This is a genomic window from Myroides sp. C15-4 (assembly GCF_050522745.1).
Classification (GTDB): domain Bacteria; phylum Bacteroidota; class Bacteroidia; order Flavobacteriales; family Flavobacteriaceae; genus Flavobacterium.
Genome location: NZ_JBMVQX010000032.1, coordinates 1 through 48185, shown reverse-complemented (window position 1 = coordinate 48185; position 48185 = coordinate 1). Strand labels below are relative to the sequence as shown.

The following is a 48185-nucleotide window of genomic DNA, read 5'->3' as shown; positions in this document are numbered from 1 at the left end:
TCTCTTCCATCTTCTCCTTTAGGACCTTGTGCGCCATCAATTCCGTCTCTTCCATCTTCTCCTTTAGGACCTTGTGCGCCATCAATTCCGTCTCTTCCATCTTCTCCTTTAGGGCCTTGTACGCCATCAATTCCATCTCTTCCATCTTCTCCTTTAGGACCTTGTGCGCCATCAATTCCATCTCTTCCATCTTCTCCTTTAGGACCTTGTGCGCCATCAATTCCATCTCTTCCATCTTCTCCTTTAGGTCCTTGTGCGCCATCAATTCCGTCTCTTCCATCTTCTCCTTTAGGACCAGCAGTTAAATCAACAATAACTGACTGATTCGCTTCATTAGTATACGTAATGGTTCCATTTCCATTGTTAACCAAAGTCGTAATTGTTTCATTTGCCTTTACAATTGCATTGGCATCTATATTATGTGGTATATTTTCTTCGTCTGTATAAACCAGTTCTCTTGTTGTTGCATTATAAATCAGGGAAGTAATAGACTGTTCTACCTTAACCAACTGTTTGAGTACTTGATATAGATCTAGATCGGTTCTATTTTGAATAACTTCTGTCAAATCACCAATCACTTGAATCGTAGTAGTTACCCCAGCTTCATTGGTATATGTATACTTTCCTGCTTGTTCACGTACTAAAGTTGTTATCGTTTCATTCTCGGTTAAAAAAGTACCTAAATCCAATACAGTAGACGTTCCATCCTCATCGATAAAGACAAGCGTTTTCTCCGTAGAATTAATCGCAATAGAGGTAACTGTTTCGAATGATTGAACGCCGCCTTTTATATCTACGGTTACTACATGTCCTTCCTCATTCGAGTAAGTCAGTATCCCCGTTTCCGCATCATATCCCAAAACAGTTACAGTCTCATATTGCTCAACAATGTCCGCAAAATTGAGTTCAACTTGCACTCCATCGTTATCGATGTAATATAATTTATCCCCTTCATAAATTACATTACCCTCGGTAGTTCTCACTATATTTTTGATCAGATTGGTTACTTTATCCCCATCCATCTTTAAAATTTCTTCAAAATGATTCACTACTAGCGCTGGAATATCCTCTCCCTGAACTAAACGATGCCAAGCTGTCTCGTACCAATAGTAATAACCAGGTTGAATTGCTGCGTTTGCAGTGGTGTTAAATACCATTAAACTATTAAGGTTACCATTCGTTATTGTAGTCTTGTCTGTTGCATTTGTCAAAGCAACATTGGGAATTAATAATCCGCGGTTCGTAGCTTCAATTGTCAATTCAGCAGATTTATTTGGCGTATTAGTTCCAATACCTACTTGTGCATTTGCTGATACTGCCCCCAATAATAGAGCAATTGGTATTAATTGTTTTTTCATAATAATATTGATGTGTCTAACATTCTTGTATGTTAAAATTGCTACTGCAATAATTACTATTCAAAAATTCACTCTTTCTTTTACATTTAGGGTTCAAAAAATTGGAAATCCCCATTTTCATACTATTTACCAAGCATAAAAAAGTAAAAATGAACCCTAGAACATCAACAACAAACAATTGAAAACCATTGTTTTAAAAAAACAACTACCCAACCTATACCCAAACTTTCACATAAAGTAAAAACTAGTCTTCTACAAAAGAAAAAAAGCAGAGATCCCGCTTTTCACTATACTTTTTATCATTTAAAAAGGTCTTTCAGACCACTTTTTATGTCATTCAAAAAAGTTAAAAAGCGAGTATGTGAATAAAGACTCTTAATTTTAACAAAAAAAAGACAGGAGAAAATGTCCATTAATTGCAGGATATTTTGCTCAAAGAATAGTTGAAAAAGTAGCGCGTGAATGAACTTCTGTTATTTCTCAATTTCGTTAGGATTTTAAATACCCCAAAAGTCATCACTATATCTTCGTTTTTTACCAAGCGGTACATGCTTTGCTTGCCTCTTCTTTTTGACAAGCGAAAAAAAGTAAAGAGAGCAACCAATCCTAAAGTGATTCACTAAGCAGTATATCGATTATCCTCCGTGCTTAAACAAAGGAATAAAAATAGTTTCTCAGTAAATCAAAAAAATAAACTAAAAACAGGGAGTTTACACAAACAAATTCAAAGTATCCTATATTTTCCCAAGTTTTTTTTTGATAATACAAAATTTTATTCAGCTACGTAATTATTCTTTAAATTTAATTGATAAACAGTGAGTTTTTTTGCTATTTTTGTAAGGCAGTATTTTAAAAATACCGTTTAAACGTTTTATTTAATACAACAACAACTTTTAAAAAAACACTATAAAATGAGTTTAGAAACAAAATTTGAACTTTCTATTGAAAAGATAGAAAAGTCTAGAGTCGATTCAATTGATTTCGATAATGTAAAATTTGGATCTATTTTCACGGATCATATGTTGGTTTGTCATTATAAAGATGGGAAATGGGGACAAGTGGAAATCAAACCTTATGGGCCGATGAGTTTTGCACCTTCAATTAATGTTTTCCACTACGGACAAGCTATTTTTGAAGGAATGAAAGCATACAAAGATAACAATGATGACGTATGGTTATTCCGTCCACGCGAGAACTGGGCTCGTTTTAATAAATCTGCTGAGCGTATGGCAATGCCACACATTGATGAAGAAAGATTTATTGACGGTTTAAAAGCACTTTTAGATTTAGATAGAGAATGGGTAAGAAAAGGACAAGGAAACTCGTTGTACTTACGTCCATTTATGGTTGGAACACACGAAGGTGTTGTTGCTGGTCCATCTAGTGAATTTATGTTTTGTGTGATCTGTTCACCTGCACGTACTTATTACTCAGGAAAAGTAAAAGTACAAGTTGCAGAACACTACAGTCGTGCTGCAAATGGTGGTGTTGGATACACAAAATGTTCAGGAAACTACGGAGGTCAATTCTACCCTACACAATTAGCTCAACAAGAAGGATACCAACAAATAATCTGGACAGATGATGCTACACATACAAAATTAGAAGAAGCAGGAACAATGAACGTATTCTTCCGTATCGGAGATACTTTAATTACTGCTCCAACTAGTGAACGTATCTTAGATGGTGTAACAAGAAAAAGTTTAATCGACATCGCAAAAAGCAAAGGAATCAATGTAGAAGTAAGAGCAATCGTTGTTCAAGAATTATTGGATGCACATGCTAAAGGTGAACTATTGGAAATCTTTGGTGCTGGAACTGCAGTAACTATCGGACAAATTGAAGGTTTTGCTTACCAACAAAAATATTACGAATTACCAAACGTAACAGATGAGGATTCTTACGCTATCTTGTTGAAAACAAACCTACAAGGTATTCAACAAAAAGCAATTGAAGATACTTTCAACTGGACAGAAAAAATATAAGTACCCTTTTCGGATACATTTTAAAAAACGGCAGCTATCCTGCCGTTTTTTTATGCCCTAAATTGAAGCTTTTTACTTATTTTTGCTAAAATCTTTATTATGTTTACAACAGGGCAAATTCAATTCGCAGCTTTCTTTATTGTTACATTTACGATTATTCTAATCATTATGTATCGTAAGGATCTTAATCTTCACCGCAAATACTACAAAAATAGATTGTGGATCTTACTTGCGTTTTTAGCCTTCATCGGTTCGCTATTCATCCTAAAGAATGTTCTTAAATAATATTAAATCCTAGGTGTCTACTGCTAACTATGAAAATCCTTAAGTATTTCCTGCTTCTTGTTACTTTGCTATGCATTTCGCTAGTGGTTTTTGTATTAACCCAAAGTGGTAACTTTAAAATCACTAAATCATTTGAACTGGATGCACCTCAGCCTATTGTATATCGATACATACAGGACTTAAACAATTGGAACGATTGGATTGAGACAGAAAATAATACCAACGGAGTATATAGCATCACCTTACCTAAAATCGGGGTATACCAAGTTCGAAAAGAGTACGAAAAGCCCTACGACAGTATTTCACAAGATATTCTGTATGACAATAAATTGTCCAATATCATTTGGCGTTTTAGTCCACAAGGACAAAAAACAAAAGTAGATTTTACCTTTGAAGGCTCCATTGACTTAAAGACAAAAATATTGACCTTTTTCTCTGGATCACCAGACAAAGTGGTAGGTACAGCTATAGACAATAGTATCAATACGTTGATTGTATTCTTTATCAAACAATATAGAGAATACGACCTAACAACGTCAGGATCGGCAAAAAGAAAGACGTTCGACTATATCTATTTGAATAGTACAGCGGAGTACACTGATATGAAAACTAGTATTGAAGCCCTACATACCCAACTAATGGACTTTTGTACAGCCAATAAAATCAAGGTAGATCCAACACCGCTACTTTTATTTGACAATCATCCTCTAACGCAAAACTTAGCATTCCAATTTGGTTTCAAACTCCATGATTCTATCTTTTTAAACGAAGATGAAAAAGTAAAAATGGGAACGTTAGAGGGCAATGACTATTTTGAAAGCTCCATCACAGGCTATTATTCTCACCTGCCAAAAGCATTGAGGGAAATTCGTACTGTGGTTAGCAAATCGGAAGTTTTTACCAATAATCCTGCTCAAAAAATGTTGATTGAACTAAATCAATCGTCACTAGATAATCGCTTACCCTCAACATGGAAAACAACGGTTCTCATTCCTATTACACAAAATGAGCAACCAGTTGTGCATCAAACACAAGCGTATTCTTCTGGGTATTTCACGCAAAACGATAGTATTAAACCTCGTAAACGAATTTATACCCCACCAAAAGAAGTTATCCCTGTTGCAACTGAGCCAAAACAAGAAGAAAAACAAGAGGCAACTGTAGATACAACAACTACCAAGTAAATGAATAAAAAAAGAGAATCGGTTAGGATTCTCTTTTTTAGTTTATCTTATTTCTGTTTATTATTCACCTGTTAGTAATGTTTTGGCATAGGCTAAATCTTCAGGTGTATCAATACCTACTCCTGTATGTTTCGTGATTGCCATTTTAATTCGCTTGCCATATTCTAAATAACGCAACTGTTCTAATTTTTCAGTAGCTTCTAGGAATTTCATCGGCCATGTGGTAAACTCCAACAGCGCTTCTCGTCTAAAAGCGTATACGCCAATATGCTGATAGTATTGCACTTTAGTTTCTTTATCTCTCGGATATGGAATAACCGAACGCGAAAAATACAAGGCCATCTGATGCTCATCAACCACCACTTTAACGTTATTCGGATTTTCAATGCGCTCCCAATCGTCAATTGGAGTCATCAAAGACGCTAAGTCAACTTGTTTTTCTTGATCGGCTTTAAAAATTTCAATTAATTTCTCTAAGTTATCTTGATTGACAAAGGGCTCATCTCCCTGTACATTGATTACAATATCGGCCTCAATCTCCGCAATTGCTTCCGCTATTCGATCACTGCCACTTTCATGTTCTTTCACACTGCGAACTACTTTACCACCGTGCGATTGAATTTCATCGTAAATTAAAGGAGAATCGGTAACGACAAATACATCGTCAAACAACCCTGTCTCAACGGTAGCTTCATAGGTTCTTCGAATAATTGTTTTACCGCCTAATTCTTGCATTAATTTTGCAGGAAAACGCGTAGAGGCATAACGTGCCGGAATAACAGCAATTACTTTCATATGGTTTGTCTTATTTTTCAATCAAAGATAAGAGATTTCGATAATTTCTTCCAACAATAACACACGGATTTATCGCATTGACTCGTCCAATTGCTCCTCAAAATACTCTTCTTGAAAACCAATGAGATACAATTTACTCTTGGCGCGTGTCATGGCTGTATAGAGCCAACGCACATAATCTTGGTTGATGCCTTCAGGTAAATACGGCTGTTCAATAAAAACCGTATCCCATTGCCCACCTTGAGATTTATGACAGGTGACAGCATAAGAAAACTTAACCTGTAATGCATTAAAGTATTCGTTTTCTTTTACTTTTTGATTTTTCTTATACTTGGAAATTTCATCCTCATAATCCAATAAAACCTCTTGATACAAGCGATTACTTTCTTCATAGGTCAATGCAGGTGATTCACTCGTCAACGTATCCAAAAGAATAACAGTATCAAAGGGAGTCATCTCGTCGTAATCAATCATGCGAATCCGTACGGAGGCAAATCGAAAACCATACAATTCAATTGTTTTATAAATCTGTAGAATTTCAATGATATCCCCATTGGCTAAAAAGTCGGTTACAGTAGAATCCTTTAACCAATAGTAGTTATTTTTGACCACCATCAATAGATCTCCTGCTGCTATTTCACTCTCTCGATCTAAAATACGCATTCGGATTTGCTGGTTGTATGCATTTGCTCGTTTATTGGAGCGAACGATAAACATGGTTTCTTCTGGTCCTGCATTGGAATAGGAAGAATAAATAGCGTCTTGGATATCGTAGCTATCTGTTAAGCGAATAATATCTTTAAATCCGTATAAATTGAACTGAAAAGTATCCATAAAATGCGAATCCAACAGCATACGCAATTCCGTTGCATTATAGAGAATACCCGAATCTTCCTCTTGACGCATTACCTCATCCAATTCAATGTGGTGAATCGGCATATGATAATGAAAGCTCAATTGATCGGTGTCTAAGGCAGGACTTACTGTCATATTGATTGGAGGAAGCTGCGCCACATCTCCAATTAAAATCAACTTGCAATTTTGCCCTGTATATACGTAGTAAATTAAATCATCCAAAAGCGACCCATGCGGGTACATACTGCTATCTCCTGCTGAGCCATCGCCAATCATCGATGCTTCATCTACAATAAAAATCGTGTTTTTATGCTTATTTTGACGCATTGTATATTGCATACCTCCACCATTTTTTAACGGTTTCGGATAATAAATATATTTGTGGATGGTAAAAGCAGGACGTTGTGCATAGCTGCTAATCACTTTAGCTGCACGCCCCGTTGGTGCAAGCATCACAGCATATTTATGGATCGAACGCAATTGATTCACAACAACGGACAACAAAGTCGTTTTTCCAGTCCCCGCATATCCTTTCAATACAAATAGTTCATCTTGCTGATCTGCCGTAATAAACTCCGCTATTTTCTGTAAGAAAACATCCTGTTTTAACGTGAGTTCATATGGAAATTGATGTCGTAATACCTTATAAAATTCAGTTCCTCTCATGCTACTTTTCTCCTAAATACACCTAAAACACCAAAGATACTAAGCTTTTTAGCCCAAGACTAATATACTCCCTTAAAATTGTTTAAATTTGTCTCTCGTATTCGTTGTCAGAAAATTATAGCTCAACAAACTATGAAGCAAAGCTTAAACAAACTTATCATTCAGGTTTCCCTACAGAAATTTACATTTATCGTACAAGAAATAGAATCGAAACAGATTCATCATTTTGTTTCTGAAGGATTAAATCAAAATAGAACAATTGAAGATCAGTTGCATGCACTCTTTGCTAAACACGAAATTCTTTCGGATTCTTTTGAAGACATCATCGTATTACACGATAGTAACCTCAATACGTTTGTACCTACAGCTATATTTGACGAAACTGCAATGGGATCCTACTTACAGTACAATACGAAAGTATTCTCGTCTGATTTCTTTGCCTTTGATGCATTAGTCAATCAAACCATCAACAACGTTTACATCCCTTATGTGCAAATTAACAATGTCTTATTTGACAAATTGGGTGCTTTTACCTATCAAAACATCAATACTGCTTTAGTAGAACACATCATAGAACGAGCAGCAAATAGTACCGAAATTGAGGTGTATGCCTATGTACAAAAGGATCATTTTGAATTGGTCGTCACCCAAGCAGGACAACTCCTCTTATTCAATTCTTTTCTATATGCCACTGCTCAAGATTTTATCTATTACTTGCTCTTTGTCTACGAACAACTCAAACTCGATCCAGAAAATATCCGATTGAAATTGATGAGCCGTATTGAAAAAGAGGACGCATTGTTTGAACAAGCCTATACCTACATTCGTCATGTAGAACTATTGGAGGAAAATACAAGGATTGCTCCCTCCCTCCTCCTACATTATCAAGTACCAAAACAACATTATATTTTATTCCATCTATGAGAATTATTTCAGGAAAATTAAAGGGAAGAAAACTAAGTCCACCTAAAAACCTACCTGTTCGTCCAACCACTGACATGAGTAAAGAAGCTTTGTTTAATATTTTAAACAATCACTTCAATTTCTCTGAATTACAAGTGTTAGATTTGTTCGCAGGAACAGGAAGTATTAGTTACGAGTTTGCTTCAAGAGGCGTGGAAAATATTGTCAGCATTGATGCTGATTACGGTTGTGTTAACTTTATCAAGAAAACAGCAAAAGATTTTGAGCTAAACATCGTTCCCTATAAGTCAGATGTTTTTAAATTCCTTGAAAAACACCGAGGAACCTACGATATCATTTTTGCTGATCCACCTTATGATTTTACGCAAGAACAATTTGAGAAAATAGTAACAGATATCTTAGCTAATAACATCCTAGATGAAGAAGGAATGCTCGTTGTTGAACATTCAAAATTCACGAAACTAGAGCATTTGCCTCATTTTTCCTTTGAGAAAAACTACGGTGGATCTGTCTTTACGTTTTTTGAATACACTCAAGAGGATGAAGAGGATACAGAAGAACAATAAAAAAATCCACACCTAGGTGTGGATTTTTTTATTGTTGTACTTTGATTTAAAAATAAATGCAGATCTATAAGCCGGATTCTGTATGTACCGAAGTACACCCTTATCATTTATCCAGGCCATCAATTACTCAATGGCTCCATCTGCCTACCCCTAAAGCATCGGGCGAGCAGCCCTCGAACGCTAAATATACATGGCATTTCACCGTATAGAGTTTACCTGATTTCACTACAGCATTACCTGTACATCCTTTCTGTTGCACTTGTCCTCACGAATTGCTTCGCGGATGGGTGTTACCCACTATACCGCTCTATGGTGTCCAGACTTTCCTCTCGTTTATTGCTAAACCAGCGATAAGGCGATCTGCATAAGGCTGCAAAAGTACAGCTTTCCGCTCGAATGCGAAAAAACTATTTACTTTATTTTATCTATCGATTATGGAATCCATTTCTTAGGGAAATTGGGCTTGCGTTTTTCTAAAAATGCATTGCGCCCTTCAATCGCCTCTTCTGTCATATAAGCCAAACGCGTTGCCTCTCCAGCAAACACTTGTTGTCCTACCATTCCATCATCAGTTAAGTTCATTGCAAACTTCAACATCTTAATAGAGGTCGGCGATTTAGCTAGTACTTCTTGTGCCCATTCATAGGCTGTATCTTCTAACTCCGCATGCGGAATAACTGCATTAACCATCCCCATTTCAAAGGCCTCTTGAGCAGAGTAATTTCTACCTAAAAAGAAAATTTCTCTTGCCTTTTTCTGTCCGACCATTTTGGCCAAATAAGCAGATCCGTAGCCCCCATCAAAACTCGTTACGTCTGCATCTGTTTGCTTAAAAATAGCGTGTTCTTTACTCGCTAAGGTCATATCGCAAACCACGTGTAAACTATGTCCTCCTCCTACAGCCCAACCTGGAACTACAGCAATGACAACTTTGGGCATAAAGCGAATTAAACGCTGTACCTCTAAGATATTCAATCGATGCATACCATCTTCTCCTACATACCCTTGATGACCTCTTGCCTTTTGATCGCCACCGCTACAAAAAGAATAAACACCATCTTTAGGAGACGGCCCTTCTGCAGATAGTAAAACTACGCCAATAGAGGTGTCTTCTTGAGCATCGTAAAAAGCACGATATAATTCACTTGTTGTCTTAGGTCTAAAAGCATTTCGAACTTCTGGACGATTAAACGCAATACGAGCGACTCCATTACACTTTTTATAGGTAATATCTTCAAACTCGATCGCCGTTTTCCATTCTATCTTACTCATATCTTTTCTTATTTGTGAGTAAAATTACTGTTTTTTTACTTGATATCTAAACAAAGACCGCGAGAATCCCTTTCCCCTTTTCTTCCGTCCTAATCCCCCTATATTACTCCTCCATAAAAAGCACATTTTGTATACTTCTCAATTATTTTAATTAGAATTTGAAAGTTTAGTGAGAATTTTCTTTGATATTCAATAACTTTTATTAATTTGGTTTTTTCTTTAAAAAATCCCTACAAGACAGTAAGACTAATGAATACCAAACTCACACTCGCTTTAGTTAGCTTATTAGCTTTAGCTTCTTGCAAACAACAGCAAGAAACTACTATGGATTTAGCCTTGAATATGCCCATTATCAAAGAACATAATGTGTTGATCGACAAACCGTATGAATCGTCATTTCAAGAACTAAAACCAGAATACATCCTTGAAAAAGGACAGCAGATCGAAGATTTTTACAACCAATATATCAATAAAAACGGTTATACCGGAAGCTTTTTAGTGGCACAAAATGGAAAGATTTTATATGAGCACTATTCAGGTTATGCCAACAAGAAACAAAATGAATCCATTACAGAAAATACTCCTATTCACGTAGCTTCTGTTGGAAAAGTAATCACAGCAGTAACGGTTTTACGACTAGTACAGGAAGGCCTTATTCGCTTGGATCAACCCGTTTCTGAAATTATTGATGGTTTTCCGTATGATGCAATTACGGTTCGAACGCTATTAAGCCATCGCAGTGGTTTGAAATACTACGGATATTATCCGAACAAATGGACCACTAATAATGTAATCACCAATGATCAAGTTATTGAGGTCATTAACAGCAAATCGGTTGCTCTAGATTTTAAACCCAATACGCGTTTTACCTATAGTAATACTAATTATGTCGTGTTGGCTTCGATCGTTGAAAAAATAACAGGTAAAAAATTCAAACAAGCTGTACGCGATTTAATTTTCGATCCACTAGAAATGAATCACAGTTTTGTGTTTGATGATATTACACATAAAAACCAGGTGACACAATCCTATAATTCTAATTATCGTGAGATGCATTGGGACTATATGGATGGAACGTATGGAGATAAAAACATCTATACCACGCCTAGAGACATGCTGAAATTAGATACCGCTATGTATTCTGATGATTTCTTAAATGCTGATTTAAAAGGACAAATGACAGAAGGATACAGTTTTGAAAGTAAAGGTACGCGCAATTATGGATTAGGTATGCGTTTGATCAAAATGAAAAACGACAAAAACTACACCTATCACAATGGTTGGTGGAGAGGAAATACATCGTCTTACATTCGCTTAGCTGATTCTAATGCTTGTATTATCCTTTTCTCAAACAAATATTCGAAATCAACGTATAAAACAATTGATTTATCTCACTATTTAGGAGATTACCCTGTTGGAAATGTAGAATTATAAGAAAAATCGGGTATTGGAGATGGGAAAATGGAGATGAGAGAAGGGAAATTACTTTGATATAAAAGAATTTACTTTAGTAAAAGATGCTCTTCTTTCTTGCGCGGTTTGCACGGTCTGTGAGAAATGAGAAAGCGAAGAATCATCATACAAAAAAAGGTTCGATTGTTTACAAACAATCGAACCTTTTTTTATTAGAAAATTTCCCCTTATGAGTAAAGAGCGATGACGTTCATCCTAAACCATGCAATCGAACAAACCGAAACGCAGTGTAGGTTCATCGAACACCAAAACAAAATATAAATTAGGTGAGATAAAGAACAAAGAGCAAAGAACAATCTCCCATTTCTCATCTCCATTCTCCATTCTCCATCTAATCATTCAAAATGCGCTTAATATCTTTATTATCCCCGTAAATCACCATAATATCACCTTGGTGTAAAATGGTATCATACGAAGCGATACCTTGTACTTCGTGAATTTTGCGTTGCGCACCAAAGAAGTTGCGTTCTTCACGCACTTTTAAGGTTGTTAACACCACTAAATTATAATTGGTTCTAAATCCTATCTCCCCCAATGTTTTGTTAGCAAAACGCTCAGAAATCGTTATTTCTACAATACTATAACGTCCGTTTATTTCGTACGAATCCACCACACCTTTGATGCACAATTTCTTTGCCCAGCGTTCGGCTGTTTCTTCTTCTGGATGCACAATCTCATCCACGCCAATGGCTTGTAAAACATTCTCGTGTAGGGGGGTAATGGCACGACTGATTAAGCGCTTGACATTCAAATTTTTCAATACCGCAGTTGTCATAATATTTGCTCCTTGATCTTCTCCAATGGCTACAATCACAATATCCGTATTAGCCAAAGGCAATTCGGCAACTAAATATTGATCGGTTGAATCCAAGCAAATCGTATGGGATACTTTGTCTTTATTGGCATCCACTCGAGCCATATTTTTATCTACTCCGATTACTTCATTGCCTTGCTCCGTTAGCTTTTGTGCCAAGGAAGCTCCAAAATTTCCCAAACCGATAATGATATATTTCATAGTATGTTTCTTCTTAGTTAATCAAAATTTCTTCTGTTGGATACCTGTAATTGGTTACTGTTTCTTTTTTGCCAATTGCAATTAAAAGGGTTAAAATACTTACGCGCCCAACAAACATCAACATAATCAAGGTTACTTTACTAGGATCCGTTAATTTGGATGTAATTCCCGTACTCAACCCCGCTGTGCTATAGGCAGAAAAAGCCTCATAAGACAAGCGAATAATATCGATCGTTGGTTCAAAAAAGGTCAAAGCAAATAAAGCTACACCGATGATAAACAAAGATAGAAAGATAATCGCAAAAGCACGTCGTACTGCTGACTCATCTACTTCTCTTCGATTCACTTCAATTCTTGTTTTCCCCTTCATCAACGTCCATATATTGAGTAAAGCAATAGCGAATGTAGTGGTTTTAATCCCCCCTCCTGTTGAAATTGGAGAGGCTCCAATCCACATCAACAGCATCAAGATCAAAAAGGTAGGCACCGTAAATAAATTATTATCTACCGATGCAAATCCGGCCGTACGCGGTGATGTAGCAGTAAAAAAGGCGACTACGACTTTCCCAATACCCTGATGTTCTGCTAGTGTATTATTGTACTCTAAGCAATAAACAAGTAGGGTTCCCCCTACGATTAAACCTGCTGTAGTGATCAAAATGATCTTTGTACTTAAATTAATCACCCGAGGCACGTATAAACTTGCTTCTTTTAAACTAAAAGGTAAAAGGCGATTGACAATTAAATGTTTGATGTATTTATAGACATTATAGACAATGGGGAAGCCCAATCCTCCCATAATAAACAAGCCTGCTATAATCAACTGTAAGGGATAGTTAAATCGATATTCTAAGGTATATAAATTCTCAGGTAAGGTGGAAAAACCTGCATTACAAAAAGCGGAAACGCCGTGAAAAACGGCAAAAAATATCCGATCATAGATCGAGTCGAATACCTGGTGACGAATACTGATAAAGATAGCAATCATCCCGATAAATTGGATAATCCCTGAGATAATCATAATGCGTTTCAACGTAGCAAAAACATCACCTAATTTATTGACTGATGAAACATCTTTGAGTACCAATTGATTGCCATACGAAGCTTTACCTCTAAAGAAATAGCTAAAATAACTCGCAATAGTCATGATTCCCAATCCCCCACACTCCATCAAAAAAATCATCACCGTTTTGCCAAATAAAGTAAACTGACTACCGATATCTACCGTAGAGAGTCCCGTCACACAAACGGCGCTCGTTGCAGTAAACAAGGCGTCAATATAACGCATACTTCCAGGTGTTACTGTGGCTTTAGGAAACGAAAGCATGAAGGCGCCGATAAAGATAATCAGCAAAAAACTAACAATAAATAACTGAGGAGGTGTAAGTTTCGTTTTTTTCAAATTAAGCTGTAGCATGGAAAACTCCCGTACGAGCATAATAAAAACAGCAAAGAAAATCACCGCATTACTATCAAAAAATCGATTGGTATGTTCGGGTTGCCAACGAACAACAACCAGCGTCAAAAATAGTAAAACGCTGAATCCATCAAATATCTTAACCCCTAAGCTAGGTTGTTTCTTCTGTCGAAAGGCACTGTAATACCGATAAAAGATAATAACCATCCCCATAGTTAAACACACATTATACAAATGGTGTAAATGGCTGTGATAGTCATTAAGCGTATTAAAGCCCAAATCAAAAATTAGGGCAAAAAGCGAAATAAAGCTGAGTAAAAATGGCAAGCGAACCAAAAAATACTTCACTCGATTTACAACGATAGTTTTGAAATAAAATAACGGCATAGCTACAAAACAAGTTCGTCAAAAAGTTGATCAAAGGTTTGATTGACATCTTCTGTTAATCCACAATGTGTAGGAGAAACTTGAATACAAGAACTCTTCGTTGCTGCTAACCAGCGAAAGCGTTCTGCGGCATCAAAACTGTTAATAGGACTTGCTTTCGCTTCTGCTTCTGCAATTGCAATAAACGCCATAATATGTTTTTCTAATACATCGAGATCAATCTCTGTTCTAAAACACGCCAATTTTTCGTGATCTAAATAGTATTGTCCCCTTAAATTTCGCTTCTGTTTACAAAACAACAAGAGTCCAATATTGATAAATTCGCCACGTTCAACACGAGGTACGAATCGAATTACTGCATACTCATATACCAACATTGCGTAACTTTTTTGCTTCGTTAACAAACACATCAGCCTGATCTCTTCTCAATTGTAAAAATTGAAAATAAACGGTCCTAACCTCTTCAGGTCCTAAGTCGGACTCTTCCCAAGTTAACCAGTCTACAGGGATTTGTTGCACAAGATCGCGCAAAACCTCATCGGTTAAAACTTGAGTAAACGCTTGATTGACTTCATCTAATTTAGAAGCTTTCGCCAATAAAACGTGATCTTTGATTAAAGTAAATGGCGTCACCGCACTTTTTTCCCAATTGGTAAACGAGTGGTGAAAATAAAAAGAAGCCCCGTGATCAATTAACCACAATTCTTTGTGCCATACCAACATATTGGTATTGCGAAAGGTGCGATCCACATTGGTAATAAACGCATCCAACCAAACCACTTTCGAAGCCAACAATTCATCTACTTCAAAAGCTTGTGGATCAAAAGTCAAAGCCCCCGAAAGAAAGTGCAAGCCCAAATTCAATCCTTGACTGAATTTGAGTAAGTCTTGAATTTCTTCATCCGCTTCTGTTCGTCCAAAAGCTTCATCAAGCGTCGCAAATACCAATTCAGGAACAGGTAATGCTAGCGTTTTCGCCAATAATCCACCTAGTAATTCCGCAATTAAGGCTTTAACTCCATGTCCGGCTCCCCGAAATTTAATCACGTATTTAAAACCGTCATCTGCATCCGCTAAAGCGGGTAAAGAACCTCCTTCTCGCAAAGGAGTTACATAACGCGTTACCACGACACTTCTCAATTCAAGGGTTTTATTCATGTTTGTGTATTCTAATTTAATCAAAAGATTGGGTCAATTAAAAGTAAGCTTTCTCTTTGTTTTTGCCAACCCTATCCTTCTAAAAAATAAAAAAGGGATACCTCCCTTTTTTATACTCCTATTGCTGTATTAAAAATACTCTTTACTGGTTTACTTTATTGTGATCTTAGCATTTGTTACGACCTTGCGCAAGGTATTTTGTTGCTCTTTTGTTTTTAAGTTGAAGATGTCTCTTACTTTTCCGCTGTTCAAGTGCACTACTGCTTTTGTAGCTAATCCCTTTGGCATTTTGACAAACTTGATATTCGCTTTGTCAATTTGTTCCACTGCGGTTTTCTTCAGGAAGTTCTTATATACTAAAAACAAAAACACAGCAGCGATAATACAAAAGACGTAATCCATCTCTTTGGGAGCTTTCCAATCCGCCATAAACAAACGAATCAAGGACATGCCCAAAATAACAGATGACATCAAACGAGAAGAAGTTAGCCTCCCTTTGTAATTATCCTGAATCAACAGTTGTTTTGTTTCATTGTTAAATGATACCATAGCGATTGTCTTTTGATTTATTCAATCTTACAAAGTTACATATTAAACTGTGAAATAGCGCTTTTTTAACCTTTTGAAAAGAGATTCTTTCTTCTTTTTCGCGTACAATTCTCGCTATTTATGATTCTTATTCTTTTGTAAAAAGAGCAGTAAAAACATCTTCTTGTACATTTTTATTTGAATTTAACAATCTTTTGAGCAACGGAACATATCCCTGATACAATTCGGCATGTTCAAAAATAATTTGTCGATTCTTAATAATATAGCCATCGTAAAAACACGTCTGCCATTGGCCAATTTTATTGAGCACACCGATTTGTAAATACGGATGTCTATGGCTAAACGCTGCGATTTTATCCTCTAAAAAAAGGATGGAAACATCAAAACTAGTCCAGCAAATCTCATCGATATTGATCGAAACAAGAAGCAAGGTCTCCTCGTGATGGGACACAAACTCTACCGTACCAAAGGGAAATAACCTGCGTAGCTCCGAGGTGAATGCCTGCTGATTTTCTTCGTGTAACAGCAGGATAATATAAAGCACTTCCATAGACTAACTTCTTTTTATTTAAAGTTAATCCGTAAAATTGTTAATTCCTTCTCCTTTGTCTTACGAAAAGGTTATTTTTTTATTACGTCATAACAAAAAAACTCCAAAACACCTATTCTTTCATTTCCGTTATAAAGCGTTCAATTTCATTCGTTTTGCTTTTAATTTCGTTTATCAACCTCTCGTCGTTTTGCTGTGAAATATTCAACTGTTTAAAACGCAGCGATCCATCTTTCATGGGTAAAACGACAATCACACGTCCCTGAGTCAAATCAAAATACTTCATATTCACTAGAGCCAGATCCAAATTGGTTTCATTATTTTGAATCGCCACCCACTTAATCTGCCTTTTCGCATCCGTATAAATAAGACCTTCCCCAACATATACTGGATGATTTCGAGAAGATACAAAAGAGCCGTTTTTAGGTGAATCATAGGTCGTGTGAACCAAAATAGTAAAATACCCCAATTCACTTTCTTCTATACCTACATCTTTAAAAAAGTGCGAATTATAGGTCCCTTTACTCACCAATGCCGTTTGTCGAACAAAAGTCGAATGCCCCAGAACAAGTTGTTCTTCCATACTTCCATTTCCTTGCGAATCATAATCAGCTACAGGAAATACGCCAAAACCTAAAGGCAAATTATTCAGTTCGTCTACATCAACGAAGACCAGATCATTTTTAAACTGTTGCCAATTCATTACTTGATTCGATTCCACCACTTGCACCACAGGTTGATCTTTTTTTACACAAGAACAAACGCTAAGACTCAGTAGTACCAAAAAGAAACTCCTTTTTATCATCCTTTACTTTTTTAGCTACCTAAAAGTACACCTTTATCCTCTTCCAGTCAAACCCAACCTTGACGAAACAGCTCTTTTTACGCAAAAAGGGTTAAACGATTTCTCGTTTAACCCTTTTTTTATTGTAAAACTACCTCTTATGGTTAGCGTACTAATTTTTTGTATTTCAAACGCGTTGGTGCAACATCCCCTAAGCGCTTCTTGCGGTTTTCTTCATATTCAGAGAAAGACCCTTCGAAGAAATATACTTGCGAATCTCCTTCGAACGCAAGAATATGCGTACAAATACGGTCTAAGAACCAACGGTCGTGAGAAATAACTACCGCACAACCTGCAAAGTTATCCAAACCTTCCTCCAACGCACGTAGTGTATTTACGTCTAAGTCATTCGTAGGCTCATCCAGCAACAATACGTTTCCTTCTTCTTTCAACGTCATGGCTAAATGTAAGCGGTTGCGTTCCCCTCCAGATAGCGTAGCTACTTTTTTATTTTGATCTGATCCTCCAAAGTTAAAACGGCTTAAATACGCTCTTGAATTTACTTGGCGACCACCCATCATAATCAATTCTTGTCCATCACAGAAATTTTCCCAAATCGACTTTTCAGGATCGATATTCGAATGTGACTGATCCACATAAGCGATTTTCACTGTATCTCCGATGGTAAATGTTCCAGCATCTGGTGTTTGTTCTCCCATAATCATACGGAAAATAGTCGATTTACCCGCACCATTCGGTCCAATAATCCCCACAATACCCGCTTGAGGTAACGTAAAGTTTAAGTTGTCGTATAACAATTTATCGCCAAAAGCTTTGGCAACCCCTTTTGCTTCGATTACATTCGTTCCTAGACGAGGTCCATTTGGAATGTAGATCTCTAATTTTTCTTCCAGTTGTTTTTGATCTTCATTCAACAACTTATCGTAGTTCTGTAACCTCGCTTTTTGTTTAGTCTGACGACCTTTAGCTCCTTGGCGAACCCAATCCAACTCGCGCTCTAACGTCTTACGGCGTTTTGACGCTGTTTTTTCCTCTTGTTCTAAGCGTTTTGCTTTTTGATCCAACCAAGACGAATAGTTTCCTTTCCACGGAATTCCCTCTCCTCTATCAAGCTCTAAGATCCATCCTGCTACGTTATCCAAGAAATAACGGTCGTGGGTTACGGCAATTACCGTTCCTGCATATTGTTGTAAGTGTTGCTCCAACCAATGAACAGACTCTGCATCTAAGTGGTTGGTAGGCTCATCCAACAACAATACATCTGGATTTTGCAATAATAAACGACACAAAGCTACACGGCGACGCTCTCCTCCTGATAACACTTTAATCGGCGTGTCTGGATCTGGTGTGCGCAAAGCATCCATCGCAATTTCTAATTTAGTATCCAACTCCCATCCGCCTACAGCATCAATTTTATCTTGTAGTTCCGCTTGTCTGTCCATGAGTTTCTGCATCTTATCTGCATCTTCATACACCTCTGGCAAACCAAACATATCGTTAATCTGATTAAATTCATCGAGAATCGCTACAACCTCTGCTGCACCTTCTCTTACAATTTCGATTACCGTTTTCTCTTCATCTAATTCTGGCTCTTGCTCTAAATACCCCACGGTATACCCTGGCGCAAATACAACATCTCCTTGGTAGTTCTTATCAACCCCAGCAATAATCTTCAATAACGAAGACTTACCTGAACCGTTAAGACCTAAAATACCAATTTTAGCTCCGTAAAAGAAGCTTAAATAAATGTCTTTTAAAACTGTTTTGTTTGTAGATGAGTACGTTTTACTCACCTTCGACATGGAAAAAATTACCTTTTTATCGTCTGACATAAAGTAAAAAAATTGATTGAATAATGAATGATGTTTCTTCTTATGCCTCACTTTGAACAGCATAGAACCATCGAATACCCCAAAAATACACATTATTACGGAGATTCGAACTATTTTTAAAAGCAGTTCACTAAAAATTAAGGACGAATGGTAAGACTATGACACCAAAGAGCATACCAACAACAAAATTCACCACCTTTCGATAAGAAAGAATCAATAAGAACGAATCCTCTCACAGCTTTCATTAACTAAGCTCCCTACACAACCTATCTTCTAGTTCTAAACATCAAACATAGCGCGCCTTGCGTTCGCTATAAATCAAAGTAAAATTTCAATCAAAACTCTTAAAAACAGTTAAACCACAAACACATTAGCATATTGATTACGATAATATGTTAAAGTTTTCGAAAAAACAAAGTAATAGTTCAAAAACACCTATAATAATCAAAGATTTTTCACTATATTTAAAGTAAGAAAAAACACATGAATTGTATGGAAAGATTTTTTAGAACGATCCGTTTTAAAGACCTACAAGAGCAGGATGTTGAAACAAACCAATCTGTAGGCGAAAACTTAAATTACCCGCTAAGCGAAGCTGAAATACCAGCAGGACTGTACGTAGAGTTAGAAGAAGAAGAAAAAGATTATTACGATGAGTACGAAGAACACTTGGGCATTTAAGCAATTGGGATCTTGTAACTGATTTTCAGTTTTTGAATAAAAAACAGACAATCAATTACAAGATTTTTTATTTTCACCCTATCTCACATTGAACGAGGCTTTTTTTGTTTGCGTGTAGATCAAAAACACCAGTATAACCCTTACATTTTTTTGTTGATCTACCAGATAATACCTGATTTGGACTCCGAATCGCTTACACGCGCCCTTTTAACGCGTTGAATACCCAAGCAATGGCCAAGAATCCAACACCTACAGCGGCAAATCCCCAACCGGCAATCTCGTAATATTTTAACGTTCCCAATGCAATGAGTACAATTCCCATCAGAATCATAATCAACGTTGCATACCCCAATATTTTATTCTTATTTAAATTATTTGCCATTTCCTTTTAATTAAAGATTTTCATCAACATTTCCTTCAACAAGTCTCCTTGTGGTAGTTGAGTCGCTCCGACTCCTTTTCCCTTTAAATCCACTTCTTTTAAATGCGCGATAATTTGGCTCACGCGCTTCATTGGATAGGTTTTAAACCCCAACTCGTAATCTTTTATTGCATACTGAACGACTTTTAGACTTTTCATCACATTTTGCGGTGATTTATCTTTCAATCCATGGTACAACAACAGCTTAGAAAAATAAGCATACACAATGCCAATCGTCACCACAAACGGATTGTTTTTGGGATTCTGTGCAAAATGACTTGCAATTTTATACGCTTGCAACTGATTTCGATCCACAATCGCCTTCATTAATTCGAAGTTATTGTAGTCTTTGCTTATTCCAATATTCTTTTCAATGACTTCAGCAGTTATAGGCTGTCCTTTAGGTAAAATAAGCGTTAACTTATCTAACTCCTTGACTATTTTAGACAAGTCATTTCCCAAGAATTCAATCAACATAGCTGCTGATTTAGGATCAATGCCATAGCCGCGTTTACTTACCGTTTGTTGCAACCATCCTTCTAATTTATAATCTTTTAGTCGATTACTCTCAAAGAGAACTGCATTTTTTTGCAGGCTTTTATATAGTTTTTTTCGCTTGTCAATGGTTTTGTACTTATAACAAAAAACCAATACAGTAGAAGGTTGAGGTTGATTGACATAGTCGTCTAATTGCTCGATGGTCTTAGCCAAATCTTGGGCTTCTTTGACAATAATGACTTGCTTTTCAGCCATCAAAGGAAAACGCTTAGCATTCGAAACAATATCTTGAATGGTCACATCTCTGCCGTATAATATCATTTGATTGAATCCTTTTTCTTCCTCAGTCAATACATTATTTTCGATATAATCCGCAACATTATCAATGTAATAAGGCTCATCCCCCATTAAAAAATAAACAGGTGCAAGGGTCTTATTTTTAATATTTCTTACGATTTCTTTGAGTTGTTCCAAAATATAATTTACTTAAAATTGTACGATCCGCATAAACAAATATCTTTGTATTATGCAAAGATTAAACTTTCCATCTTTTAATTTCCGATTCAAAAATAGTGAAAATAAGATAGCTATTTTTGATGTGATCCGTAAAAAATTTATTCTTCTAACTCCTGAAGAATGGGTTCGGCAACATGTCGTCCATGACCTGATGGCAGTTAAAGGATATCCTATTTCATTAATTAGCGTTGAAAAAATCGTCAAGATCAATGGGATGAACAAGCGATATGACGTCGTTGTATTTAGGCCCAATGGCGAAATTGAAATATTAGTGGAGTGCAAAGCCCCTTCTATTGCCATTACCCAACAGACCTTTGATCAGATTGCGCGTTACAATTTTCAGTTGCGCGCTGCGCATCTCTATGTAACCAATGGATTACAACACTATTTTTGTCAAATGGATTACGAGAAAGAAACTTATTTCTTTTTGCGTGCGTTACCCAACTACACTACTTTTAAAACTGAATAACCTCATGGGGAAACAATTTGCTTTAGTTGTCTTAAACTGGAATGGAAAAAAGTTGTTGGAAACTTTTTTACCAACCTTAGAGAAATATTCTCCTCAAGCCAACTTATACGTGGTGGACAACAACTCCACTGATGGGAGTCAGGCACTAATACAGCGCGAATTTCCAAACATACAACTCATACAAAATCAAGGGAACTACGGCTATGCCAAAGGATATAATGAAGGAGTAGCCGCTTTGACAGAACCCATACTCATCTTAATCAATTCCGATATTGAAGTGACGGAAAATTGGTTGGTTCCCATTGCTGAATTATACGACAAGGATCCTGAATTAGCCATTGTACAACCTAAGATTCTCGATTACAAAAACAAAGCGTATTTTGAATACGCAGGGGCTGGTGGCGGTTATATTGATCGTTATGGTTTTCCGTACTGTAGAGGACGTATCTTCACAACCATCGAAAAAGACGAAGGACAATACGATGATATAGCTACCATCTTTTGGGCCAGTGGAGCTTGTTTTTTTATTAAAAACGATGTCTTTAAAACCCTACAGGGGCTGGATGAAGCATTCTTCGCTCACCAAGAAGAAATTGATCTGTGCTGGCGCGCACAAAATAGAGGTTACCGTATCAAATATTGCGGTTTTTCAACCGTATATCACGTAGGTGGGGCGACCTTAAATTATGCCCATCCACAAAAGACATATCTAAACTTCCGAAACTCCTTGATGATGCTATACAAAAACCTACCCGCACGTCATAAGTTTACCACAATATTTGCCCGTTTGTGCTTGGATGGTATTGCAGGTATTCGTTACTTATTCCTGTTGCAACCCCAACATTGTTGGGCGATCATTCGCGCTCATTTTGCCTTCTATAAACGTATTCCAAAACTAAAAAACAAAGTTGAATTTATAAACATTAACAATTATTTTACAGAAAAATCTATAATTTTTACGTACTTTGTAGCTAGAAAAAAGAAATTCATTACAATTCACAATAAACAATAAATAATTTACACTCAAGTGTACTAGAATTTCATTGCTTTTGGTATATTTGACTCAAAATTCAATCATTTTTTTATTTATGAAAAAAGTAGTTTTAGGTTTATCTGTTTTGGCTCTTACGCTTACGTCATGTGGTACAAAACAAAAAATTGCTGACTTAGAAGCAAAAAACAAAGAAGTACAAGATTTATTAAATACTTGTACAATTCAATTGAACTCTGCACTTGCTGAAAAGAAAGTTCTTTCAGACCAAGTACACGACTTAAAGAAAAATACCTCTGATTTAATTAGCAACGTAGGTAACTTAACTATGTTATCTTCAAAAGGTGCTGACAACTTAGAGAAATCTTTAGAAAGTTTAAAAGAAAAAGATTTAAAAATTACAAGATTACAAGATGCCCTTACTAAGAAAGACTCTGTTACGTTGGCCTTAGTTAAGAGTGTGAAAAAAGAAGTTGGATTTGACGATCCAGATATTGAAGTTAACGTTGAAAAAGGAGTTGTGTATATCTCAATTGCTGATAAATTGTTATTCAAAACGGCTAGCTACCAAGTAAATGATAAAGCAAAAGCTGTATTGGCTAAAGTAGCTAAGATTGCAAAAAGCAAACCTGATTTTGAATTAATGGTTGAAGGACACACAGATAACGTGCCAATCAAAAATACAATGTTTGAAGATAACTGGGACTTAAGTGTGAAAAGAGCTACTTCTATCGTACGTGTGTTACAAAAAGATTTAGGTTTAGATCCTAAACAATTAGTAGCTTCAGGACGTGGAGAATATGTGCCTCTAGTTGATAATGATACAGCTGAGAACAAGGCTAGAAACAGAAGAACTAGAATCATCTTGATGCCGAAAATCGATCAGTTCTATGATATGATCGAAAAGGAAATGAAAGAAATGAAAAAATAATCATTTTTAATAGGTAAAAAAGCCGTTTGACTTATCAAACGGCTTTTTTTTATGCATGGTTTATACCTGACAAAATTGATTTCTTTTTTTTGTTTATTTCGCCAAAAAAGTGTATTTTTTTATTGTTTATGAAAAACAGTATTAACCCCTTTTCACACCCTTACAAACTATGAATAAGATTCCTGAAAACTTCAACCAATTTGATCTCATTGGAGATATTCACGGACATAGCAATGACCTAAAAAAATTATTGGGTGCTTTAGGCTACAAGCTAAAAGGTAATTATTATCAACATCCTGAACGAAAAGCTTTATTTTTAGGTGACTACATCGACCGTGGCGTGAATGTTGTTGAAGTTTTAGAAATTGTCAAAAACATGGTTGACAATGGAGAAGCGATTGCACTAATGGGAAATCATGAATACAATGCAATTTGCTACAATACACTTACTGTCGACGGTACGTACTTACGCGAACACAGCAAGAAAAATTTCAATCAACATGCGATCACCATGGCCGCTTTTATGCAAAAGCCCAACCTGTACAAAATGTATATTGAATGGTTTAAGACCTTACCTCTTTTTTATGAAAATGATTCCTTTAGAGCTATTCACGCTTGTTGGGACGATGTAAGTGTGGATTACCTAAAAACACGACTACCTGATCATTGTTTGACTAGCGATTTATTCGAAGAAGCATGTACAGCGGGAACAGCTTTATATCAAGCCGTTGAAATTGTATTAAAAGGTAAAGAAATCGACCTTCCCAACAATCAATCCTTTATTGATAAAGACGGGATTATACGCCATTCCTTCCGTGTAAAATGGTGGGAAGAGCCCCAAAAACCGCATACATTAAATACAGTGAGCGCTTCAGTAATCAAGCATCATGTAGATGAACCGATCAATGTTCAACAAATAAACTTTTATTCAAGAACAGCTAAACCCGTATTCTTCGGTCATTATTGGATGAAAGTCAACGCAACACAACAACCACAGATTTTAACACCTAATACGTGTTGCCTCGATTACAGTGTAGCCAAGAATGGACACCTTGTCTGCTACCGCTATAGTGGAGAACAAACCCTCGATTCCAATTCCCTCAATTTTATTAAAGAATATAACTAATACGTAGAAGGATCCAACAAATCAATCAAGTCATATTGCAAGATTTTTGGATCTTTTTTCAATGTAAATCGCTTGGTTAAAAACAAGGAAAAGCTCTTGTTGGACAATTGAGTCGTATACCCTTCTACTTTATTGAAATACAAAGCACTCAAGGAAGATTTAACCCCCATTCCCCACTCCTCACCTTGATAAGCGAGATTGAGGTCACTACCCACCTGCCCGTTGACGTAAAAAACGGTCCTATTTGTACTTAAGTTTTCGTCAAAAATACCATTGATGCCGACTGTTATCGAAAGGGAAGCAAGAAATTTTTTCCACAACACCCAATTATACGCATAACCAATCGTTGGGCCAAACATATAGCTTCGGCTATCGTTGGCGCGAATGCCATCGGACAATTCAGGGGTGTTTTTAATCACACTTAAAAAACCAGACCCTCCGAGTAGAAGCGCACCAGCCGATTTTTTTTGTATGCTGTTCTTATTGTTGGCTGCTCCAATAGAAAACTTAGCTGAATTAAACACATAGGTAAATTTACCTCCATAGAGATTGATTCTCAAATCGTCAAAACTCAAATATTCCTTTTGGTCTGTATCATAGCGATAGAACCCTTTATACTGTTGAAAATAAAAGTCAATCATAAAATTTTTCCCTACAACGTGATATTGGAAGTCTACGGTTGAACTTTTTCCTTTTTCCTTATCGCGCATACCCGAAAAACCATGACTATAACTCAAAAAAGAGTTTTTCCACGCAAAAGCTAACCCGATATTTACTGGTCGATTGGGTTCGAATGCGAGCTCTTTTCCATCCTGTTCGTAATTGAGCGATAGAAATTCTTGACTTAAGCGTATTGATCCACCATACGCATGCCTATACCTCCCAATATACAGGGAATCAACTTGAGCAAAACTACAAGTAAAGTAAAATAGGCTGATACCCAAGAATAGGACGTTTTTGTATTTCACAAGGTTACAATTTTGCACTAGGTAAATAACTCTTCAATTTTCTGAATCCCATCACGCTGACATACAAGACGGTACCGTTTATATTCTGTATGATTTCCATACTCTATTTGGGAGATAAAGTTAATATAATATACTTTATCGGCATAAAAACCGATAACCTGTTTATTTTGTTCATCCAAACTCAATACGGGTACTTTGGGGTTGTCCATCCGTTGCAATAAACGCGTCAAATTAAATCTAAAGATATCGTGAACCCCTTTAAAAAAATACGTACTGTCTTTCATCATTTCACCGCGATCTAATGAAACTTTCTTGCGATACAGCAATATTTTTTCGTTGTGAATGCGATTTTCCACCTCCAATAAGACGGATCGATTTCGAATATTTAAAATGTCTGAGGGAACTTTCTCATCCGTAATAAAATCAACGGCTTCTTTGATCCAACCGATTCCTCTTCCCTTAATACTGATTGAGGTTTTATTGTCGAAATATTTTCCTCCTAATTTTCCTGCAAAATAAAAACGCATCAGTTCTTTAATGCGATCCTTTAGCATATAGCCCACCACTAAAGCGACAAACAAAGGCATCGTAAAATTACCGTATTTTTGTTGAAAAGAAAAAGCTACAATCGTTGCAAATACCATGGATATTCCTGCAGCAATACTGTAATATACTTGTTGCACAAAAACGCCATCTCCGTCTTTCTTTGTATTCGATTCCAACAACAAGTCCGATTCGACGTATTTGTTTAACATAGCATAACGATAGATTACAGCCTGATTGGTCGCTTGTTCATTGGCCTTAATAAAGCTATATCCTTTACTTTTCATATAAGCTTGTTCAGAAAGAATCAATTCTTTTGTTTGCAATTGCAGCAATTGAAACTGTTCATCCGATACAAGCATCAGCCGCTCAAGTAACAAAAAACTATAACGCAATAAGGTATAAGACAAATATTCATCAGCAAAACTAAAGTAGTTCAAATATTCTTTTCCTGTTACTTGTTCATTGGTCATCAAATCCTCTTTCAAGCTTCTATACTTTTCTCGAATTGCACTACATGACGCAATATACCCATGAATCAAATCTGCGCGATTATCCGCTTTCGCCTGTTTAAATTCGGCAACAGCACTGCGCAAGGCACTGCGAAAAATAGCCATAAACATTTTCAACTGAAACTCCACTTCTCGTATTTGCTGTTCGGTTTCAGCTTCTAACAACTGATGCGTAGCATAGCTCAGATTATTAAAAGGAACAGCCCCTTCATCTACAATAGCAGACAACTTATACACGGGGGTAATAAATCGCACTTTGGACTTAACATCAGAATAGAATTGATCTTTCGAGTAATTCGATTGATTCAAATCCAATGTATTCGGAACGAAAATCCAAGTATTGATTGTAAAATCACTTTGATGTTCATCCTTGGCTTTAATAAAACCTACCTTCATTTCTAAAGTATACGCATCATGCGATCTCACTTTAATATCTAGCATTTTTATTCTTTTTTAAAAAAAATATTTCTTTTCTCCGTTCTAAGGTCATTTTAACAATAGAAGGCATACTAATTGAACAACTAAAAAAAACAACTCTTCACAAATTTAATTATAAAATTCACACAATTATGCCTTTATTTTCTAACAAATTCAGACAAAACATTTCTAATCTACGTAAAGAAAAATCAAATTGTAGCTTCATCTATAGTCTTTTAACTTATTTAGAACACCCCAGTATTACCCCTTTGGGTTTTTACATTTTTTTGGACAATCTAGAAGTAAAGAATCCGATCAGCATCAAAAAGTTTTCACTCGTTATTTTATCCGAATTGGGTTTTGCTGCCTTACAACATCAGGTGTCCTTACAACACAACCTTGAAGATCTAGAAAAACTGGGGATTTTACTCCATATTCAAACTGTTGAATATAAACTACACCTTAAACAATGCGTCAAAAAATTTGACTTTCATACTTTTTCGATCGCGGATAAAATACACCTAAAACAGGAATTCGAACAACTCTTAAAAAAGACGAATGCTAAATAAACGAACTGATCTAGGGCTTTTTTTCTCAAATTTTTAGTTGGATAACAACCTAAACAAAAATCTTTACTTATCTTTCAACTCCTAATCAGATGAATCGATTTTTCATCGAGGAAAAACACACATTATTTATGAAGGGAATTATATTAGCAGGTGGTTCAGGAACTCGTTTACATCCTTTAACCTTGTCTATTTCAAAGCAACTATTACCAATATACGATAAACCGATGATATACTATCCTTTATCGACTTTAATGCTTGCTGGTATTCGCGACATTCTCATCATTTCTACGCCACGAGATTTGCCTCTATTCGAATCTTTACTAGGTACAGGAGAACAACTGGGTATTCGGTTATCATATGCCGTACAACCGACTCCAGATGGAATTGCACAAGCCCTAATAATTGCAGAAGATTTTATTGAAGATCAACCTATATGTTTAATTTTAGGAGACAATATCTTTTATGGAAACGATTTAAAGAAAAAAGTACAACTTGCTATTGAATCGGTAGAAAAAGAACAAAAGGCAGTTGTTTTTGGTTATACGGTCAAAGATCCGCAACGTTATGGTGTTGTTGAATTTGACAAACAAAATCAAGTGATTTCCATCGAAGAAAAACCCGTAAATCCCAAATCAAACTTTGCTGTAGTAGGGTTATATTTTTACCCAAATAATGCAATATCATATGCTAAAACACTACAACCCTCTTCAAGAGGAGAGCTGGAAATAACAAGCCTAAACAACTTGTATTTACAACAAAACAACTTACAAGTACAACCTTTAGGTAGAGGATTTGCCTGGCTTGATACGGGTACGCATGAGTCTTTAGTCGAAGCGACGGAATTTGTCAAAACAGTTGAAAAGAGAACTGGCTTAAAAATTGCCTGCATAGAGGAGATTGCTCTTTCTAACCATTGGATTTCCAATGAAAGTTTAGCCAATACTATTGCTTCCTATAAAGGTGATTATTACGATTATATCCGAGAATATTTACAGGCTGTACAAAAAAAGTAAGCTTGATTTTTATTTTTGCTGTTCAATTGCTACGATCCAATCTTGATTGGCTAGATACCAAGCAATTGTCTTTTTTATACCATCTTGAATAGTTTGAGTAGGTGTCCAACCCAAAGCTTGCAATTTGGTAGCATCAATGGCATATCTTAAATCATGTCCTTTTCGATCTGTTACAAAGCGAATGAGCTGTTGACTACTGCCTGCTTCTCGTCCCAATAAAAGATCTACCTCCTGACACAGCATGTGAACTAAGGCAATGTTTTTCAATTCAGTAAATCCTCCTACATTATAGGTTTCGCCTATTTTTCCACGTGTAAATATAAAATGAATAGCTGCTGCGTGATCTTCCACATACAACCAATCTCGAACATTTTCACCTGTTCCATAAACAGGAATTTCTCTTCCTTGAAGTATGCACTGTATAGTTAGCGGAATTAATTTCTCAGGATATTGATTAGGACCATAATTATTAGAACAATTGCTAATTAAATAAGGCATTTGATACGTTTCTCCATAAGCGCGAACAAAGTGATCCGAACTAGCTTTTGAAGCAGAATAGGGCGAATTAGGCGCGTAGGCCGTTGTTTCAGAAAACAATCCGTCCATCCCTAATGTACCATAGACCTCATCCGTACTAATATGGTAAAAGATCTTTCCTTCCCAATTATGCTCCCATCGCTTGCGAAAAGCGTTTAGTAAAATCACCGTTCCTAAGACATTAGTTGTCACAAAGGCTAAAGGATCCACAATGGAACGATCAACATGAGATTCAGCAGCTAAATGAATGACGTGGGTAAACGAATAAGATTCGAAAAGCTGTTCAACAAAAGCTTCATCGCGAATATCACCTTGAACAAATCGATAATTAGCAGCAGCTGCAATATCTTCAACATTTGTCAAGTTTCCTGCATACGTTAAGGCATCTAAATTGACAATCGTATCCTCAGGAAAAGCGTTGACAAATTTACGCACCACATGACTTCCTATAAAGCCAGCTCCACCAGTAATTAAAATGCATTTTGAAGATTTCATTCGATCGAGTTTTATCAAAAATAAAAAAGCAACCGATTGGTTGCTTTTTTGTTCACAGTTGACGGTTTATAGTTTACCGTAAACAGTCAACTGCAAACTGTATTAGTTATTTAACATAACAGGCATTACAAGCATCGTAACTGCTTCTCCATCCTCTAGACCATCAACGGGTGTTAGGATACCTGCTCTATTAGGCAATGACATTTCTAATTGAATCTCATCAGACTGAAGGTTATTCAACATTTCCAATAAGAATCTTGAGTTAAATCCGATTTGCATATCATCTCCTTGGTAATCACAAGTTAGACGCTCATCTGCTTTGTTTGAGTAATCGATATCTTCTGCTGAGATATTCAACTCCGTACCAGCGATACGCAATCTGATTTGATGGGTTGTTTTATTGGCATAAATTGCCACACGACGAACTGAATTCAAGAATTGAACTCGGTTTAACAACAATCTATTTGGATTTTCTTTAGGAATTACTGCTTCGTAGTTTGGATATTTACCATCAATTAAACGACACGTTAGTGCATAGTTATCGAATGTAAATTTCGCATTTGAATCATTAAATTCAATCACTACATCCGCACCAGATGCCATTAAGATATTTTTTAAAATATTCAATGGTTTCTTCGGCATGATAAAACTTGCTTCACTTGGTGAAGTAATATCTGTACGAGAATATTTCACTAATTTATGTGCATCTGTAGCAACGAAAATTAATCCTGTTGGAGCAAACTGGAAGAATACCCCTGACATAACAGGTCTTAAATCGTCGTTTCCTGCTGCAAATATCGTTTTACTGATCGCTGTTGCCAATACTCCTGCAGACACTTCTGTTCTCGATGGATCTTCTAAGCTTTCTGCTTTAGGGAACTCATCTCCTGCTGAATAAGCTAATACATACTTACCAACATCAGAACTAATTTCAATCGTATTGTTTTCCTTTACTGAGAAAGTTAATGGTTGCTCAGGAAATGTTTTCAATGTTTCCAACAATAACTTAGCAGGAACAGCGATACTTCCTTGACTAGTTGATTCTATCTCTAGGCTAGCAGACATTGTTGTTTCTAAGTCAGAAGCTGAAACTCTCAAGATATTATTATCCAATTCAAACAAGAAATTGTCTAATATATGTAACGTATTACTACTACTAATAACACTTCCTAATACCTGTAATTGCTTCAACAAATAGGAACTCGATACTATAAACTTCATATTAAAATAATTTTATATGTAAAAGGCTTTACACCTACAAATATATTCGTTTAACTTCAATAATAAAAGCAGAATCTGCACTACTTTTTAACAAAAGTCTTTCTTTTAAAGAAAGAAAACAAAAATCCAAGTAAGAGTACCACAAGAATGGGAATACCTAATACGATAAACTGAATTGTTGAATAGCGTTCAAAAACACGCATCTTGTCCAAAACTGGAATTTTAACTTCCTTAGTACGAAGGTTAATCAGTCCTGAATCATCCAAAAGATAGTTTACTGCATTAAACAAAAACTCTTTATTTCCGTATAATTTATTGGTCCATTTATCATAACCTAATTCCATCGGTTGATAATTTTGATCCAATTGATTTTTGATGATATCTCCGTCGCTGATAACAATCATTTTGTTATGCTCGCTTCGTTTTTTAGCATTTGGCAAAGCAAATGGCAAGACTCTATTTTCAAAAACAGACTTAAATTGTCCTTCTAACAAAACACCGAGGATATAATTTCCTTTTTCACTGTAGTGTTCTGGGTTAGATTCTTCATTGATCATATCCAAATTAATTTCCGTTGGCGTACCTACGGTCAAGGAATAAGGCGATGATTGCAACAGCACTGTTTTTTTTATTTCATTTTTCAGGGTATCAATGGGAGAGGCAAAATCCAAGCGAACCCCTTCTATATTTTTCACTATTGGGTGTGTAGACTCTGGATAAACAAAGGGAGCGAATTTCCAAATAAATTCACCATACTGTGTTTCACTACCTTGACGCCCCAGTGCGAGTTTGATGGGGGTTGCTACTTCGTCTTTAACTAACAACGGGTTAATTCTCACCCCATATTTAAACAACATCTCTCCTAGAGATTGATCTTTAGGATACGCAAATAGCGAACCTTTAGTTCGTAAGCTGTCAAAATCGGCTTGTACTTGATCCAACAGCCACAGCGTTTTTCCTCCATTCATAATGAACTGATCCAAAACTTCGATTTGTTTTTCGTCAAACTCTTTTGTGGGTTTGGCCATAATAGCCAGATCAAATTCTTGTAGTTGCACTAGAGTGGCTTGCGGTGATTGAGCCACCGAATCCAAAGTAAAAGGCGCCAGGTGATAGTTGTCTTTCGCACTAATTAAAAAATCGGCGAGATAAGGATCCTCGATTTGACCATTGCCCTTTAGAATGGCGATCTTTTTCGACTTCGGTGTATTTACTTTCGCAATCGCTTCTGTAAAAGCGTATTCCAAATGTTGAATCGAAGTCAATACTTTTTCTTCCGTATTAGCTCCAATCATATTTTTCAACAATTGTACTTTCACCATCTGCTCTCCTTTGTTAACAAAGGCCCATGGAAAAACTAACGCTTGCGATTGCATTCCTTTATTGTTTACTGTAAGCGTAACGGGCTTTGCTCCGAGTTCATACAGATTACTTACAATTTGATCCTCCGTTCCTCCTCCTTCTTCTAGCGGATTGACAAATCGAAATAAGATATTAGAATTTTCAGCGCTAAACTCTTCCAATAGTTGGCGTGTTTCCGCTTGTAATTTCACAAATTCTTGAGAAAACTGACCTTCTAGCAACACCTCAATTAAAATAGGTTCTTCTACTTGATCAATAATTTCATTGGTAATTGGAGAAAGCGTATAACGCTTGTCTTGTGTCAAATCAAAACGATGGTGCACATAAGCTCCTATACCGTTTAACAGTACAATTCCAGCAATAAAACTCCCGAGCTGAACAATATTTTTCTTTGTTTCTCTTTTCATTATTTGCGCAATTGATTGATTCGGAATACGGTTAAACTCAAAAATAAGGCAGAAAAAGAGAGGAAATAAAGCAGGTCTCTGGTGTCAACTACCCCTTTTGAAATACTGCTAAAATGGGCGTTAATCCCCAATCTTCCAATACCGTGTAAAGCTGGTACGCGATCTAACATACTCAAGCCATACGAGGCAATTAAGCAGAATAAGACAGCTAAAATAAACGATACCACCTGATTACTCGTTAGTGATGAGGCGAAAATCCCCATAGCTACATAGGCAGCTCCGAGAAAAACAAGTCCTAAATACGAACCGATTACACTGCCCATATCAAAAGTCTGTCCTGCTAAGAGGTTATTTTGCAAGACCCAAACATAAACAAGTGTTGGTAAAACTGCCAAAATCACCAAGGCTAATACACCAAAAAACTTGCCTAATACAATTTGCCAAGGAGATAAAGGTTTCGTTAATAACAACTCTATGGTTCCCTGTTTAATCTCTTCCGAAAAACTTCGCATCGTCACGGCGGGAATTAAAAACAAAAACACCCAAGGAGACAAAAAGAAGAAGGGAGATAAATCAGCAAAACCACTTTGAGGGATATTGTAATCTCCATCGAAAACCCACAGAAATAATCCATTAATAATCAAAAAGACAATGATAACTAGATAGCCAATAGGCGATCCAAAAAAGGATTTTATTTCGCGCAAACACAGTGCTTTCATATCGTACAGGCGATTATTTTAAAGTAGCGTATTTATCCACACTCCACGCTTCGGCTTTTTCCTTAAACAGCGTTTTGAAATAAGGCCATACTTCGCCAAATAACGTCGATTTTTTATACGTTGCTAAGTTGGATTCCTCAGACCAATAGCTATACGTAAAAAAGATATTCGTTTGATGTTTATCTCGGTAAACTTCCAAAAATTGGCAACCAGGAAAGTTGCGAATTTGATCCTTATATTTTTCAAAATGATTTAAAAAATCATCGATTCTATCCTCTTGTAAGGTAAGTTTTACTATACGTACAAACATATTTTTTTACTTTAGATTACTCTTCACTAAATTCGATAAACAGCTGGTCTTCTAAATTCACACCTAACAGTGTTCGAATAGAACCACCAGGTTCATTGGTTGTAGAATACATAATGGCGATCACCAGCTGCCCTACTTCATTGAACAAAGCGAGTAATTCTCCTGCTTTATTGCTGAGTTCACTAGGATCATTGGCATTAAAATCGGCATAGTATTCGTTTATTTTTGTAATTGTACGATTTTTTATTCGAATACCAAAGTTTCTTCCACGTCCTACGTGTTCAAATAGTTCTCTTGAAATATTGCTCACGAGATTACCAAACTTATCTTCATAGACATAGGTTCCGATAATCAGATTGGGTTTGATCGTTAAATTTTCAACGAGTAGATTCATTTTGTACAAGCTATCAATCGGTTGACCGATCGCGTGTAATTCTTTCCCTTCACACAACTGATAGGCACAATAGACAAAGACATCATTGGTACTCATTCCTTCGACATGGTTAATTGCAACGGCCTGTTCAAACTCATGTGTTCCCAGCGTAACGGCAATTGCTCCATTATCTGTTCCGATAAAATAGTGATCTTGGTATTTGACGCAAATAGCAGGTGAAAAAGGCAGGATAGCAGAGGCTACAGATAAAATATGAATGGTTCCTTTCGGAAAATGGCTATAAGCCATAGAAAGTACGAATCCCGCATCAGCCACTCGATAATTTCTCACACCATGCGAGATATCCACTACATTACAATTTTGAATATTAGAATAGATCTTCCCTTTTAAAACTCCTACATAATAATCGGTATATCCAAAATCAGTTGTTAATGTAATTATTCGCTGCATTATTTTTTAGTCTCTGTTTTATAAGAAAAATCAATTTTTTTATAGTAGATTTGAAATACAAAATTAGACTATTTTTTTAATTAATTCGTATTAGTATTGAACGAAAGAATAATAGAACTATCGGAAATTAGCCCTAAAGAGTTTTGGGGACCTCAAGACTTACATTTAGATGTCTTAAAAAAGCTTTACCCACGTGTTAAAATAATTGCTCGCGGATCGCTGTTAAAAATCTATGGAGAAGAAGAAGTTTTAGATGAATTCGAACGCAAATTTGTCCGTTTGATCAAATACTTTACTCGATATAATAAAATTGATGAGAATGCGATTGAGCGCATTGTTATGGATAGCGATTTACAGCAGACCACAGCATTAGATGATGTTTTAGTCCATGGCGTTGGTGGAAAGCTAATCAAAGCAATGACAGATAACCAGCAAAAGTTAGTCAAATTTGTAGAGAAAAACGACATGGTATTTGCCATTGGCCCAGCAGGTACGGGAAAAACCTACACTGGTGTTGCTTTAGCTGTTCGCGCGTTAAAAAACAAAGAAGTCAAGCGAATTATCCTGACGCGTCCTGCAGTAGAGGCGGGTGAAAACTTAGGTTTTTTACCTGGGGACATGAAGGAAAAATTAGATCCATACATGCAACCTTTATACGATGCATTACGCGATATGATCCCTCCACAAACCTTAGAAGATTATCTTTTCAAAGGGGTTATTCAAATTGCACCTTTGGCTTTTATGCGTGGAAGAACTTTAGATCACGCGTTTGTCATACTAGATGAAGCACAAAACACTACCCACTCTCAGATGAAAATGTTTTTGACGCGTATGGGTAAAAATGCCAAGTTCATCATTACAGGAGATCCTGGTCAGATTGATTTACCGCGAAAAGTTTCCTCTGGATTAAAAGAGGCAATCGAAATTCTGAAAGATGTAGAAGGTATTGGCATGCTATACCTCGATGATAAAGACATTGTTCGCCACAAATTAGTGAAGCGTATTGTCAATGCTTACAAAATCGTGGAAGACCGAAGAGATGCGGTCAAACCAGAAGATTTAAAAAAGGTTGAAAACAAGTAGTTTTCAACCTTTTTTTATTGCATTAATTTCTTCCAATTTTAAACGTTATAGGTATCTCTAAAAAATTGCAATTTTAGCTCTTCTCCTATAAGTAAATTTAAATCATCTCCATCTAATTCATAGCGATCGCATTCTTCAAGAATTTCTAATAATTCTTTCTCTCTGCTTTCGTTCAATGAAACATAATCTGGAGATAGGACAATTTTAAAAGCGATACTATCACCTTCACAACGAAGGTCACCATAGATCATATGATTTCCACCACTACCTGAAAAACTACGCGTATTGACATCAATACACACTAAAGGAATTTGATTAATTCCTAATTCTTCAATCTTTTTATTTTCAAATGCTTTGAAAACCCAATTTCCAGATAATTTTTTATCATATAAATAGTGTCCAAAACAAGCAAAGTCAGTTTCAACTCCGTCTTTCTTACTTAAACTCACGGCTACGGAATGATCAAATCTACCATCTAAAAAAGAACGAGCGCTGTCATCTTTGTAGATCACAATCTCAATTTTCTCATTTGCAGTGGCTGATCGATACACTCTACCTTCCCCTTCAATCAGTGGTTCCTCATAAGGAAAAACAATTTTTACATTGGGTTTTAAACTAGCGTATACAATTCCCTTTTTACTGATGGTAATTGTTTGCAGGGAATCCTGTGCTAGTATTTTGAAAAACACCCCTTCTGAATCCTCTTTTTTCAAGAGATCCAGTTGCTTTGTATCATTTTCTTTCTGTCCTTTTTCAGTTAAATTATCACTTCCACAAGAGGGAAATAATGAAACAGTTAAAGCCAATATCATATTCTCAATCTTTTACGTTACAAAGATAAACCCAAACAACATACCAAAAAAAACCAACTTTTTTTATTTAGTAATAATTTAACTTTTATTACTCATTATTTTAGAGTTTCAATTATAAATTTAAATAATTATTTGTAAATAAAAAAATAATATTCTATAAAAATAAACAATAAAACCAATAATTTAACAAATACTTAAAAACGAGTATAAAAAAACCCTTCCTTTGCTAATTAACAATTTTAACGCAGCCTATCACACTTCCCCTTAATAAAATCCAAAAGGAAATCGCAGTTTTTTTTCACCGCACCTTGCTATTTCTACAAAACAGGGAAAAAAGGGAATCCATGTTCTCATTTTAAACTATTTTTTAGCAAAAAATAAAAACAAACGGGCTTATCTTCTTTATATAACGGTATAGATTTCTTTTTATTTCACTTTTTCTCAAATTTTGCTTTTTGAGATAAGAAAAATTTCCTGATCGCATAACCAAACGTTTCCGTTTCATTATTAATCGGCTTATAGAGAAAAGAGTATTCTTGCTTTTACACTCCCATCAATTTACATTGGGGTTGTATAGGCTATACATAGTGAAAGAATGAATGACAAAAAGGGAAATAATTTAGCCTAGGACGCTAGTCCCTATCTTTTGAAAAAAGCAATACGGGACCGCACACTTGTTTTTTCAGTTCAGTTTAAAATAAAAAACTGTTTACACCTAAAAGGAGAAACAGTTTAAAAGCATGGACTATGTCTTTTGGAATATTTGGCTAACAACATCGCTATAGTAAAGTGGTTTTATATCCTGTTTGACGTAAACAAAACATTAAATCATCTTCATTATTGCTAATGCAATACACGCGAATCGTAGAGTTGTCCATTTTTTGAAAAATAGGTTTAAAACTTTTTGGTAAACTTGCATAAAATGGGTCCATTTCTTTTAATTCATACTTTGGATCTATATCAACCGTAACCAATACCACAAATTCATTTGATTTTAATACAATAGGTAATTTCATATATCTCTTTTTTATTTATTTCTAACGAAATTTAAAAAAAAAATCAGACAATTCATATTTTGTACTAAAAATAGTTTGCAGATGTAGGGTAAAAACCTACAAATAAAAGGACAGTTATGAAATAAAATTCATTTTTTTTAACTATTTCCCTTTAATACATACTAAAAACACATTTACAAAAAGAATATGGTACTGAATCGTCCATTTGTCTCGCACTATTAAATAAATGTTATATTTCGATACTATAATCTATTTTACCTACTTTTGTTTTCTATAAAACAGTAAGAGCAACTAACAACTTAGAAAATGCAAAACATTCCTAGTGTTAACTTACGTGATTTCCTATCGGATGACCCGGTACGTAAACAAAAGTTTGTAAATGAAATCGGCCAAGCCTACGAAGAAATTGGATTCGTAGCATTAAAAGGACACTTTTTAGATGATCAATTAGTTGAAAATCTGTACACAGAAGTCCGCAATTTTTTCAACCTTCCCTTAGAGACCAAAAAGAAATACGAAATCCCTGGCATTGGTGGCCAAAGGGGCTATGTATCTTTTGGAAAAGAACACGCAAAAGGAAGATCAGAAGGTGATTTAAAAGAGTTTTTCCACTTCGGACAGTATGTAGAAGACAATCCTGAATTGGAAAAAAGCTATCCTGCCAATGTGATGGTAGATGAATTACCTCAATTTAATCCTATTGGAAAGGAAACGTATCAAATGCTCGAAAAAACAGGTATTTACGTTTTACGTGCTTTGGCCCTTTACTTGGGACTTGACGAGTTTTACTTCGATAAATTTGTCAAAAATGGAAACAGTATTCTAAGACCAATCCACTACCCTCCAATTACGGATGAACCTAAAAATGCGGTTCGCGCTGCTGCTCATGGAGATATCAACTTGATTACCTTACTCATGGGTGCCCAAGGAAAAGGATTGCAAGTACAAAACCACAAGGGCGAATGGATTGATGCGATCGCTGCAGAGGATGAATTAGTCATCAATGTTGGTGATATGCTATCTAGACATTCCAATAACCGCTTAAAATCAACCATCCACCAAGTGGTGAATCCCCCTAGAGAATTATGGGGAACTTCGAGATTTTCTATTCCTTTCTTCATGCATCCTATTAGTGATATGCCATTGAATTGCCTAGAAAACTGTATTGATGAAACCCATCCGAAAAAATTTGACGATATCACAGCTGGTGAATTCTTACACCAACGCTTAGTTGAATTGGGATTGATAAAATAGCTTATTAGAGATGAGAAAAGGGAAAAGGGAGAGAGGTAACTTTCCCCATTTCCCATCTCCCGTCTCCATTTTCCAATTCCTCTTTTCCCATTTCCAATTTTTCACTATCTTTGAGTTACCCCACACAAGTAAATCCATCAACCTAATTTAAAATAATGGCAAAAAAAATCAGTAGTCTAGAAGATCTAGGCGGTTTTGTTTTTTCAACGAATAAAGACTTTGAACTTGAGCGAGAGGAAGTAGAAGAAACGCCAGCTCCTAGTGAGCAGCGACTAGAAGCTCATTTAGACAAAAAAAACAGAGGCGGTAAAATTGCTACGATTATCAAAGGTTTTGAAGGAAATGAGGACGATTTAAAAGCATTAGCCAAAGACTTGAAGACACTTTGCGGTGTTGGAGGGAGTGCCAAAGACAGCGAGATTATCATTCAGGGTAATTTTCGCGATAAAATTATGGAGTATTTACAAAAAAAAGGCTACAAAGTAAAACGTGTAGGCGGTTAAAAAATAAAGAGCATGAAAATAAAATCATCCGAACTTATTTTAAATCCAGATGGCAGTGTGTACCATTTGAATTTAAGACCAGAACACTTAGCAGAAAACATCATTTTTGTTGGAGACCAGAATCGTGTAGATCGCATTTCAAGACATTTTGATACGATTGAATTTTCAACGCAAAAAAGGGAATTCAAAACCCATACAGGAACCTACAAAGGCAAGCGTTTTTCTGTCATTTCAACGGGAATAGGTCCTGACAATATCGATATTGTTATCAATGAAATTGATGCTTTGTTCAATATTGATTTAGAAACTAGAGAAATTAAGAAAGAATTGACTTCGGTTAATATTGTGCGTATTGGTACTTCGGGATCATTACAAGCAGATATTCCCGTAAATAGTTTTGTTCTTTCTCAATATGGATTAGGTTTAGACAATATGATGCGTTCTTACCTCATTGAAGATATTACTGATTTCGATATGGAAGAGGCTTTTATCCGTCATACCCATTGGGATTTGAGAAAAGGACGTCCTTATTTCATTCAAAATAGCCCTTGGCTGGAAGATAAACTGAGTAGCGATCAAACCTTCAAAGGAATTACGGGAACTGCAGGTGGATTCTACGGACCACAAGGACGCGTATTGCGTTTAGCTATTCAGGATCCTGAGTTGAATCACAAAATTGACAACTTTGCCTTTGGCGATTATCGCATTACCAATTTTGAAATGGAAACATCTGCGATTTACGGTTTATCCAAACTATTGGGACACCATGCCGTTTCGTTAAATACTATTATTGCCAACCGTGCAAATGGTACTTTTTCAGAAGATCCCTATGCAGCAGTTGATCAATTAATTATTTACACTTTAGATAAATTAAGCGAAATCTAATTCGATTTCTTTTCATAAAAAAAGCTCAGTTTTACTGGGCTTTTTTATTTTTATTCTCTATTATAGTACGGTTCCAAGGTAAATCCCAAATGTGCATTATACTTTTCATACTGCTCGTCTAGGGTTGCCCGCAAGTGAATATGCGCTTGGGTTATCGGATGTTCAAAAGTCAATTCAACGGCGTGTAACAACATGGCGGTTAAGCCAAATTGATCCAACCACAATTTATTTTGCTTGTTACACCCATGGGGGCGACTTCCTAAAATGGGGTGAAAAACATGTTTGAAATGTTTGCGCAATTGATGTTGACGTCCAGTTTCAGGATAAGCTTCTACTAAAGAATAACGCGAAGTTGGATGTTTTCCAAAAGGAATAGCAACCTCCACGCGCTCTAGTGTTTTATAATAGGTTTTTGCCTCTTGTAATTGGCCACTATCATTGGTCAAGGCATAGTCTATCGTTTCTTCATCAGCCGTATAACCGCGTACTATAGCCACATACTTTTTTTCTACTTGTCTTGTTGCAAAAATAGCATTGAGTTGTTTTAGAACCTCTTTGTTCAATGCAAATAACAATACTCCAGAGGTCTTTCGATCTAATCGATGAACGGGATAGACGTATTGCCCGATTTGATCGCGTAAGATTTGCACAGCATACTCTTGAATATCACTGGCTATAATCGACTTGTGTACCAATAAATCACGTGGTTTATTAATAGCTACTAAGTATTCATCTTGATACAAAATTTCTAACATATCGCAAAGATACTTCATCTTCCCTACTACTAAAACCGTTGGTATAATTTATGTTCTGTTTTTTAAATAAAATAATACATTTGCTTACTTTTTCCCCATCATATGACGACTGAAGTAGCTTCAAAAAAAGGCGTTCTTGCATTTATCAGGCAATCCTTTTCAAATGAAAACTTAGATTTAACCCAAATTCCGACCAATAAAGCGGTGCTTTTATTGGCGATTCCCATGATGTTTGAAATGTTGATGGAATCTGTATTTGCTTTGGTTGATTTGTATTTTGTAGGTCACCTCAAAGAAAGTGCATTTGCCATACAAACGGTGGGGTTAACGGAATCCCTACTCTCTATTATTTACGCGATTTGCATCGGAATTAGCATGGCTGCTACTGCTATCATCGCCCGACGCATTGGCGAGAAAGATAGAGAACAAGCCTCTATTAATGCGGCACAAGCGATCACCATAGCTACCATCATCACTGTTGTGTTAAGCGTTTTTGGCTTTATTTACGCCAAAGATTGGTTGATTTGGATGGGTGCCTCTGAAGAATCCGCGGAATATGGCTATGGCTATACGCGCATTCTATTAGTGAGCTGTGTTTCTATTATGATGCTCTTTCTGATTAACGGTATTTTTCGAGGCGCAGGAAATGCTGCAATTGCCATGAAGAGTTTGTGGTTGGGTAATTTATTCAATATTATACTCTGTCCGATCATGGTACGAGGCTGGTGGATTTTTCCTGAAATGGGATTAGACGGTGCGGCTTATTCCACAGCCATTGGACGAAGTGTGGGGGTCTTATATCAGATTTACTTTTTAACGCGTAAAGACTCGTTAATTCAGCTAAAATGGCACTACTTCAAAATGCAAGGGGAAAAGGTTTGGCACATTCTAAAAATTGCCATTCCCGGCATGGTACAATATATGATCTCAACCTGTAGTTGGGTTATCTTAGCGCGTATCGTCGCTCAGAGTAGTGGCGAAATTGGATCTTCTGGTTTCTTAACCTGTTTGCGTTTAATGATCTTCTTTATCTTACCTGCATGGGGATTAAGTAACGCGGCCTCTACTTTAGTAGGACAACACTTGGGTAATAAAGACCCGGAACGCGCCGCTCAATCAGTCATGACCACCTTAAAATACAACGTCATCTACATGACCATCGTTACGATTATCTTCTTTACCCTCGCAAATTCCCTTGCTTCAATCTTTACCACACAAGAGGATATTAAATCGATCGCTATTTTAGCCATGTACATCGGCGCAAGTGGTTTTATCTTCTATGGTATTGGAATGACGCTGATGAATGCATTTAATGGTGCTGGTGACACACTGACGCCTTCCATCCTCAACTTTGTGGGCTTCTGGCTCTTTCAAATTCCTTTGGCTTATGCCCTGGTGTACTTTTTTAACTGGGGAGCAGAAGGTGTTTTTATCGCCATTCCCGCTGCTGAAACCCTAATTGCTGTATTGGCATTTATCGCCTTTAGACGAGGTAAGTGGAAGTTGAAACAAGTGTAATGGAGATGGGAGAAGGGTGAATTTTATCGAATAAAAATACAACGAGTAAATCGAAACGCAGTGTAGGTTCATCGAACACCCAAACAAAATATAAACGAGGTGAGATAAATGAGATAATTTACGCGTTTTATCTCCTCTTTTACTCCAATGCTCTAACTAATATCATTTGCTAGTTAGAGGAATGAGCGATCACATTTTCTTCATATTCATTTTATCAAACAAACCACAACGAGCAAACCATGCGCAACACAAAGCGCACATAAATAAGTCAAATTACAAAAAGGTCAACCTTGTTTCAAGGATTGGCCTTTTGGTATGTCTTGTAGTGATTAGCTACCCTTTTGTTAGATCTTTCTTCGACAATGCTAGGACAATGCTTTGAGAATACTTATAAAAACAGCTTTTTTGTCGAAGAACTGTTGAAGGAAGCTCGAAGGATTCCCAATTAAAACCTTTATTTTCTTTACACTAGACTAGTGAATGTTGGTAAGTAATCGCTTTGGAGCCATTGATCATGTACAAATAAAGTATAAAAATATAAATGTAAAAAAGAGATGGCTTGCAGTTGCAGGCCATCTCTTTTTTATATCTGAAAGAAATCTCTTTTTATCTCAAGATAAAATTTCCCTTAACTCATTTCCCATCACGCATTACGAATCACTACTTACGAATCACTACTTACGAATCATATCCACATGAGGGATACCATCTTCCAAATATTCTTCTGAAACGGCTTCAAATCCAAAAGAGCCATAGAATTTCTTTAAATACGTTTGCGCTCCGATTTGAATGGGTTGTTGATCGAATTCTTCTTCTATTTTTTCAAGGGTAAGGGCGATTAAAATCTTACCTAATCCATCTTTTCTATGGGCTGCATCCACGACCACTCTTCCGATTGAGATTTCTTTGTAGCTCAATCCAGGGGGTACAATGCGAGCATAAGCGATTACCTTTCCATGTTGTGTAGCAAACACATGCAAGCAATTTTTATCTTTTCCATCTAATTCAGGGTAAGGACAATGTTGTTCAACAACAAAAATATTGGTACGCAATTGCATGATATCATACAACTCATCCAACGTCAATTCCTCAAATGCTTTTGTGTGCCAATGAATGCTATTCATAACTTGTAAATTTTATACAAAAGTAACAATTTATGCGATTTCTCCGTTCCTCTTTTTTAGCTATCTCCAATTAATGTGGTAGCAATAAAAATACGCTCAAAGCGAAGCCATTATTCAATACGTGAAAGAGATAACCATACCAAAATCCAAAGCGCATGCGCAAATATCCCATTCCCAAACCCAAAATAAATTGAGGGAGTGTAATAATGGGAGCTAAGAGGATTACGCGCAACGGAAATTCTTCAAAATTAAAAATATGGATCAACGCAAAAGAAAAAGACAATCCATAGAATACCAAGGGAAAATAAGTGGTCCAACGCTTTGCCATGGCTGCTGGTTTTTTGATGCATACGCTGATAAAACCAACGAGTAACAGCAGCATTACAACAGAAAAGAACAACATAGCTGTATCACTGTATTGCCCAATGACGGTAGAAGCGACTTGTCCCATATACAGCACAAAGGCCACTGCACCTATCAACACATAACGCAAGCGAAAACGCATGGCTAATCGAAAAGCAACCTCTTCCAATAAAGGCCCGACCAACACTGCAAATACAACAAATCCGACCACGCCAATTTGTTCCATCACTTCCTCAAATCGATCGTGTTGTGGTACATCAATAATGGAATCAACCAAAACACCACCAAATATAATAAACACGAATAGGCAACACCACAAACGGAACAGATGCACAATGGCCTGTGCAGGTGTTTGTGTACTTTTCTCGGTAGTAGGTCTTCGCAAGAAAGACAGAAAATCAAGCAGTAATTCGCGAGTAGACATCTTGTTTTTTTTTATAGGTATTCAAGGTAGTAAAAATAATCAACTGAACGAGATAATAGGTACTAAATCAAGTTGATTTTATTCCCTGTTATCTTATTCGTTTCAACTAAAAACTCCCGTCTTTTTCATTTCATTTCATCACTTTTTACCTCAATTTAATTGATTGCTTAATTAACGTTTTTTGATGTTCAACTCCCGTTCTTGTTAAGGTTTCAGGTGTTTCTTTTTTTTAAAATAATTCCTTTTTAATTTCATTATTCACTTAGAAAATCAACTGTGCATTCAACTAAAGATCTACTTTGTTAAAGACGTTTTAATCCATACTAAATAATTGAGATATGAGGAGTGAAGTTTTTTTATTTTGTTTTATTTTTTGCTTTATAAAGGCCTTTGCTCAAACGAATGAATTAAAGATAAAGGTTTATGATTCCGCTCACCTACCTATTGAAGAAGTTGTTTTTATTGATATGGCTACTGCAAAAGAATTAAAAACGAACAATCAAGGAGAAATCGTTATTCGTGGCGACAGCACATCTACTTATCTCTTATTTAAAGAAGATTACAGCAGCAAGCAATACAGTTGGAAGGAATTAAATGAAAACAAACGCGTAATTCTAGCTAAAGAAAATCAAACTTTATCTGAATTATTCATCTATGCTTCCCCTACAAAAAATGATGCAAGTACGATTAGATATAAAATCAAGGAGCAGCTTTTAGGTGAGAATCCTACCGTGTTTCATATAATAGAGACGTTACCGCTATTTTTTGTACAAGGTGAGAAAATAATGTATAAGGGACGAGAAGTAACGGTAATCGTCAATGGCAAAAAACACCTAGGTAAAATTGAGAATATTGACCCTAAAAACATCCGTTCGATTGAGGTCATTCCCTATGGTCATGCTGCTTATGGTGCTACAGGAGAACCTGTACTAAACATCGTCTTAAAAGAGAATCTATTCAATTATTTTCGAGAAGATTTAATGATGGGGTATAACCTAAATAAAGAAGATTACGTTCTAAATGCTAATTCCTTTTTCAAAAAAGACAGGGTAACCCTATCCTTGCCCATTCGATCAGGAGAATCCTTTTTTGACAGCCATAGTTCCACGTCTTCCAACTCCATAAAAATAAATAGCAGTAAGGACAAGACAATCTCATCTGCATTAACTGTACAACCCGAAATTAGTATAAAGCTGACGGACAAAAGTAGCATTAGCTCTTCCCTATTCTTCTACACGCCCAAGAACCAAACAACAAGAGACTATAACATCCCACCGCAGGAGACAATAAATAAATACAAACAGCATATGAAGTATTTGAATACAGGTTCCCTATTTTCTTTTAATACGATACTAAACGATAGTACCGCTTTAGATTTATCTTTTTTGTACACGTATAATGAATACAGAAACAATGGGGATTATATGGACAATCGTTGGAACAATATCCTATATGATAATGCTTTGAGTTTTGATGCGATTTTAAAAAGAACGAAAAGAAAATTTCTTACTTTTCCCATTCGTTATGATATTTACTATTCCTACTATCAATCAGAGATCAAAAATAGAAACCAAAATAACGTAACCAATCGGCGTTCTAAGTTGTCATTTACTACAACACTGACTGTAACGAATAGTCTGAGCTTAACAACTGATCTCTCCTATAATCTCCTTAATAAAGATGATGGAATAGTTCTGCATAATTCTACTGTAGCCTACACAAAGAAGACTTATTCCATTTATTTGAATTATTATAACGATTATCACCTAATTTCTGTCTACGACGTAAATAAACAAAATAGTGTAGATGACAACCTCAACACTACAATTGATAACTATGCTATTCAAAAAAGTAATAGTTATCATTCCTCCCTAGAATTTAATTATATGCCCAAAAGCGGAATAGAAGTTTTTGTACGAGGAAAACTGAATATCCACCACAAAGCTCCTGTTGCTTACTTAGTGAAATCAAAGGAAGATGAGTTCCGAAAAACTATAGTAAACGCAGGAAAGAATAAGAGTTACGTTTTTGAACTAGGTGGATTCTTTGAGATCAATGATCATTTTATCATACAAACCCTATTTACTTATAACAGGAGTCAATTCAAACTAGTAGATTATACTACCGACAAAGATGTAATTGCTTATGATTTTTATGCCAAATATAGGTTCAAAGAAGGTTATAGCATAAAACTAGCTTCTTCCTATGCTAATTTTGATCTTTTTACTCCTTTAGAATCCAATCAAATCAAGTATCCTTTTGTTAGTCTAACCATCGAAAAAGAGTTTATAAATAATCTGAAAATTGCTTTAGTTGTTAATAATCCTTTTATCAAAGCGAAAGAAGTGTATACTTCTTATTATTCAGCTAACTATAACAGTATTCAACTCATTGACACCCGATTCAAATCAAAAGAAATAAACAACTATTCTTCCCTTTACCTTAGTTTAAGCTATACCCTGGGAAATAGTCAATTAAGAAATAAAAGAGATGTACCTATTCAAGCAACATATTAATATACTAAAGACTATGAACTATATAAAGAATATCTAGTGTTAACTATTTCAATATCTATTACCGCTTTTTTCACTTATTATAAATTGTACAGAAATGAAAAATCATCACAGTATGAATATAAGAGTACTAATAGGGTTTATCCATATATCAATTCTATTACTATGTAGTGTTGGGTATGGTCAGCAGTTTATTTTAACGGGTCAGATTATAGATCAAGACAAGCATTTGGTTGAAGTTGCCCAAGCAAGTTTATGGAAAAATGATACTATTCTTATTGCACAACAACCAACTGATAATTTGGGGAGTTTTTCGTTTTATGTAGATAAAGGAAATTATACCCTGAAAATTAATCAGTTTGATATAGAATTTTTTAATGAAGAAATAGCTTTATTTAAGAACACAGATATAGGAGTTGTAAAAATTGATTCTACTATTTCGTTAGACGACATAGTGATATCAATATTAAAAAAAATCACAAAAGAAAGTGTAGACAAAACAACTATTGAAGTGAAAGATCAACAGATTTTTACTGGTGATAATGTCGTTTCAATTTTAGATAAAATACAAGGTATAGTTATTATAAATGACAGAATACTTTATGATGGCGTCGAAGTCAATTCTATAAAAATTAATAACCGCATTCTAAGTTTTAATTCACAAAAGGAAATGATGGATTACCTTAAAAATATAGATGATAAAGCAATAAAAAGCATCGATATATTTAATCCTAGTGCTAAGTATGCTTCCTCAAATTTAGGAAAAACATTAAATATAAATATTGAGCAACCTATTTTAGATGGATTTAGCTTTAACCCTAAAGTAAATTATTCACAAGGAACTTATGCAGACAAAAATTTAAGTCTTTACTCTCAATTGAAAAAAGGTAAAATTTCCTCAAATCTCTTTTTAAGTTATGGAGATAATAAAAATTATAAGGATCAGAACACAATAATTAAATATAAGGATATAAACGAAACTCAAGAACAGAAAAATGAGTTTATTAGTAATATTAGACCATTAAATCTAAACATTGACGTTCAATATACTATAAATCCTAGGACTTATATTGGAGTTACTTTACTATATAATTCAATGAATTTAAAAGATAATACCCGCTCTATTGTCAATTTATATAAAGATGATCTACATGATTCCATTTTTAGTAATCAGAATTACTTAAAAGTTAGGGGCGAATATTATACGGGGTCACTTTATTTTAATAAACATCTGTAGGCTTACCTAAAAATCGGACAGTTGTTAATTCGAAATTATTAACTTTAAACAAAACTGTCAAATATGAAAACA

46 protein-coding genes, 1 other RNA gene and 1 pseudogene are annotated in these 48185 nt (G+C 35.8%); 20 read left to right on the top strand and 28 right to left on the bottom strand.

Going from position 1 to position 48185, the window contains the following annotated elements; genetic code table 11:
• A pseudogene (locus ACPDHL_RS13135) lies at window positions 1-1358 on the bottom strand (hypothetical protein); the annotation flags it as partial.
• Between the two features lie 911 nt (window positions 1359-2269).
• Here ACPDHL_RS13135 and ACPDHL_RS13130 point away from each other — a divergent pair.
• The 3 genes from ACPDHL_RS13130 (at window position 2270) to ACPDHL_RS13120 (ending at window position 4812) form a co-directional block, all read left to right on the top strand.
• Window positions 2270-3343 carry a branched-chain amino acid aminotransferase gene (locus ACPDHL_RS13130; RefSeq protein WP_430533207.1) on the top strand — a complete coding sequence of 358 codons (1074 nt, stop codon included), beginning with the start codon at window positions 2270-2272 and terminating at the stop codon, window positions 3341-3343.
• Between the two features lie 99 nt (window positions 3344-3442).
• Window positions 3443-3628, top strand: coding sequence for a hypothetical protein (locus tag ACPDHL_RS13125; RefSeq protein ID WP_430533206.1), 186 nt, complete (start codon window positions 3443-3445; stop codon window positions 3626-3628).
• A gap of 29 nt (window positions 3629-3657) precedes the next feature.
• Complete coding sequence (locus ACPDHL_RS13120) at window positions 3658-4812, top strand: hypothetical protein (protein ID WP_430533205.1); 1155 nt, start codon at window positions 3658-3660, stop codon at window positions 4810-4812.
• Between the two features lie 60 nt (window positions 4813-4872).
• On the opposite strand, the gene kdsB is transcribed toward ACPDHL_RS13120, so the two are convergent.
• Complete coding sequence (kdsB, locus tag ACPDHL_RS13115; RefSeq protein WP_430533204.1) at window positions 4873-5607, bottom strand: 3-deoxy-manno-octulosonate cytidylyltransferase; 735 nt, start codon at window positions 5605-5607, stop codon at window positions 4873-4875.
• Between the two features lie 69 nt (window positions 5608-5676).
• Window positions 5677-7128 (bottom strand): ATP-dependent DNA helicase, encoded by a 1452-nt coding sequence (locus ACPDHL_RS13110; protein ID WP_430533203.1) that lies wholly within the window; start codon window positions 7126-7128, stop codon window positions 5677-5679.
• A 132-nt stretch (window positions 7129-7260) separates the two neighbouring features.
• Between ACPDHL_RS13110 and ACPDHL_RS13105 the strand changes: the two genes are divergently transcribed.
• Together ACPDHL_RS13105 and rsmD are read left to right on the top strand one after the other, a co-directional pair.
• Entirely contained in the window at window positions 7261-8052 is a 792-nt protein-coding gene (locus ACPDHL_RS13105) for a DUF3822 family protein (RefSeq protein ID WP_430533202.1), read from the top strand.
• A complete protein-coding gene (gene rsmD / locus ACPDHL_RS13100; RefSeq protein ID WP_430533201.1) occupies window positions 8049-8618 on the top strand; it encodes a 16S rRNA (guanine(966)-N(2))-methyltransferase RsmD in 570 nt (189 codons plus the stop codon). The genes ACPDHL_RS13105 and rsmD overlap by 4 nt, the downstream gene beginning before the upstream one ends.
• A gap of 51 nt (window positions 8619-8669) precedes the next feature.
• On the opposite strand, the gene rnpB is transcribed toward rsmD, so the two are convergent.
• Together rnpB and ACPDHL_RS13090 are read right to left on the bottom strand one after the other, a co-directional pair.
• Window positions 8670-8985, bottom strand: an RNA gene (gene rnpB / locus ACPDHL_RS13095) — RNase P RNA component class A.
• A 65-nt stretch (window positions 8986-9050) separates the two neighbouring features.
• The gene (locus ACPDHL_RS13090; protein ID WP_182626907.1) at window positions 9051-9890 is read right to left on the bottom strand and encodes a 1,4-dihydroxy-2-naphthoyl-CoA synthase; all 840 of its coding nucleotides are present in this window, start codon (window positions 9888-9890) and stop codon (window positions 9051-9053) included.
• A gap of 249 nt (window positions 9891-10139) precedes the next feature.
• Here ACPDHL_RS13090 and ACPDHL_RS13085 point away from each other — a divergent pair, with 249 nt between their 5' ends.
• Window positions 10140-11324, top strand: a complete 1185-nt coding sequence (locus tag ACPDHL_RS13085; RefSeq protein WP_430533200.1) for a serine hydrolase domain-containing protein — start codon at window positions 10140-10142, stop codon at window positions 11322-11324.
• Between the two features lie 370 nt (window positions 11325-11694).
• Here ACPDHL_RS13085 and ACPDHL_RS13080 read toward each other — a convergent pair whose 3' ends face one another.
• The 8 genes from ACPDHL_RS13080 to ettA form a co-directional block, all read right to left on the bottom strand.
• Window positions 11695-12378, bottom strand: coding sequence for a potassium channel family protein (locus ACPDHL_RS13080; protein WP_430533199.1), 684 nt, complete (start codon window positions 12376-12378; stop codon window positions 11695-11697).
• Between the two features lie 13 nt (window positions 12379-12391).
• The gene (locus tag ACPDHL_RS13075) at window positions 12392-14182 is read right to left on the bottom strand and encodes a TrkH family potassium uptake protein (RefSeq protein ID WP_430533198.1); all 1791 of its coding nucleotides are present in this window, start codon (window positions 14180-14182) and stop codon (window positions 12392-12394) included.
• Between the two features lie 2 nt (window positions 14183-14184).
• Window positions 14185-14559 (bottom strand): DUF3037 domain-containing protein, encoded by a 375-nt coding sequence (locus ACPDHL_RS13070; RefSeq protein ID WP_430533197.1) that lies wholly within the window; start codon window positions 14557-14559, stop codon window positions 14185-14187.
• Window positions 14546-15340 (bottom strand): HipA family kinase, encoded by a 795-nt coding sequence (locus ACPDHL_RS13065; protein ID WP_430533196.1) that lies wholly within the window; start codon window positions 15338-15340, stop codon window positions 14546-14548. Before ACPDHL_RS13065 ends, ACPDHL_RS13070 begins: the two co-directional genes overlap by 14 nt.
• A gap of 150 nt (window positions 15341-15490) precedes the next feature.
• Window positions 15491-15889, bottom strand: a complete 399-nt coding sequence (locus ACPDHL_RS13060) for a hypothetical protein (RefSeq protein WP_430533195.1) — start codon at window positions 15887-15889, stop codon at window positions 15491-15493.
• A gap of 127 nt (window positions 15890-16016) precedes the next feature.
• Window positions 16017-16439 carry a hypothetical protein gene (locus tag ACPDHL_RS13055; RefSeq protein WP_430533194.1) on the bottom strand — a complete coding sequence of 141 codons (423 nt, stop codon included), beginning with the start codon at window positions 16437-16439 and terminating at the stop codon, window positions 16017-16019.
• A 112-nt stretch (window positions 16440-16551) separates the two neighbouring features.
• Window positions 16552-17244 carry a hypothetical protein gene (locus tag ACPDHL_RS13050; protein WP_430533193.1) on the bottom strand — a complete coding sequence of 231 codons (693 nt, stop codon included), beginning with the start codon at window positions 17242-17244 and terminating at the stop codon, window positions 16552-16554.
• Window positions 17245-17387: 143 nt separating this feature from the next.
• Window positions 17388-19076 carry an energy-dependent translational throttle protein EttA gene (gene ettA, locus ACPDHL_RS13045; RefSeq protein ID WP_182626922.1) on the bottom strand — a complete coding sequence of 563 codons (1689 nt, stop codon included), beginning with the start codon at window positions 19074-19076 and terminating at the stop codon, window positions 17388-17390.
• A 492-nt stretch (window positions 19077-19568) separates the two neighbouring features.
• On the opposite strand from ettA, the gene ACPDHL_RS13040 reads away from it, so the two are divergent.
• The gene (locus ACPDHL_RS13040; RefSeq protein WP_430533192.1) at window positions 19569-19757 is read left to right on the top strand and encodes a hypothetical protein; all 189 of its coding nucleotides are present in this window, start codon (window positions 19569-19571) and stop codon (window positions 19755-19757) included.
• Window positions 19758-19950: 193 nt separating this feature from the next.
• Here ACPDHL_RS13040 and ACPDHL_RS13035 read toward each other — a convergent pair whose 3' ends face one another.
• Together ACPDHL_RS13035 and holA are read right to left on the bottom strand one after the other, a co-directional pair.
• On the bottom strand, window positions 19951-20139 hold the full coding sequence (locus ACPDHL_RS13035) for a CAL67264 family membrane protein (protein ID WP_002986661.1): 189 nt from the start codon (window positions 20137-20139) through the stop codon (window positions 19951-19953).
• Between the two features lie 6 nt (window positions 20140-20145).
• On the bottom strand, window positions 20146-21150 hold the full coding sequence (gene holA / locus ACPDHL_RS13030) for a DNA polymerase III subunit delta (RefSeq protein WP_430533191.1): 1005 nt from the start codon (window positions 21148-21150) through the stop codon (window positions 20146-20148).
• A 52-nt stretch (window positions 21151-21202) separates the two neighbouring features.
• On the opposite strand from holA, the gene ACPDHL_RS13025 reads away from it, so the two are divergent.
• The 4 genes from ACPDHL_RS13025 (at window position 21203) to ACPDHL_RS13010 (ending at window position 24709) form a co-directional block, all read left to right on the top strand.
• Complete coding sequence (locus ACPDHL_RS13025) at window positions 21203-21661, top strand: type I restriction enzyme HsdR N-terminal domain-containing protein (RefSeq protein WP_430533190.1); 459 nt, start codon at window positions 21203-21205, stop codon at window positions 21659-21661.
• A gap of 4 nt (window positions 21662-21665) precedes the next feature.
• The gene (locus tag ACPDHL_RS13020; protein ID WP_430533189.1) at window positions 21666-22673 is read left to right on the top strand and encodes a glycosyltransferase family 2 protein; all 1008 of its coding nucleotides are present in this window, start codon (window positions 21666-21668) and stop codon (window positions 22671-22673) included.
• Between the two features lie 76 nt (window positions 22674-22749).
• Complete coding sequence (locus ACPDHL_RS13015; RefSeq protein WP_430533188.1) at window positions 22750-23583, top strand: OmpA/MotB family protein; 834 nt, start codon at window positions 22750-22752, stop codon at window positions 23581-23583.
• A 169-nt stretch (window positions 23584-23752) separates the two neighbouring features.
• Window positions 23753-24709, top strand: coding sequence for a metallophosphoesterase (locus tag ACPDHL_RS13010; RefSeq protein ID WP_430533187.1), 957 nt, complete (start codon window positions 23753-23755; stop codon window positions 24707-24709).
• Here the strand turns inward: ACPDHL_RS13010 and ACPDHL_RS13005 are convergent.
• Both ACPDHL_RS13005 and ACPDHL_RS13000 read right to left on the bottom strand, forming a co-directional pair.
• Window positions 24706-25677, bottom strand: a complete 972-nt coding sequence (locus ACPDHL_RS13005; RefSeq protein WP_430533186.1) for a DUF4421 family protein — start codon at window positions 25675-25677, stop codon at window positions 24706-24708. The genes ACPDHL_RS13010 and ACPDHL_RS13005 overlap by 4 nt on opposite strands.
• Window positions 25678-25694: 17 nt before the next feature.
• Entirely contained in the window at window positions 25695-27173 is a 1479-nt protein-coding gene (locus tag ACPDHL_RS13000) for a hypothetical protein (RefSeq protein ID WP_430533185.1), read from the bottom strand.
• A gap of 128 nt (window positions 27174-27301) precedes the next feature.
• Between ACPDHL_RS13000 and ACPDHL_RS12995 the strand changes: the two genes are divergently transcribed.
• The gene (locus tag ACPDHL_RS12995) at window positions 27302-27718 is read left to right on the top strand and encodes a hypothetical protein (RefSeq protein WP_430533184.1); all 417 of its coding nucleotides are present in this window, start codon (window positions 27302-27304) and stop codon (window positions 27716-27718) included.
• Between the two features lie 128 nt (window positions 27719-27846).
• Complete coding sequence (gene rfbA / locus ACPDHL_RS12990; protein WP_430533183.1) at window positions 27847-28731, top strand: glucose-1-phosphate thymidylyltransferase RfbA; 885 nt, start codon at window positions 27847-27849, stop codon at window positions 28729-28731.
• A gap of 9 nt (window positions 28732-28740) precedes the next feature.
• Here the strand turns inward: rfbA and rfbB are convergent, their stop codons facing one another.
• The 6 genes from rfbB to ACPDHL_RS12960 all read right to left on the bottom strand — a co-directional run bounded on the left by rfbB (window position 28741) and on the right by ACPDHL_RS12960 (window position 34626).
• Window positions 28741-29763, bottom strand: a complete 1023-nt coding sequence (rfbB, locus tag ACPDHL_RS12985; RefSeq protein WP_430533182.1) for a dTDP-glucose 4,6-dehydratase — start codon at window positions 29761-29763, stop codon at window positions 28741-28743.
• 102 nt (window positions 29764-29865) lie between these two features.
• Entirely contained in the window at window positions 29866-30984 is a 1119-nt protein-coding gene (gene dnaN, locus ACPDHL_RS12980; RefSeq protein WP_182626947.1) for a DNA polymerase III subunit beta, read from the bottom strand.
• A gap of 80 nt (window positions 30985-31064) precedes the next feature.
• The gene (gene gldG / locus ACPDHL_RS12975; RefSeq protein ID WP_430533181.1) at window positions 31065-32753 is read right to left on the bottom strand and encodes a gliding motility-associated ABC transporter substrate-binding protein GldG; all 1689 of its coding nucleotides are present in this window, start codon (window positions 32751-32753) and stop codon (window positions 31065-31067) included.
• Window positions 32753-33472, bottom strand: a complete 720-nt coding sequence (gene gldF, locus ACPDHL_RS12970; protein ID WP_430533180.1) for a gliding motility-associated ABC transporter permease subunit GldF — start codon at window positions 33470-33472, stop codon at window positions 32753-32755. Before gldF ends, gldG begins: the two co-directional genes overlap by 1 nt.
• 13 nt (window positions 33473-33485) lie before the next feature.
• Window positions 33486-33782 carry a putative quinol monooxygenase gene (locus ACPDHL_RS12965; protein ID WP_430533179.1) on the bottom strand — a complete coding sequence of 99 codons (297 nt, stop codon included), beginning with the start codon at window positions 33780-33782 and terminating at the stop codon, window positions 33486-33488.
• Window positions 33783-33798: 16 nt separating this feature from the next.
• Window positions 33799-34626, bottom strand: coding sequence for an SAM hydrolase/SAM-dependent halogenase family protein (locus ACPDHL_RS12960; protein ID WP_430533178.1), 828 nt, complete (start codon window positions 34624-34626; stop codon window positions 33799-33801).
• A 96-nt stretch (window positions 34627-34722) separates the two neighbouring features.
• On the opposite strand from ACPDHL_RS12960, the gene ACPDHL_RS12955 reads away from it, so the two are divergent.
• Entirely contained in the window at window positions 34723-35709 is a 987-nt protein-coding gene (locus ACPDHL_RS12955; RefSeq protein WP_430533177.1) for a PhoH family protein, read from the top strand.
• 38 nt (window positions 35710-35747) lie between these two features.
• Here ACPDHL_RS12955 and ACPDHL_RS12950 read toward each other — a convergent pair whose 3' ends face one another.
• Window positions 35748-36521 (bottom strand): hypothetical protein, encoded by a 774-nt coding sequence (locus tag ACPDHL_RS12950; RefSeq protein ID WP_430533176.1) that lies wholly within the window; start codon window positions 36519-36521, stop codon window positions 35748-35750.
• Window positions 36522-37300: 779 nt separating this feature from the next.
• On the bottom strand, window positions 37301-37537 hold the full coding sequence (locus ACPDHL_RS12945) for a hypothetical protein (RefSeq protein ID WP_182626960.1): 237 nt from the start codon (window positions 37535-37537) through the stop codon (window positions 37301-37303).
• Window positions 37538-37843: 306 nt separating this feature from the next.
• Between ACPDHL_RS12945 and ACPDHL_RS12940 the strand changes: the two genes are divergently transcribed.
• The 3 genes from ACPDHL_RS12940 to ACPDHL_RS12930 all read left to right on the top strand — a co-directional run bounded on the left by ACPDHL_RS12940 (window position 37844) and on the right by ACPDHL_RS12930 (window position 40179).
• The gene (locus tag ACPDHL_RS12940; RefSeq protein WP_430533175.1) at window positions 37844-38791 is read left to right on the top strand and encodes an isopenicillin N synthase family dioxygenase; all 948 of its coding nucleotides are present in this window, start codon (window positions 37844-37846) and stop codon (window positions 38789-38791) included.
• Between the two features lie 155 nt (window positions 38792-38946).
• Window positions 38947-39294, top strand: coding sequence for a translation initiation factor (locus tag ACPDHL_RS12935; protein WP_430533174.1), 348 nt, complete (start codon window positions 38947-38949; stop codon window positions 39292-39294).
• A gap of 12 nt (window positions 39295-39306) precedes the next feature.
• A complete protein-coding gene (locus ACPDHL_RS12930; protein WP_430533173.1) occupies window positions 39307-40179 on the top strand; it encodes a nucleoside phosphorylase in 873 nt (290 codons plus the stop codon).
• 50 nt (window positions 40180-40229) lie between these two features.
• Here the strand turns inward: ACPDHL_RS12930 and ACPDHL_RS12925 are convergent, their stop codons facing one another.
• Window positions 40230-40934, bottom strand: coding sequence for a pseudouridine synthase (locus tag ACPDHL_RS12925; RefSeq protein ID WP_430533208.1), 705 nt, complete (start codon window positions 40932-40934; stop codon window positions 40230-40232).
• Between the two features lie 102 nt (window positions 40935-41036).
• Between ACPDHL_RS12925 and ACPDHL_RS12920 the strand changes: the two genes are divergently transcribed.
• The gene (locus ACPDHL_RS12920; RefSeq protein ID WP_430533172.1) at window positions 41037-42452 is read left to right on the top strand and encodes an MATE family efflux transporter; all 1416 of its coding nucleotides are present in this window, start codon (window positions 41037-41039) and stop codon (window positions 42450-42452) included.
• Between the two features lie 674 nt (window positions 42453-43126).
• On the opposite strand, the gene ACPDHL_RS12915 is transcribed toward ACPDHL_RS12920, so the two are convergent.
• Both ACPDHL_RS12915 and ACPDHL_RS12910 read right to left on the bottom strand, forming a co-directional pair.
• Window positions 43127-43576 (bottom strand): GNAT family N-acetyltransferase, encoded by a 450-nt coding sequence (locus ACPDHL_RS12915; RefSeq protein ID WP_430533171.1) that lies wholly within the window; start codon window positions 43574-43576, stop codon window positions 43127-43129.
• Between the two features lie 70 nt (window positions 43577-43646).
• A complete protein-coding gene (locus ACPDHL_RS12910; RefSeq protein WP_430533170.1) occupies window positions 43647-44363 on the bottom strand; it encodes a hypothetical protein in 717 nt (238 codons plus the stop codon).
• 338 nt (window positions 44364-44701) lie between these two features.
• On the opposite strand from ACPDHL_RS12910, the gene ACPDHL_RS12905 reads away from it, so the two are divergent.
• Window positions 44702-46879 (top strand): hypothetical protein, encoded by a 2178-nt coding sequence (locus tag ACPDHL_RS12905; protein WP_430533169.1) that lies wholly within the window; start codon window positions 44702-44704, stop codon window positions 46877-46879.
• A 112-nt stretch (window positions 46880-46991) separates the two neighbouring features.
• Window positions 46992-48113: a hypothetical protein gene (locus ACPDHL_RS12900; protein ID WP_430533168.1), complete on the top strand. Its 1122-nt coding sequence runs from the start codon at window positions 46992-46994 to the stop codon at window positions 48111-48113.
• Window positions 48114-48185: the final 72 nt, after the last annotated feature.

Coding starts and splice junctions, on each gene's coding strand:
- ACPDHL_RS13070 (WP_430533197.1), bottom strand. CDS start 14,559: ATGTTGGTATATGAGTATGCAGTAATTCGATTCGTACCTCGTGTTGAA.
- ACPDHL_RS13110 (WP_430533203.1), bottom strand. CDS start 7,128: ATGAGAGGAACTGAATTTTATAAGGTATTACGACATCAATTTCCATAT.
- ACPDHL_RS12930 (WP_430533173.1), top strand. CDS start 39,307: ATGAAAATAAAATCATCCGAACTTATTTTAAATCCAGATGGCAGTGTG.
- ACPDHL_RS13015 (WP_430533188.1), top strand. CDS start 22,750: ATGAAAAAAGTAGTTTTAGGTTTATCTGTTTTGGCTCTTACGCTTACG.
- ACPDHL_RS12995 (WP_430533184.1), top strand. CDS start 27,302: ATGCCTTTATTTTCTAACAAATTCAGACAAAACATTTCTAATCTACGT.
- ACPDHL_RS13090 (WP_182626907.1), bottom strand. CDS start 9,890: ATGAGTAAGATAGAATGGAAAACGGCGATCGAGTTTGAAGATATTACC.
- ACPDHL_RS13020 (WP_430533189.1), top strand. CDS start 21,666: ATGGGGAAACAATTTGCTTTAGTTGTCTTAAACTGGAATGGAAAAAAG.
- ACPDHL_RS12950 (WP_430533176.1), bottom strand. CDS start 36,521: ATGATATTGGCTTTAACTGTTTCATTATTTCCCTCTTGTGGAAGTGAT.
- ACPDHL_RS13060 (WP_430533195.1), bottom strand. CDS start 15,889: ATGGTATCATTTAACAATGAAACAAAACAACTGTTGATTCAGGATAAT.
- ACPDHL_RS13120 (WP_430533205.1), top strand. CDS start 3,658: ATGAAAATCCTTAAGTATTTCCTGCTTCTTGTTACTTTGCTATGCATT.
- gldG (WP_430533181.1), bottom strand. CDS start 32,753: ATGAAAAGAGAAACAAAGAAAAATATTGTTCAGCTCGGGAGTTTTATT.
- ACPDHL_RS13055 (WP_430533194.1), bottom strand. CDS start 16,439: ATGGAAGTGCTTTATATTATCCTGCTGTTACACGAAGAAAATCAGCAG.
- ACPDHL_RS12900 (WP_430533168.1), top strand. CDS start 46,992: ATGAATATAAGAGTACTAATAGGGTTTATCCATATATCAATTCTATTA.
- ACPDHL_RS13050 (WP_430533193.1), bottom strand. CDS start 17,244: ATGATAAAAAGGAGTTTCTTTTTGGTACTACTGAGTCTTAGCGTTTGT.
- ACPDHL_RS13010 (WP_430533187.1), top strand. CDS start 23,753: ATGAATAAGATTCCTGAAAACTTCAACCAATTTGATCTCATTGGAGAT.
- ACPDHL_RS13035 (WP_002986661.1), bottom strand. CDS start 20,139: ATGGCAAATAATTTAAATAAGAATAAAATATTGGGGTATGCAACGTTG.
- ACPDHL_RS13085 (WP_430533200.1), top strand. CDS start 10,140: ATGAATACCAAACTCACACTCGCTTTAGTTAGCTTATTAGCTTTAGCT.
- dnaN (WP_182626947.1), bottom strand. CDS start 30,984: ATGAAGTTTATAGTATCGAGTTCCTATTTGTTGAAGCAATTACAGGTA.
- ACPDHL_RS12905 (WP_430533169.1), top strand. CDS start 44,702: ATGAGGAGTGAAGTTTTTTTATTTTGTTTTATTTTTTGCTTTATAAAG.
- ACPDHL_RS12925 (WP_430533208.1), bottom strand. CDS start 40,934: ATGTTAGAAATTTTGTATCAAGATGAATACTTAGTAGCTATTAATAAA.
- ACPDHL_RS13000 (WP_430533185.1), bottom strand. CDS start 27,173: ATGCTAGATATTAAAGTGAGATCGCATGATGCGTATACTTTAGAAATG.
- ACPDHL_RS13040 (WP_430533192.1), top strand. CDS start 19,569: ATGGAAAGATTTTTTAGAACGATCCGTTTTAAAGACCTACAAGAGCAG.
- rfbA (WP_430533183.1), top strand. CDS start 27,847: ATGAAGGGAATTATATTAGCAGGTGGTTCAGGAACTCGTTTACATCCT.
- ACPDHL_RS12910 (WP_430533170.1), bottom strand. CDS start 44,363: ATGTCTACTCGCGAATTACTGCTTGATTTTCTGTCTTTCTTGCGAAGA.
- ACPDHL_RS12920 (WP_430533172.1), top strand. CDS start 41,037: ATGACGACTGAAGTAGCTTCAAAAAAAGGCGTTCTTGCATTTATCAGG.
- ACPDHL_RS12935 (WP_430533174.1), top strand. CDS start 38,947: ATGGCAAAAAAAATCAGTAGTCTAGAAGATCTAGGCGGTTTTGTTTTT.
- gldF (WP_430533180.1), bottom strand. CDS start 33,472: ATGAAAGCACTGTGTTTGCGCGAAATAAAATCCTTTTTTGGATCGCCT.
- ACPDHL_RS12945 (WP_182626960.1), bottom strand. CDS start 37,537: ATGAAATTACCTATTGTATTAAAATCAAATGAATTTGTGGTATTGGTT.
- ACPDHL_RS13080 (WP_430533199.1), bottom strand. CDS start 12,378: ATGAAATATATCATTATCGGTTTGGGAAATTTTGGAGCTTCCTTGGCA.
- ACPDHL_RS12965 (WP_430533179.1), bottom strand. CDS start 33,782: ATGTTTGTACGTATAGTAAAACTTACCTTACAAGAGGATAGAATCGAT.
- ACPDHL_RS13125 (WP_430533206.1), top strand. CDS start 3,443: ATGTTTACAACAGGGCAAATTCAATTCGCAGCTTTCTTTATTGTTACA.
- ACPDHL_RS13105 (WP_430533202.1), top strand. CDS start 7,261: ATGAAGCAAAGCTTAAACAAACTTATCATTCAGGTTTCCCTACAGAAA.
- ACPDHL_RS13025 (WP_430533190.1), top strand. CDS start 21,203: ATGCAAAGATTAAACTTTCCATCTTTTAATTTCCGATTCAAAAATAGT.
- ACPDHL_RS12940 (WP_430533175.1), top strand. CDS start 37,844: ATGCAAAACATTCCTAGTGTTAACTTACGTGATTTCCTATCGGATGAC.
- ettA (WP_182626922.1), bottom strand. CDS start 19,076: ATGTCAGACGATAAAAAGGTAATTTTTTCCATGTCGAAGGTGAGTAAA.
- ACPDHL_RS12915 (WP_430533171.1), bottom strand. CDS start 43,576: ATGAATAGCATTCATTGGCACACAAAAGCATTTGAGGAATTGACGTTG.
- ACPDHL_RS12960 (WP_430533178.1), bottom strand. CDS start 34,626: ATGCAGCGAATAATTACATTAACAACTGATTTTGGATATACCGATTAT.
- kdsB (WP_430533204.1), bottom strand. CDS start 5,607: ATGAAAGTAATTGCTGTTATTCCGGCACGTTATGCCTCTACGCGTTTT.
- ACPDHL_RS13065 (WP_430533196.1), bottom strand. CDS start 15,340: ATGAATAAAACCCTTGAATTGAGAAGTGTCGTGGTAACGCGTTATGTA.
- ACPDHL_RS13075 (WP_430533198.1), bottom strand. CDS start 14,182: ATGCCGTTATTTTATTTCAAAACTATCGTTGTAAATCGAGTGAAGTAT.
- ACPDHL_RS13130 (WP_430533207.1), top strand. CDS start 2,270: ATGAGTTTAGAAACAAAATTTGAACTTTCTATTGAAAAGATAGAAAAG.
- rsmD (WP_430533201.1), top strand. CDS start 8,049: ATGAGAATTATTTCAGGAAAATTAAAGGGAAGAAAACTAAGTCCACCT.
- rfbB (WP_430533182.1), bottom strand. CDS start 29,763: ATGAAATCTTCAAAATGCATTTTAATTACTGGTGGAGCTGGCTTTATA.